The organism is Agromyces chromiiresistens, from assembly GCF_029167465.1.
GTDB classification, from domain to species: Bacteria; Actinomycetota; Actinomycetes; order Actinomycetales; family Microbacteriaceae; genus Agromyces; species Agromyces chromiiresistens.
In genome coordinates, this window is record NZ_JARFNL010000006.1 from 230,687 (window position 1) to 288,357 (window position 57,671).

Here is a 57,671-nt window from a genome sequence, read left to right on the forward strand (position 1 = left end):
CACCCAACGAGGCTCGGCCCGCGCGATGTCGCGCGGGCTCCTGCAGAGAAAGCAGAACACGTGGCTGCACCATCGAAGCGGTCATCCCGGCCGACGCCCGTCCGCAAGGCATGGCGATCCCTCATCTGGCTCGGGGTCATCATCGCCCTCCTGTTCGGCATCAACGCGGCCGGCGTGATGTGGGGCGGCGGCTCGTGGACGCCGAAGCTCGCCCTCGACCTCGAGGGCGGCACGCAGATCATCCTCGCGCCGAAGCTCGAGACGGGTGACACGGCGTCGCAGGAGCAGCTCGACCAGGCGGTGTCGATCATCCGCCAGCGCGTCGACGCGTCCGGTGTCGCCGAGGCCGAGATCAACACCGAGGGCCAGAACATCGTCGTTCGGATCCCCGGTGAGCTCGACGACCAGACCCGTGCTCGCATCGAGCAGTCCGCGAAGCTCGAACTGCGCGCGGTGCTGCTCGCCGATGCGGCGACGAACCAGACGATCGACCCGAGCGCGAGCCCGTCGCCGACCGAGGCCCCTGCGGAGGAGCTCGAATCGACGCCGACGGCCGTGCCGACCGACGGCAGCGACCCCGCGTGGATCACGCCCGCGCTGCAGGAGGAGTTCGATTCGTTCGACTGCTCGCAGATGGACGAGACCGACGCGAGCGTCGCGCCGGCCGACGAGCCGCTCGTCACGTGCGACGTGACCCGCACGGCGAAGTACCTGCTCGGCCCCGTCGAGGCGAGCGGCGAGAACATCGTCGACGCGACGAACGGCATGGTCACCACGCAGACCGGTGCCTCCACCGGCCAGTGGGCCGTGAACATCACCTTCGACGAGAAGGGCACCGACGAGTTCGCCAAGGTCAGCACGCGGCTCTTCGCCCTGTCGGGGCAGACGCCGCGCGACCAGTTCGCGTTCGTGCTCGACGGCGCCGTCCTCACGGCGCCCGCGATGAACGGCGCGATCACCGACGGTCGCCCGCAGATCACCGGCAGCTTCACGCAGGAGTCGTCGAAGGCCCTCGCCGATCAGCTGAAGTTCGGTGCCCTGCCGATCAGCTTCACGGTGCAGTCGTCCGACACGATCTCGGCGACGCTCGGTTCCTCCCAGCTCCAGTCGGGGCTCGTCGCCGGTCTCATCGGTCTCATCCTCGTCGTGATCTACACCCTGTTCCAGTACCGCGCGCTCGGCTCGGTGACGATCGCGTCGCTCATGATCGCGGCGCTCATCACCTACCTGATGATCACGATCCTGTCGTGGCGCGAGGGCTACCGACTGTCGCTCGCCGGCATCGCGGGTCTGATCGTCGCGATCGGCTTCACCGCCGACTCGTTCATCGTGTACTTCGAACGCGTGAGAGACGAGTTGCGCGACGGCCGTCCGCTCGTCGGGGCGGTCGAGGCCGGGTGGAAGCGCGCCTTCCGCACGATCCTCGCCTCGAAGGGCGTCAACCTGCTCGCCGCGATCGTGCTGTTCATCCTCGCGGTCGGCAGCGTGAAGGGCTTCGCCTACACCCTCGGCCTCACGACGATCATCGACGTCGTCATCGTCATCCTGTTCACGCACCCGATGCTGCAGCTGCTCGCGCAGACGAAGTTCTTCTCGAGCGGCAACCCGTGGTCGGGTCTCGACCCGAACGCCCTCGGCGCCGTGTACCGCGGTCGTGCCGAGTTCCGCAAGCCGACGGCCCTGCCCGCCAAGAAGGCCGCATCGAGCGCCAAGGAGGCGCAGCGCCGGCAGACGATCGCCGAGCGCAAGGCGGCCGCCGTCGGGGCCGGCAGTACCGAGAACGAGGGGAAGGACTCCTGATGGCGAACCGTCTCACGACCTTCGGTAACGACCTCTACACCGGCAAGCGTTCGTTCAACTTCGTCGGCGGCCGCAAGAAGTGGTTCACGATCGCCGGCGTGATCGTCCTGCTCTCGGTCGTCATCCCGCTCCTGACCGGCGTGAACTTCAGCATCGAGTTCCGCGGCGGGTCGCAGTTCCAGATCTCCGGCGTCGACAACGCGACGGCGCAGCCGGCGATCGATGCGGTGGAATCGGTCGTCCCCGACACGACCACCAAGGTGACCATCGTCGGCGACGTCGGCGTTCGCGTGCAGACCGACCAGCTCTCGCAGGACGACTCGCACGAGGTCGCCTCGGCGCTGGCCGAGGCGTACGACGTGCCCGAGTCCGAGGTCACGACCTCGTTCGTCGGCCCGAGCTGGGGCGCGGACGTCACGCGCCAGGCCGTCGTCGGCCTCATCGCGTTCGTGCTGCTGGCCGCGCTCGTCATGGCGTTGTACTTCCGCACGTGGAAGATGTCGCTCGCCGCGATCCTCGCGCTCATGGCCGACCTCGTGATCACGACGGGCGTGTACGCCGCGGTCGGTTTCGAGATCAGCCCGGCGGCGATGATCGGTATCCTCACGATCCTCAGCTACTCGCTGTACGACACGGTCGTCGTGTTCGACAAGATCCGCGAGAACACCGCCGAAGACGGGCAGGAGTCGCGGCGCACCTTCGCCGAGTCGGTGAACCTCGCGGTCAACCAGACCCTCGTTCGCTCGATCAACACGAGCGTCGTGGCCGCCCTCCCGGTCGCGTCGATCCTGTTCATCGGTGCGGGCGTGCTCGGTGCCGACACCCTGCGCGACATCTCGCTCGCACTGCTCATCGGCATCCTCGTCGGCACCTGGTCGACCGTCTTCCTCGCGGCGCCACTGTACTCGTTGCTCCGCGAAGGCGAGCCCGAGATCAAGCGCCACGACCAGAAGGTCCTCAAGGAGCGGGAGCGCGCGGGGTCGTCGGCGAGCACGGTCGAGGCGCTGCCCAGCGCATGACGTTCGCCCCCGGCGTGCGCCCTCGTGCACGCCGCACCCTCCGGAGCGGTGATAATTGAGTTCTGGAGGTGCGCGGGTGACGGAGACCGGGGTCAATTCGACGGCGTCGCTGCGCCGTCTCGTGCCGCGGATCTTCTCCAAGGCGCAGCCGTCGGGTGCGGTCGACACGCTCATCCGCACGGTGCGCATGCACCACCCGAAGGCCGACGTCGCGCTCATCGAACGCGCGTACACGGTCGCCGATCGGGCGCACGAGGGGCAGAAGCGCAAGAGCGGCGAGCCGTACATCACGCACCCGATCGCCGTCGCGCAGATCCTCGCCGACCTCGGCATCGGCTCCAAGACGGTGGCGGCGGCGCTGCTGCACGACACCGTCGAAGACACGGCATACACGCTCGACGAGGTGCGTGCCGACTTCGGCGATGAGATCGCGATGCTCGTCGACGGCGTGACGAAGCTCGACAAGGTCAAGTACGGCGACTCCACCCAGGCCGAGACGGTGCGCAAGATGATCGTCGCGATGTCGAAGGACATCCGCGTGCTGATCATCAAGCTCGCCGACCGACTCCACAACGCACGCACGTGGGGCTTCGTGCCGGCCGAGAAGGCGGCGCGCAAGGCGACCGAGACGCTCGAGATCTACGCCCCCCTCGCGCATCGCCTCGGCATCCAGGCGATCAAGTGGGAGCTCGAGGACCTCTCGTTCGCGGTGCTCTACCCGAAGCTCTACGCCGAGATCGAGAGCCTCGTGAAGCAGCGCACCCCGCAGCGCGAGGAGTTCGTGCAGAACGTCATCGACCTCGTCAATGACGACCTCAAGGCTGCGAAGATCCGCGGCAAGGTCGTCGGGCGTCCGAAGCAGTACTACTCGATCTACCAGAAGATGATCGTGCGGGGCCGCGACTTCGACGAGATCTACGACCTCGTCGGCATCCGCGTGCTCGTCAACTCGGTGCGCGACTGCTACGCCGTGCTCGGTGCCATCCACGCCCGCTGGACCCCGCTGCCCGGCAGGTTCAAGGACTACATCGCGACTCCGAAGTTCAACCTCTACCAGTCGCTGCACACGACGGTGATCGGGCCGAAGGGCCGCGCGGTCGAGATCCAGATCCGCACGCACGACATGCACCAGCGCGCCGAGTACGGCGTCGCCGCGCACTGGAAGTACAAGGAGCAGACGACCGGCAAGTCGGCCGGCGGTCCGGCGCTCGCGAACGAGACCGACATGGCCTGGCTCGCCCACATCTCCGACTGGCAGGCCGAGACGGCCGACCCGGGGGAGTTCCTCGATTCGCTCCGGTTCGAGATCGGTGCGAAAGAGGTGTACGTGTTCACGCCGAAGGGGCGTGTGATCGGCCTTCCCTCAGGGGCCACGCCGGTCGACTTCGCGTACGCGGTGCACACCGAGGTCGGCCACCGCACGATGGGCGCCAAGGTCAACGGGCGACTGGTCCCGCTCGAGAGCGAGCTGTCGAGCGGCGACGTCGTCGAGGTGTTCACCTCGAAGAACCCCGACTCCGGCCCGAGCAAAGACTGGCTCGGGTTCGTCAAGAGTCCGCGCGCCCGCAACAAGATCCGGCAGTGGTTCACGAAGGAGCGCCGCGACGAGGCGATCGAGCAGGGCCGCGACGCGATCGCCCGCGCGATGCGCAAGCAGAACCTGCCGCTCCAGAAGCTCATGAGCCAGGAGTCGTTCGCCGAGGTCGCCGCGCAGCTGCACTACGACGACGTCTCCTCGCTCTATGCGGCCGTCGGCGAGGGGCACGTCTCGACGCAGTCGGTGCTCGAGAAGGTCGTCTCGCTCGTGCGCGACATCGACGACGTCGACGAGCCCGACCTTCCGCTGCCGGCCCGTTCGCGGCCGCTTCCGCGACATTCCGACTCCGGGGTGCTCGTGCGCGGAGCGCCCGACATCCTCGTCAAGCTGGCTCGTTGCTGCACGCCCGTGCCGGGCGACCAGATCGTCGGCTTCATCACCCGAGGTGCCGGCGTCTCGGTGCACCAGGCGAACTGCCACAACGTGCAGTCGCTCATGCGCGAGCCGGAGCGGATGATCGACGTCGAGTGGGCGCCGAGCTCGAAGAGCGTTTTCCTCGTGCAGATCCAGATCGAGGCGCTCGATCGATCGGGCCTGCTCTCCGACGTGACGCGCGTCCTCTCGGAGCACCACGTCAACATCCTCTCGGCGAACGTCTCGACGTCGACCGACCGTCTCGCGCTCAGCCGCTTCGTCTTCGAGATGGGCGACACGACGCACCTCGACCGGGTGCTGAACGCCGTCCGCCGCATCGACGCCGTCTACGACGTCTACCGCGTCAGCGACGGCTGAAGCGTCAGCGACGGCCGAACCGTCAGCGACGGCCGAACCGCGCCGAGGACGGTTCGCGCGCGAACTCCGCACGCAGCCTCCCCTCGACGCGTACCGCCGTCTCGGCGCGGCCGAGGCGCTCGAGCGCTCGGGCGCGGTGCGGCAGCCGGTGTGCGTCGGCGAGACGATCGCGCACCCGTCCGGCGAAGCCGTCGCGAGCGGCGATCATGCGCGCCAGCACCTGCTCGACCGGCTCGTCGCCGATCGTCGGATCGCGCAGCAGGTCGAACGCCGTGCGCACGTCGTCGGTGCACGCGATGCCGTCGTGGCGCACGATCTCGTCGTCGCCGATCGACACCTCGCGGACCACCGCGGCACGGGCGGAGACGACAGCGACGCGGGCCTCGTGCGGCACGCAGAACTGCGCGACCTCCGGCGGAGCGTCGAGCGCGCCGTGCACCCAGGCCGCTGACAACCGCTCGATGATGAGTGCGCGGGGCGCGCGCCGGGCGACAACCGCCGCGCGCAGGCTCGGCAGGTCGGGTTCGTCGATCGGCGCCCAGGCGTCGTCGATATGGAAGAGTTCGCCGTCGATGCGGGCCGCGCACAGCTCGGCGAGCGGCAGGTCATCGGTGCCGAGCACTGCGGGAAGTCGCGCCATCACCCCATGCTGCGGTATCCGCGGTGCCGGAAACGGGCGATCGGCCGTCCTGTGGAGAACGGCCGATCACACGTGGATGTCGCGGAGGAGTCGAACCTCAGCCGCCGACGGCTTTCAGCCAGGCACGGCGAGCCTCGAGCGCCTCGCGTGCCTCTGCGGCGGCCTTGTCGTCGCCGGCCGCCTCTGCGGCGGAGAGCTCGGACTCGAGCTTCTCGATCGCCTCCTGGAGCTGACCGAGCATGCCCTCGGAACGCGCCTTCTTCTCGGGGTCCTCGCGCTGCCAGCGCTCGTCCTCCAGCGAGCGGACGTGGTTCTCGACCTTGCGGAGGCGATCCTCGATCGGGCGGACCTGATCGCGGGGGACGCGGCCGATCTCGTCCCACTGGCGCTGGATGCGGTTGAGCGCGGCGCGCGCGGGCTTCGGGTCCTTCTCGCCGAGCAGGACCTCGGCCTCGGTCAGGAGCACGAGCTTCTCGTCGAGGTTCGCGCGGTACGCCTCGTCCTCCTTCGCGTCGATCTCGGCCTTGGCGTCGAAGAGCACGTCGCCCGCGGCCTTGAAGCGTGCCCAGAGCTGGTCGTCGAGCTTCTTGCCGGCGCGTCCGGCCAGCTTCCACTCGTCGAGGAGACTGCGGTAATCGCCGACCGCGTCGGCACCGCGCGGTGCGAGCGCCTCGGCGCGCTCGATGAGTCGCTGCTTGCGAGCGCGCACATCGCGGTGGCTCGCGTCGAGCTCGGCGAAGAAGGCCTTGCGATGCTGCTCGATGGTCGAGCGTGCGGCGCGGAACCGCTTCCACAGGTCGTTCGCCTCGCCCTTGGGAAGCCGGGGGCCCTCCTGCTGGTGGCGCTGCCAGCTCGCGAAGAGGGCGTCGAGCTCTGCGGAGGTCTGCTTCCACTGGGTCTTCGCCGGGTCTTGAGCAGCGAGCCGCTCGGCCTGCTCGACGATGCGCGTGCGCTCGGTGATCGCCTCGCCCAGCGCCGCCTTCGCCTCGGCCTGCTGCTGTTCGGTGAGCTCCTTCGTCGTGCCCGAGAGGGCCTCGAGCCGACGGGAGAGCGCGTCGAGGTCGCCGACCGCGTGGGCATCGGCGACGGAGTCGGTGAGCGCCGCCACGGCCTTCGCCACGTCGGCCGCGGGCGCGCCGCGACGCACGCGCTGCTCGAGCAGCGTGACCTGACCGGCGAGGTCGGCGTACTTGCGCTCGAAGTACGCGAGCGCCTCCTCAGCCGTGGCATCGGGGTACTGGCCGACCTCGCGTTCGCCGTCGCTCGTGCGGACGAAGACGGTGCCCGTCTCGTCGACGCGGCCCCACGGTTGCTGATCTGATTCGGTCACGGCCTCACCCTGTCGTAGGTCGGATGCCGCCATCGGCGGCGATGCTGCGGTCAAGCCTACTGAGCGGCGGTCACGGGCTGTGCCGCCGCGTCGTAGGTCGGATGCCGCCATCGGCGGCGATGTGCTGTCAAGCCTATTGCACCGGTCGAAGACGGCGCCGCGCTCACTCGATCGTGACGGAGGTGATCGTCGTGGGGACGGTCGGGGCGCCGTCGGACGCTCCATCGGCCGGTCCGGCATCGGTGATGCCCGCCCGCAGCTCGTCGAGCCCGCTCGTCACCCGACCGATCACCGTGTATCCGCCGTCGTCGGTCGGGAGCGTCGTGTCCTCATAGACGATGAAGAACTGGCTGCCCTGGCTGTACGTGTTTCCGGGCTGGCGCGCCATCGCGATCGTGCCGGCGGGGTAGACCCCGTCGGCCGGCGCGTTCTCGATGGGGCCGTAGCTGTAGCCCGGGCCACCGCTGCCGTCGCCGTTCGGGTCGCCGCACTGCAGGACCCAGATCGAGTCCTTCGTGAGCCGGTGGCAGCTGACGCCGTCGTAGAAGCCCGACTGGATGAGGCTGATCTCGCTCGACACCGCCTGCGGTGCCGCGGCGCCGTCGAGCTCGACCCCGAGCGGGATCTCGTTGAGCGTCAGCGTCCCGGTCCAGGTCCGGTCCTCGGCCAGGTCGGCCGAGGGCACGTCGCCCTGGTTCTCGCCGGCGGCGGCCGACGGCGTCGGCGTGGCCGAGGCCTCGGGCTCCGGGCTCCCCGGGCCGCCGTTGAAGAAGAAGAGCTGCGCACCGACGGCGAGGGCCAGCACGACGACGAGCGTGATGCTCGCGATGACGTTGTCGCGCGTGCGACGCCGCTGCTTGCCGGCGTGCACCTCTTGCCTGGCCTGGTAGGTGCGGAGGCGTGCGCGTTCCTCGCGTGCCTGACGGTCGTTCGATGCCACGCCTGCTCCTTCTCGGCCGACCCCCTCGTGGGAGTGCTGCTGCGAGCCGACTCTACAAAAGCCCTCGGGCGTGCACCAATCGCCGCGCTGCACGGCGGCGCAGAAGGCGGTGTCGGATGCCGCGGCTACGCTTGATCGCATGGTGGATTCCGGCCCGGGACTGCGCTCGGGCGCGACCCCGCTCGCAGTGCGCATGCGCCCGACCAGCCTCGACGAGGTCGCCGGGCAGCGGCATCTGCTGACCCCCGGTTCGCCGCTCGTGGCGCTGGCCGGCGATCGCACCGGCGAGAGCGGGTCGGTGTCGGTCATCCTCTGGGGGCCGCCCGGTACGGGCAAGACGACGCTCGCCCAGGCGATCGCCCGATCGTCGGGGCGCAAGTTCGTCGAACTCTCCGCCGTCACTGCCGGCGTGCGCGACGTGCGCCACGTGATGGAGGAGGCCCAGGCCAGCCGCGACCTCTACGGCATCTCCACCGTCCTCTTCCTCGACGAGATCCACCGCTTCACGAAGGCGCAGCAAGACGCATTGCTGCCGGGCGTCGAGAACGGGTGGGTGATCCTCGTCGCCGCGACGACCGAGAACCCGTCGTTCTCGGTGATCTCGCCCTTGCTGTCGCGGTCTCTGCTGCTGACGCTCGAACTCCTGAGCGACGACGATCTCGGTGTGCTCGTCGACCGTGCCGTCGCCGATCCGCGAGGGCTCGCGGGCAAGGTCGTGCTCGACCCCGAGGCGCGAGCGGCGATCGTGCGGCTCGCCTCGGGTGACGCCCGTCGCGCGCTCACCGCGCTCGAGGCCTCGGCGATCTCCGCCGCGGCCGAGCCGGCCGTGGCGGCGGAGACGTCCGACGGCGACTCCGAGTCGGGGGAGCGCGAGGCCGAGGCATCCTCGCCGGTCATCACCGCCGATGTGGTGGCGCGCGCCGTCGACCGGGCGCTCCTGCGCTACGACCGAAACGGCGACGAGCACTACGACGTGATCAGCGCCTTCATCAAGTCGGTGCGCGGCAGCGACGTCGACGCTGCACTGCACTATCTCGCGCGCATGATCGAGGCGGGCGAAGACCCGCGGTTCATCGCGCGCCGCATCATCGTGCTCGCCTCGGAAGACATCGGCCTCGCCGACCCGCAGGCGCTCGGCGTCGCGGTCGCCGCCGCCGACGCGGTGCAGTACATCGGCATGCCCGAAGGGCGCATCCCGCTCGCGCAGGCCGTGGTGCACCTCGCAACGGCGCCGAAGTCGAACGCCGCGTACCTCGGCATCGACCAGGCCATCGCCGACGTGCGCGCGGGCAAGGCCGGGCGAGTGCCGAAACACCTGCGCGATGCGCACTACCCGGGGGCGAAGCGGCTCGGGCACGGCAAGGGCTACCGGTATCCGCACGACGACGCGATCGGCGTCGTCGCGCAGGAGTACCTGCCCGACACCCTGCGCGGCGCGGTCTACTACGAGCCGACCGAGCACGGCAACGAGCGCGAGGTCTCCGCACGCCTCGCGAAGATCCGGCGCATCGTGCGCGGCGAGCGCTGACTCGGGGCGCCGGCGGGCGTCGCGAGACGGCAGCGCCCTCGAGGTCGGCGCGCCCCGGCGTGATACGATGGTCGCTGGCCTGAAGCCAGATCCTCGAGCGCGGCTGCGAGAGGGTCACCGGCGAGTGGGTGCGATCTGTAGCCGATCCACCCCTGGCGAATCCCTCTGACACAGATCTGCGGCGCACGAACGCGCCGCGGGTTTCACTTGAGATTCTTCCGAAAGGACATTCGTGTCGAACCGTTCCCGCAGCAAGACCCGCCTCTCCCGTGCGCTCGGCGTGGCCCTCACCCCGAAGGCCGCCCGCTACATGGAGAAGCGCCCCTACGCTCCCGGTGAGCACGGCCGCACCAAGCGCAAGGCCGACAGCGACTTCGCGGTCCGTCTGCGCGAGAAGCAGCGCCTGCGCGCCCAGTACGGCATCCGCGAGAAGCAGCTGAAGATCGCCTACGTCGAGGCCAAGCGCACCGCCGGCCAGACGGGTGAGAACCTGGTCGAGCTGCTCGAGATGCGCCTCGACGCGCTCGTGCTGCGCGCCGGCTTCGCCCGCACCATCTCGCAGGCCCGCCAGTTCGTGGTGCACCGCCACATCCTCGTCGACGGCCAGCTCGTCGACCGCCCGTCGTTCCGCGTGAAGCCCGGCCAGCTCGTGCACGTGAAGACCCGCAGCGAGGGCACCGAGCCGTTCCAGGTCGCCGCCGCCGGCGGTCACGCCGACGTGCTCCCCAAGGTTCCGGGCTACCTCGAGGTCGAGCTCGACAAGCTCCAGGCCAAGCTCGTCCGTCGCCCGAAGCGCGCCGAGGTCCCCGTGACCTGTGACGTCCAGCTCGTCGTCGAGTACTACGCGGCTCGCTGACGCAGGCTGCACCGAACAGGGGTCGCGGGGTTTCCCGCGGCCCCTGTTCCGCATTCGGCGGGCGGCCCGGCCCGCGCCACTAGACTGATCCGAGGCGTGCCGAGCGCCATGGCGTCGGCGAGAGATCGAACAGGGAGCACCCGTGAAGAGCATTCTGTGGTTCACCGTCGGCGTCGCGGCCGGATTCGTGGTCGCGCACCAGGTCAACCAGACCAAGCAGGGCCGCGACTTCTTCGAGTCGATCGACGCGAAGGCCCGAGCGTTCGGCCACGCGATCGCCGAGGGCTACCACGCCCGCGACGCCGAGCTGCGCGCCGAGGCGGGCCCCGCCGCCGAGCGCTGAGCCACCACCCCATCTCCTTCCGGCCCGGGCGACCCCGGGCTCGACCCCAGAACGGAACCATGCAGACTGCCGACATCCGCCAGCGCTGGCTGGACTTCTTCGCCGAGCGCGGCCACACCGTCGTGCCCTCGGCCTCGCTCGTCTCCGACGACCCGACGCTGCTCTTCACGGTCGCCGGCATGGTGCCGTTCGTGCCGTACCTGACCGGGCTGGTGCCCGCTCCGTACCCGCGTGCCACGAGCGTGCAGAAGTGCATCAGGACGAACGACATCGAAGAGGTCGGCAAGACGCCGCGTCACGGCACGTTCTTCCAGATGAACGGCAACTTCTCGTTCGGCGACTACTTCAAGGAAGGCGCCATCTCGATGGCGTGGGAACTGCTCACCACGCCCGAGGACGGCGGCGGCTACGGCTTCGACCCGAACGACCTCTGGGTGACCGTCTACGAAGACGACGACGAGGCGATCGAGATCTGGAAGCGCGTCGCGGGCCTGCCCGACGAGCGCATCCAGCGCCTCGGCAAGGACACGAACTACTGGCACACCGGGCAGCCCGGCCCCGCGGGACCCTGCTCCGAGATCTTCTTCGACCGCGGCCCCGAGTACGGCATCGACGGCGGTCCCGCGACCGACGACGACCGCTACGTCGAGATCTGGAACCTCGTGTTCATGCAGTACCTCATCGACGACGTGGTGTCGAAGACCGACTTCCGCATCGTCAAGGAACTGCCGAAGAAGAACATCGACACCGGCATGGGGCTCGAGCGCGTCGCCTTCATCAAGCAGGGCGTCGACAACATGTACGAGATCGACCAGGTGCGTCCGGTGCTCGACAAGGCCGCCGAGCTCTCCGGGCGCCGGTACGGCGCCGACCACGAGGACGACGTGCGGATGCGCGTCATCGCCGATCACATCCGCTCTGCGCTGATGCTCATGAGCGACGGGGTGAGCCCGTCGAACGAGGGGCGCGGCTACATCCTGCGACGGCTCCTCCGCCGCAGCATCCGGGCCATGCGGCTGCTCGGCGTCGAGGGCCCGACGTTCCGCGAGCTGTTCGCGGCATCGCGCGACGCGATGAAGTCGGCCTACCCCGAGGTCGCGCGCGACTACGCGCACATCGAGCAGCTCGCCCTCGGCGAGGAGGAGACGTTCCTCCGCACACTGTCGGCCGGAACGTCGATCCTGGACCTCGCCGTCGAGAAGACGAAGGACGCCGGGCGCGCGCAGCTCGCCGGCGACACGGCGTTCCTCCTTCACGACACGTACGGCTTCCCGATCGAGCTCACGCTCGAGATGGCCGACGAGGCCGGCCTCGCGGTCGACCGTGCCGCGTTCGACGAACTCATGACGGCGCAGCGCACCCGTGCGAAGGCCGACGCGAAGTCGAAGAAGAAGGTGCTCGCCGATCTCTCGGTGTACGCCGACTTCCGGGCCAAGGGCGAGACGGTCTTCACGGGCTACACCGAACTGGCGACCGAGTCGAGCGTGCTCGGCCTGCTCGTCGACGGCCGGCCGGCGCAGCGCGCCGTCGCCGGACAGACGGCCGAGGTCATCCTCGCCGAGACGGCGCTCTACGCGGAGTCCGGCGGACAGGCGCCCGACCAGGGGCGCATCGTCGGCGACGGCTACGAGCTCGAGGTGCTCGACGTGCAGAAGCCCGTCAAGGGCCTCATCAGCCACACGGTCAAGGTCGTCTCGGGCGAGGTCGGCGTCGGGGAGCGGGCGACGAGCCTCGTCGATGAGGACTACCGGCGAGGGGCGACCCAGGCGCACTCGGGGACGCACATCGTGCACGCCGCGCTGCGTCAGGTGCTCGGTCCGAACGCGCACCAGTCGGGCTCGTTCAACAAGGCCGGCTACCTGCGCCTCGACTACGGCTGGAACTCGGCGCTCTCGGCTGAGACGCGCAGCGAGATCGAGGAGATCTCGAACTCGGCGATTCGCGACAACCTGCAGGTCGTCACGCGCGAGCTCCCGCTCGACGAGGCGAAGGCGCTCGGGGCGATGGCGCTCTTCGGCGAGAAGTACGGCGACGTCGTGCGCGTCGTCGACATCGGCGGTCCCTGGTCGCGCGAGCTCTGCGCGGGCACCCACGTGTCGACGAGCTCCGAGATCGGCATGATCAACATCGTCGGCGAGTCGTCGGTGGGTGCGTCGAATCGCCGTGTGGAGTCCCTCGTCGGTCTCGAGGCGTTCCGGCGATTCGCTGCCGAGCGCGCACTCGTCACGGAGCTCACCTCGACGCTGAAGACGCGACCCGAGCAGCTCGTCGACCGCGTCGGCGAACTGGTGACCAGCCTCAAGGCCGCGGAGAAGCGCATTCAGGCGTTCGAGGCGAAGGCGCTGAACGACCGCGTCCCGGCGCTGGCCGCGAAGGCCACGCGTGTCGGCGACGTGCTGCTCGTGGCCGAGCCGGCCGGAGAACTGGGCTCGGGCGACGAGCTGCGCTCGCTCGCGCTCTCGGTGCGCGCACAGCTCGGCGACGTCGACGCGGTCGTCGCCCTCGCGGGCGAGGTCGGCGGCAAGCCGCTCACGATCGTCGCGACGACGCCGGGTGCGCGCGAGCACGGTGCGAACGCGGGCGCCCTCGCGAAGGCGGCCGCGGCCGCGCTCGGCGGCGGTGGCGGCGGCAAGCCCGATCTCGCGCAGGGCGGCGGCAGCGACCTCTCGGCGATCCCCGCGGCCCTCGAGGCCGTGCGCCGCGGGCTCGGCGGGTAGACGAGCGATGCGATCCGGGGCGAGGCTCGGCATCGACGTCGGGCGCGCCCGGATCGGCGTGTCGCGATGCGACAGCGGCGGGCTGCTCGCGGTACCGGTCGAGACGGTGCCGCGCTCGGCCGAGGGCGACGCCGACGTGCGACGCATCCTCGCCATCGCCGACGAGTACGAGGCGATCGAGCTCGTCGTCGGCAACCCGCTGTCGCTCTCGGGCGCGCCGACGCCGTCGACGGACGATGCCGTCGAGTTCGCGGGCCGGCTCGCGGGCGCGAGCCCCGGACGTCAGGTGCGCCTCGTCGATGAGCGACTGTCGACCGTGAGCGCGCAGCAGGCGCTGCGCGCGACCGGGAAGAAGGCGAAGCAGCAGCGTCCCATCGTCGACCAAGTCGCAGCCGTTATCATTCTGCAACATGCGATCGACGCCGAGCGCGCCTCCGGGCACGCTCCGGGTCGAACCCTCGACACCGATGAAGGGCCCTGACCCCTGTGACCCAGCTCCCCCCAGAGCACCCAGAGGCTGACGCGCTCATGCGCGACTGGCAGGCGATGCTCGCCGGCCAGCAGCCGACGACGACGAAGCCCTCGCCGGTCATGCCGCTCCCCACGGCTCCGCCGGCGCAGTCGACCTCGCCCGGCGCGCAGGCGGCACCGCCGGCGTCTCCCCGGCAGCCCGTCCGACCCGCTGCGGACCGGCCGGTTGCACCCGTCGAGCCCGCACCGGGATCCGCGGCCCCCGACGGACCTCCCGAGGGTCGGCAGATGACCCGTCGAGAAGCCCGCGAGGCCGAACAGCGCCGGGCGGCCGTCGAAGCCGCGACATCGAACGGCGCCGCGCCGGTCGCCCCCTCGACCGGTCCCACCCCGGCGGCGCCCTGGACGGGCCCCGCCCCCGCCGCAGCACCGACCGGCGCCGGAACGGCCGCGCCGTGGGACGGGCCCACGGCGACCGGTCCCGCGCCGACCACGCCGCCGACCGGACCGGCCCCGACGAGTCAGGGCCTCTCGGCCGTGGCCGAGCAGTTCGCGGCGCCGGTCTCCGCCGCCGCAGCGGCGTCGGGCCCGGTGCCGTCGATCGCCCCGGTCTCGGCACCCGGCGCGTCGCAGACCGACGCCACCGCGCTCGCGCCCGACGCTCCGGCCGCCGCCTTCGCGGCGCTGCTCGGCGGGCCCGAGACCGGCGACGGACCCGAGCCGCCGCGGCGCAAGCCCACCCGCGCCGAACGCCGCGCCGCGGCATCCTTCGACCATCACGAACCCGATGGGCACGAGAAGCCCCGTCGCCGCGGAGGCTGGGGCTGCCTCATCGGCCTCCTCGTGGTCGCGGGTCTCGGCGTCGGCGCCTTCTTCTTCCTGCAGGGCCCGATCAACGCCGTCATCGAGCGGTTCCAGCCCGCCGCCGACTACGAAGGCCAGGGCACGGGCGAGGTCGTCTTCATGATCCACGAGGGCGACACGGGCGAGTCGATCGCCACGAACCTCGTCGCCGAGAAGGTCGTCGCGAGCGAGGACGCCTTCCTCGAGGCGGTCGCCGACGCCGACCCGTCGCCGATCTTCTACCCGGGCGCATACAAGCTCGCCGAGAAGATGAGCGCCCAGGCCGCGCTCGACGCCCTCGAAGACCCGGCGAGCAAGCTCGAGAACACCTTCGTGATCCCCGAGGGCACCGCGACCGTCGACGCCCTGCCGAGGATCGCAGAGGGCACCGGCATCCCGCTCGAGGAGCTCGAGGCCGCTGCGGCCGAGTCGCCGCAGTCGTACGGGCTGCCCGCCGAGGCGAAGAGCCTCGAAGGATTCCTCTTCCCGGCGACGTACACGCTCGACCCCGACGCCGACGCCCGTGCCGTGCTGCAGACGCTCGTCGACCGGCAGTTCCAGGCGCTCGACGAGGCGGGGGTCGCCCCCGAGGACCGCTGGAAGACGATCGTGCTCGCCGCCCTCGTGCAGCGCGAGGCGGGCCTCAAGGACGACTACTACAAGGTGTCCCGCGTCTTCCTCAACCGGCTCGACCCGGCGAAGTGGGAGAGCGGGCTGCTGCAGTCCGACGCGACCGTCGCCTACGGCACCGGCAACACGCACCTCGTCACGACGACCGACGCCGAGCGCGAGGACGCGTCGAACCCGTACAACACGTACGTGCACCCCGGCCTGCCGGTCGGCCCCATCTCGAACCCCGGCGACCTCGCCATCGATGCGGCGGTCCATCCCGCCGACGGACCGTGGCTGTTCTTCGTGACGTGGAACCTCGACACGGGGGAGACGATCTTCTCCTCGACCGTCGAGGAGCACGATGCCGCCGTCGAGAAGTGGCTCGCCTGGATGGAGGACCACCCCGAGTATGGCTGAGCCGCTGCCTTCTCGACCGGGCGCTCGCCTCGCGGTGCTCGGGTCGCCGATCGCGCACTCGAAGAGTCCGGCGCTGCATCGCGCCGCCTACTCGCGGCTCGGCCTGGACTGGGAGTACACGGCGGTCGAGATGACCGGTGAGCGACTGCCGGGCTTCATCGACGGGCTGGATGACTCGTGGCGCGGCCTGTCGCTCACGATGCCGCTCAAGCAGGACGTGCTGGCGCTCGTCGACGAGGTCGACGAGCTCGTACGGCTGACGGGGGCGGCCAACACCGTCGTCTTCGACGACGGTGTGCGGCGGGGCTTCAACACCGACGTCGGCGGGATCGTGCGTGCGCTGGGGGAGTCGGGCGTCGGCCGGGTCCGCACGGGTGCGCTCATCGGCGCGGGTGCGACGGCGGCATCGGCACTCATCGCGATGGCCGAGCTCGGCGCCCGTGAGGTGCGGGTGCTCGTGCGCCGACCGGGTTCGGCCGCGGCGCTCGGCGACCTCGGGCGGCGTGCAGGGGTCGTCGTCGACGAGCTTCCGATCGACGCGCTCGCGGAGCTCGGCGCCGGTGATGCCGAGCTCGTGATCGCGACCGTGCCGGGCGGCTCCGACCTCGGGGTCGCGCCGTCGGCGGTACTCGTCGACGGCAGCGTACTGCTCGACGTGGCCTACGACCCGTGGCCGAGCACCCTCGGCGCGGCCTGGCTCGCGCGATCGGGGCGAGTGGTGCACGGACTCGGCATGCTGCTGCACCAGGCGCTGCTGCAGGTGCGCGTGTTCGTGCACGGCGACCCGTTCACCGAGCTGCCCGACGAGGATGACGTGCTCCGCGTCATGCGCGAAGCCGTGCGCTGACGCTGTGGAAGTATAGAAGGCATGCTCCGTTGGCTCACTGCCGGAGAGTCGCACGGCCCTGAGCTCGTCGCGATCCTCGAGGGTCTTCCCGCCGGCACCCCCGTCTCACTCGATCTCATCCGCGACGATCTCGCGCGCCGCAAGCTCGGCTACGGCCGCGGCGCCCGCATGAAGTTCGAGCAGGACGAGCTGGCGATCTCGGGCGGCGTGCGTCACGGGCTCAGCCTCGGCAGCCCCATCGCGCTGCGCGTCGGCAACACGGAGTGGCCGAAGTGGCAGGAGGTCATGAGCCCCGAGCCCATCGACCCGGCGAAGCTCGGTCGTGGCCGCGGAGCACCGCTCACCCGCCCGCGCCCCGGACACGCCGATCTCGTCGGCATGCAGAAGTACGGCTTCGACGAGGCGCGCCCCGTGCTCGAGCGGGCGAGCGCGCGTGAGACCGCCGCCCGGGTCGCCCTCGGCGCGGTGGCGAAGTCGTTCCTCGCCGAGCTCGGCATCACGACCATCGCCCACACGCTCTCGATCGGCCCGGTGCGCGTGCCCGACGACGCGGCGCTGCCCCTGCCGGCCGACCTCGCGGCGGTCGATGCCGACCCGCTGCGCTGCTTCGACGCCGACACGAGCGCCCGCATGGTCGCCGAGGTCGACGACGCGCACAAGTCGGGTGACACGCTCGGCGGCGTCGTCGAGGTGCTGGCCTACGGTGTGCCGCCCGGACTCGGGTCGCACGTGCACTGGGACCGTCGGCTCGACGCCCAGCTCGCGGCCGCACTCATGGGCATCCAGGCGATCAAGGGCGTCGAGGTCGGCGACGGATTCGAGACCACGCGTCGTCGCGGGTCGGCCGCGCACGACGAACTGCACCTCGCCGACGGGCGGATCGAACGTGCCAGCGATCGGGCCGGCGGCACCGAGGGCGGCATGTCGACCGGCACCGTCCTGCGTGTACGTGCCGGTATGAAGCCCATCGCGACCGTGCCCCACGCCCTGCCCACGATCGACGTCGCGACGGGGGAGCCCGCTCCTGCGCACCACCAGCGCTCCGACGTCTGCGCGGTTCCGGCGGCCGGCGTCGTCGCCGAGGCGATGGTCGCGCTCGTCCTCGCGAACGCCGTCCTCGAGAAGTTCGGCGGTGACTCCGTCGTCGAGACGCGCCGCAACCTCGAGTCGTACCTCGCCGCCATCCCCGAAGCACTCCGCACCCAGGGCGCGACCGGTGCGACGGTCGCCGGTGTCTGAGCGCGCACGCCTCGCGCTGCCGATCGTGCTCGTCGGGCCGATGGGCGCCGGCAAGTCGCGCGTCGGACAGCGGCTCGCGAACGACGCCGGGGCGCCGTTCGTCGACACCGACGTGCGCATCGCCGAGCGCTACGGCCCGATCGACGAGATCTTCGACCGCGAGGGCGAGGAGTACTTCCGCATCGTCGAGCGCGAGGTCGTCGCCGAGGCGCTCCGCGAGGAGGCGGTCGTGTCGCTCGGAGGCGGCGCCGTGCTGCACGCCGACACCCGCGACGATCTCGCGTCGCTGCCGGTCGTGTGGCTGCAGGTCTCGCGCGAGGCGGTGACGCCGCGGCTCACCGGGGGCAACCGGCCGCTGATCGCGGCCGGCGGCATCGACGCCTGGGCGGCGATCCTCGAGGCGCGCCGACCGCTCTACGAGGCGGTCGCCGACCTCGCCATCGACACCTCGCGCCGCTCGGTCGCGCGGATCGTCGACGACATCACCGAGCGTTTCGGAGGAGCACGATGACCGCAGGCGACGAGCGCACGAGCATCCGGGTCGGCGGCGAGTCCGGTTACGACGTGATCGTCGGACGGGGCGTCACCGCCGGCATCGGCGACGCACTCGGATCGGCGGTCAAGAAGGTGCTCGTCGTGCACCCGGCGACGCTCGGCGCGCGCGCCGCCGAACTGCGTGAATCGCTCTCCGACCGGTTCGAGGTGCTGCTCGCCGAGGTGCCCGACGCCGAGGCCGGAAAGCGCATCGAGGTCGCGGCCTTCTGCTGGCAGGTGCTCGGCCAGGCCGACTTCACGCGCAGCGATGCCATCGTCGGCTTCGGGGGTGGAGCGATCACCGACCTCGCGGGCTTCGTCGCCGGCACGTGGCTGCGCGGCGTGCGCGTCGTGCAGGTGCCGACCACCGTCCTCGGCATGGTCGACGCCGCCGTCGGCGGCAAGACGGGCATCAACACGAACGAGGGCAAGAACCTCGTCGGCGTCTTCCACGCCCCCGCCGAGGTGATCTGCGACCTCGACCTGCTCGACACCCTGCCGAAGAACGAGATCCTCGCCGGGTTCGCCGAGATCGTGAAGGCCGGCTTCATCCGCTACCCCGAGATCCTCGACACGATCGAGGCCGACCCCGAGCGGGCCACCGACCCGTCGACGCCCGAGTTCCGTCGCGTGATCGAGTTGTCGATCCGCATGAAGGCCGACGTGGTCTCCGAGGACTTCACCGAGCAGGGCCTGCGCGAGATCCTGAACTACGGGCACACGCTCGGCCACGCGGTCGAACATGCCGAGCGCTACCAGTGGCGGCACGGCGCGGCGGTGTCGGTCGGACTCGCGTTCGCCGCGGAGCTCGGACGGCTCTCGGGCCGCCTCTCCGACGAGGTCGCCGACCGCCACAAGCGAGTGCTCGACCTGCTCAGCCTGCCGACGAGCTACCCGGCCGGGCGATGGAACACGCTGCTCGCGACCATGCAGCGCGACAAGAAGGCACGAGCCGGCCAGCTTCGGTTCATCGTGCTCGACGACCTCGCGAAGCCCACCGTCATGCTGGCGCCCGACCAGTCGCTGCTCTTCGCCGCCTATCAGGAGATCGCGAGCTGAACGCCCCGCCGCGATTCACAGAGATCGCGTGATGCCGGCCCCGTGACGTCGGTGCCAGACTGGCGCCCGCGCAGGGGCGCCCGAGGGGGAACGGCATGAGCAGCACGATGAAGAAGACGGCCACGGGCGCGACACTCGTCACGCTCATCCTCGTGGCGGCGGTCGCGAACCTGCCGCTCGCCGTGGCGAACGTGGCGCTGCCCGACATCGGCAAGGCGTTCGACGCATCCCAGACGGAGCTCAACCTCGTCGCGGTGGGCTACTCGCTCGGCCTCGCCGCGTCGGTGCTGTGGCTCGGCGCGGTCGGCGACCGCTACGGCCGGAAGTCGATGCTGCTCATCGGCGTGCTGCTCTCGCTGCCGGCCTGCCTCGTCGCGGCGTTCGCGCCGACGATCGAGGTGCTCATCATCGCCCGCATCGTCGGCGGCCTCGCCGCGGGCATGGCGTACCCGACGACCCTCGCGCTCATCACGGCCCTGTGGTCGGGTGCCGAACGCACCAGGTCGATCGCGCTGTGGTCGGCGATCGGCGGCGCCATCTCCGCGCTCGGGCCGCTCATCTCCGGGTTCCTGCTGGAGATCTTCTCCTGGGGGTCGGTCTTCCTCGTGACGCTGCCCCTGATCGTCGTCGCGGTGCCGATGGTGCTGAAGTTCGTGCCCGCGCACGTGAACGAGTCGACCGAGCGGGTCGACAACCTCGGCGGCCTGCTCTCGGCCCTCATGGTCGGCGGCCTCATCCTGGCGATCAACTTCGCGGCAGTACCGAACTCGGGCACCCTCGTGCTCGGCCTGTCGATCATCGGCGCGGCGGCGCTCATCGGCTTCGTCATCCGCCAGCGCCTCGCCAAGAACCCGCTGTACGATCTGGCGATCGCGGCTCGCCCGATCTTCTGGGTTGCGGCCTGTGCGGGGATCATCGTGTTCGGTTCGCTCATGGGCGCCATGTTCATCGGCCAGCAGTACCTGCAGAACGTGCTCGGGTACACGACCGTCGAATCGGGCTTCGCGATCCTGCCGGCCGCGATCTTCATGGTCCTGCTCGCACCCCGGTCGGCGAAGCTCGTCGAGACGCGGGGCGCCCGCTTCACGCTGCTGCTCGGCTACACGGGCGTGCTCCTCGGATTCCTGACGATGCTGCTGCTCTGGCGCGAGGGCGCGCAGTACTGGGTGGTCGGCCTCGGTTACGCGTTCGTCGGCGCCGGCGTCGGGCTCGCCGGCACGCCGGCGTCGCGGTCGCTCACCGGTGCCGTGCCGGTGCGACGTGCGGGCATGGCCTCGGGCACCGCCGACCTGCAGCGCGACCTCGGCGGCGCGATCATGCAGTCGATCCTCGGTGCGCTGCTCACCGCGGGCTACGCCGCGTCGGCGACCGCGCTCATGAAGGGCTCGCCCGACGCCGACCAGATCACGAGCTCGGTGCAGAGCCAGCTGACGAAGTCGTTCGCGAGCGCGACCGACATCGCCGAGCAGTACCCGAAGTACTCCGATGCCATCATCCAGGGGGCGAAGCAGTCGTTCGAGCAGGGGCAGGACTGGGCGTACCTCGCGGGCATCATCGCGGTGCTGATCGGCGCGGTGCTCGTCATCTGGAAGTTCCCGAACGCCCAGCGGGAGCGCGAACTGCTCGCGCAGTACCACGCTGAGGATCAGGGGGAGCCGCAGCCCGCGGAGTGAGGTGGTGCGCGAGTCGGTGAGCATCGGCGGGCCGCGGGGCAGAACGGGCCGACGCGCGCGGCAGCGGTAGGCTGCCCGGATGACGAACACCACTGCCCCGAAGGGACCCGCGGCATGACCGGGCGTCGGCTCCTGCTCGTCAACGGACCCAACCTGAACCTGCTCGGCACCCGCGAGCCCGAGGTCTACGGCACCGAGACGCTCGCCGATGTCGAGCGGCTGGTCGAGGATTCGGCGGCAGTGCTCGGCTTCGACGTCCGGGCCGTGCAGAGCAACCACGAGGGCGTGCTCATCGACGCCATCCACGATGCGCGCGCCGACTGCGCCGGCATCGTGATCAACCCGGGCGGGTTGACGCACACGTCGGTCGTGCTCCGCGACGCACTCGCGGGCGTCGCACTGCCCGTCGCCGAGGTGCACATCTCCGATGTCATGCAGCGCGAGCCGTTCCGCCACCACTCGTACGTCGCCGACGTGGCCGTGGTGCACGTCGTCGGCGAGGGGGTCGCCGGCTACGCGACCGCGGTGCGCCGGCTCATCGCTGCGATCGAGGGCCAGGCCGACGGCTGACCCGATGCCGGCCGGCCGGCCGTCGCTCAGCCGCCCCGAGCGAAGTCGAGGCTCTCGACGACGATCGCCACGACGACCGCGAGTTCGGCCTCGTCGCGCGGACCGTAGACCATGAACTCCGTCCCGTGGTCCTCGTACTGGTGGGGTTCGGCCCACCCCAGCTCGGTCAACCGAGCCCCGCGCCAGGCGGGCAGCACCAGGTGCATCGAGGTGTCGGAGACTCCGTGCAGGTGCACGGGCTCGAGCCGGCCGTCGGGGAACAGCGAGGTCTCGGGGGAGCCTGCGGTCTCGACCTCGGTGAGGAACACCGCGCGCGACGACATCGGCGACACCTGGCTGTGGCCCTCGACGACGCCGTCGAGGGCGAACACGGCCGCGACGAGCCGCCCCCACATCTCGGGCGGAGCCTGCTGGGTGAGCTGGCGCTGCGGGCCCTCGGTGGAGACCTGCGGCCGGGGGCCGCGTCGGGGAGGTGCGATCATCCCGTCAGCGTAGGTCATCGGCGCAGGCCCCGGCACGAGGCATCCGCCTGCGGCCCGCGCGCGTTGGCGCTGCCGGAGCCGAGCGACTAAACTCGACCGACTGAACTCTCTCGGGCCGATCTCCGGCCGAGCCTCTTCGCAACCGAACGGATCGTATACGCATGGCAAGCACCGCTGACATCAAGAACGGCGTCGTCCTCTCGATCGACGGCCAGCTCTGGAGCGTCATCGAGTTCCAGCACGTCAAGCCCGGCAAGGGCGGTGCCTTCGTGCGCACCAAGCTGAAGAACGTCGTCAGCGGCAAGACCGTCGACCGCACCTACAACGCCGGCGCGAAGGTCGACATCGAGAACGTCGACCGCCGCGACTTCACCTACCTCTACAACGACGGCGACGGCTTCGTGTTCATGGACGCGACCGACTACGACCAGATCACCGTGCCCGCGACGGTCGTCGGCGACGCCGCGAACTTCATGCTCGAGAACCAGGCCGTCACCATCGCCCTGAACAACGGCAACCCGCTCTACGTCGACCTTCCCGCGTCGGTCGTGCTCGAGATCACCTACACCGAGCCCGGCCTGCAGGGCGACCGCTCGACGGGTGGCACGAAGCCCGCGACCGTCGAGACCGGCTACGAGATCCAGGTGCCGCTCTTCCTGGAGACGGGCACCAAGGTCAAGGTCGACACCCGCACGGGTGACTACCTCGGCCGCGTGAACGACTAGTGAGCGCACGCACGAAGGCGCGCAAGCGCGCGCTCGACATGCTGTACTCGGCCGACATGCGCCAGGTGCCGGTCGAGCAGATGCTCGTCGTCGAGGCGGAGAAGGCCGCGAACGAGCCCGAGCGGGCCGCCTCGTGGCTCTACGCGCGCGAGATCGTCGACGGCATCGTCGACCATCGCACCGAGATCGACGAGCTCATCGAGACCCACTCGCGCGGGTGGACGCTCGAGCGCATGCCGGCGGTCGACCGCGCCCTGCTGCGCATCGGCGTCTGGGAGATCGTCTACAACGACGAGGTGCCCGACCCGGTCGCGATCGCCGAGGCGGTCGAGGCCGCAACGGTGCTGTCGACCGACGACTCCGCCGGCTTCGTCAACGGGCTGCTCGCCGCGGTCTCGCACGCCAAGGCCTGATCTCCACCGCCGCCATACCGCACTCGGCGGCTCGATCGCCGCTCACGCCCGCGGGTCGCTGACGCCCCGAGGCATCCGCATCGTGTGCTCGACGACCTCGCGAGGGGCGTCGTGCGTCCTGAGCGACCGACCGATCGCACGCGCGTTCACCCGGTACGCGGGGTCCCGTGCGAGCCGGCGAACCGCGCGGGCGACCGCTCGCGCCGTCGGCCGCCTCGTGTGCAGGTCGACGCCGGCGCCCGCCCATGCGACGCGGGCGGCACCTCGTGCCACCAATCCGGCCGCTCGAGGTCGTCGTCGCCCGGTCGGGCCAGCCGGCCGACGAAACGAAGGCGACCGGATGCCTCGGGGCGGGGGTTCTCGAGCTCGGCGACGCCGTTCGCGCAGACGAGCTGCGGTGAGTAGCACGCCTCGTCGAACGTCGTCGCGGTCGGCGGGAGTCCCGCCGCGAGCCGCTGCTCGGCGTACGCCCGCTGGATGGGCCTCGTCACGAGCCGGGCGACCCGGTGCAGCAGGCGGTCGCGCGCGCGGCCCGGGCCACCGCGAGCGGGCCGAAGGGCGAGCCCCGGAGGCGGCAGCGCGATGCTCGGCGACGTGAGCGGCGTGAGTGCGACCGTCGCCCACGGGGTGCCCGTCGACTCGGCCACGAGTGCCGCCCCGAGGCTCGTGGACTCCGCGACGATGACGTCCCATGGGCGCACGGCGAAGGCCGCGCGCAGGTCGTCGAACTGCCCCGAACCGGTGCGCACGAAGAGGTGCTCGACGTTGAGGAGCAGTTGCCGGGGACCCTTCCGGCCGGCGAGCGCGGGGAACGTCGCCGCGAGGTCGTGCTCGTCGAAGTCCGGCGCCGTCCGCCACCGCAGCACCTCCGCGCCGACCGCCTCGAATCGGGCCGCATACGCCTCGCCGGTGTCGACGCGAACCGAGTGGCCGGCCTCGACGAACGCCGCGGCGACCGCGGCCATCGGAGCGGCGTGACCGTGGAACGGCGTCACGGCGATCATCACGTCGGCCATGCACGATTCCACCACCGACGGTGCCACGGCCGCGGCCCGTGAACGGGGGGAGTGCGAGGCCGACCCCGAGCGCGGGCTCGGTGTCCGCCCCGAGCGGGATTCAGCGGTACTCCGGGCGACGGCGACCCGAGCCCGCGATGGGATGGGGAACCGTCGCCCCCTCGGCGTGCATCCCATCACCCAGAACCGAAAGGCTCCGTCATGTCCTCCACCACTCTCGGCACCGGTCGCACCGCACCGACCGCCGGCCTCGACCACGTCCTCGAGCGCGCCGACGCGGCCCAGGCCGTGCTGCAGCGCTTCTTCGCCCGCACCGGAGCGCCGGCCCTGCGGATCGCGCTCGGACTCGTGTTCGCCGTCTTCGGCGCACTCAAGTTCATCCCCGGCGCGAGCCCCGTCGACGAACTCGTGACGCGCACGTGGAACGCGCTCTCGTTCGGCATCGTCGACGGCTACGCGGCGATGGCCCTCACGGCCGCGCTCGAGGTGTTCGTCGGCCTCACCTTCATCACCGGCTGGTTCCTGCGCATCGGCCTGCTGGCCCTCGCGGCGACGTTCGTCGGCATCTTCTCGCCGCTCGTCTTCTTCACCGGCGAGCTCTTCAGCACCGCCGGGCCGACGCTCACGGCCCAGTACATCCTCAAGGACGTCGTGCTCGTGGCCGCGGCGATGGTCGTGGCCGCTGGTGCGCTCACGCGCCCGATCCGCCGCCGTTGAGCGTACGGGCCGTACCGCCCCGGCCGACATCGCCCGAGCCCGAACGGCTCCCGCCCCGTGCGGGAGCCGTTCCGGCGTCGGCATCGTCGGCACGCTCGCCCCAGGCCGCGAGGGCGGCGGCGACGAGGCCGAGGCCGACCAGGCTGCCGTGCGGCCAGTACGTGAGCAGCACCGTCGAGCCGACGATGATCGGCAGCGTCGCGGCGAGCAGCAGCCGCTCCCAGAGCGGTGCACCGCGGCCGTTCGCCAGGGCGACGACGATCGCCCAGACGCCGATCGCGAGGAGGGCGAACAGCTCCGCGCCCCAGATCGCGTGCCACGGGGCGTCCAGCGGATGGTTCGCGTACGAGAGCGCGGTGATCGGAGCAGTGGCCAGTACGAGCCAGCCGAGCACCCGTCCGGTCCAGCCGAGCGCCGCGAAGGCCGGGCCCGTGGCGAGCCACACGAGCACGAACGACAGGGCCGAGGCGGCGCCGAACACGAGGTAGAAGTCGCCCCATCCCATCGAGGCGAGCGCCGACCGCAGCGCGTCGTAGACGGCGGAGTCGTCGAGTGCCGCGAGCCAGTCGGGCGAATCCGCGCCCGACCACACCGCCTGCTGCGGTGGAAGCAGGAAGAAGGCCCATGCCGCCGCCGCGAGGGCGGCGACCACGCACCAGGGTCTCGAAGGGTGCCGTCGCATGCCCGAACCCTAGCGCCGACCGTCGCACCGCGACAGTCCGGCGCACCGCGGTGCGGCCGCGCCGCGACATGCTGCGTGCGGCCGACCCGGTAGACTGGCTGGACTTGGCAACCTTTAAGGCCGTCCTGAGAGGCGGAGAAGGGAGTCGGTTGATGGCACGTGCTGTGCTCAGTCAGGCTGACATCCAGCGGGCGTTGACCCGCATCTCGCACGAGATCCTCGAATCGAATCGCGGGAGCCGCGATCTCGTCCTCCTCGGCATTCCGACGCGCGGCGTGTTCCTCGCCCGCCGCATCGCCGAGACCATCGCGCGCATCGAACCCGATGCGCCGGAGCCCGCGGTGCTCGCCGGCGCCGTCGACGTCACGATGTACCGTGACGATCTCGGCCGCACCCGCACCCGCACGCCCTCGCCGACGCAGCTGCCCCCGGGCGGCATCGACGGCAAGACGGTCGTGCTCGTCGACGACGTGCTCTACTCGGGTCGCACCATCCGCGCCGCCTTCGACGCGCTCGCCGACCTCGGCCGGGCGCGCGCGGTGCGCCTCGCCGTGCTCGTCGACCGTGGGCACCGCGAGTTCCCGATCCGCGCCGACTTCGTCGGCAAGAACCTCCCGAGCTCGACGCGCGAGCGCATCAACGTGCGCCTCGTCGAGACCGACGGCGACGACGCCGTCACGATCGAGGGGGGCGACGAATGAAGCACCTGCTCGGCACGCGCGACCTCGCACGCGACGAGGCGATCGCCCTGCTCGACATCGCGGAGGACATGGCCGCCGTGCAGGAGCGCGAGGTCAAGAAGCTCCCGACGCTGCGCGGCAAGACCGTCGTGAACCTCTTCTTCGAGGACTCGACCCGCACCCGCATCTCGTTCGAGGCCGCCGCGAAGCGGCTCTCGGCCGACGTGATCAACTTCAGCGCGAAGGGCTCGAGCGTCTCGAAGGGCGAGAGCCTCAAGGACACCGCCCAGACCCTCCAGGCGATGGGCGCCGACGGCGTCGTCATCCGGCACCACGCGTCGGGCGCCCCGCACACGCTCGCGACGAGCGGCTGGATCGACGCGGGCGTCGTCAACGCCGGCGACGGCACGCACGAGCATCCGACTCAGGCCCTGCTCGACGCCTTCACCATGCGCCGGCGCCTGCACGGCATCGCGTCGCGCGGGAAGGGGCTCGACGGCGTGCACGTCGTCATCGTCGGCGACATCCTGCACTCGCGGGTCGCCCGCTCGAACGTGTGGCTGCTCGACACCCTCGGTGCAGAGGTCCAACTCGTCGCGCCGCCGACGCTCGTTCCCGTCGCGACGGGCTCCTGGCCCGCCGTGGTCGGCTACGACCTCGACGCCGCCCTCGCGAGCTCGCCCGACGTCGTCATGATGCTGCGCATCCAGGCCGAGCGCATGCACGCCGCGTTCTTCCCGAACAGCCGCGAGTACACCCGCACGTGGGGGCTCGACGACGCCCGGTTCGACGCGCTGCCGCCGACTACGATGGTCATGCACCCCGGCCCCATGAACCGCGGGCTCGAGATCTCGGCCCGTGCGGCGGATTCGCCGCGGTCGACGGTGCGAGAACAGGTCGCGAACGGAGTATCAGTGAGAATGGCCGCGCTCTATCTGCTGCTGTCGGGCGAACGGGGTGAGGTCTGATGGGCGAGCGCCACCTCATCACCGGCGCCACGCTGCCGAGCGGCGAACGCGCCGACATCCTGCTGTCGGACGGCGTCATCGCCGAGGTCGGCACCATCACGGATGCCTCGGGCGCGACGGTCCACGACGCCGACGGCCTCGTGGCACTGCCCGGACTCGTCGACCTGCACACGCACCTCCGTGAGCCCGGCTACGAGCAGAGCGAGACCGTGCTGACCGGCACCCAGGCCGCCGCCGTCGGCGGGTTCACCGCCGTGTTCGCGATGGCGAACACCTTCCCCGTCGCCGACACCGCCGGTGTCGTCGAGCAGGAGGCGAGCCTCGGTCGTGCCGCCGGCTTCGCGACGGTGCAGCCGATCGGCGCGGTGACCGTCGGGCTCAAGGGCGCGGAACTCGCCGAGCTCGGGGCGATGGCGCGGTCGCGTGCGAACGTGCGGGTGTTCAGCGACGACGGCTTCTGCGTCTTCGACCCGCTGCTCATGCGCCGCGCGCTCGAGTATGTGAAGGCGTTCGACGGCGTCATCGCCCAGCACGCCCAGGAGCCGAGGCTCACCGAGGGCGCGCAGATGAACGAGGGTCCGCTCTCGGCGGAGCTCGGGCTCACCGGCTGGCCGGCCGTCGCCGAGGAGTCGATCATCGCGCGCGACGTGCTGCTCGCCGAACACGTCGGCAGCCGCCTGCACGTCTGCCATGTCTCGACCGCCGGCTCGGTCGAGGTGATCCGCTGGGCGAAGGCCCGCGGCATCGACGTCACCGCCGAGGTCACGCCGCACCACCTGCTCCTCACCGACGACCTCGTCGCCGGGTACGACCCGCGCTTCAAGGTGAACCCCCCGCTGCGCCGCACCGAGGACACGCTGGCGCTGCGCGAGGCCCTGGCCGACGGCACGATCGACATCGTGGCCACCGACCACGCCCCGCATCCGGTGGAGGCGAAGGAGAGCGAGTGGGACGCCGCGGCCAACGGCATGGTCGGGCTCGAGTCGGCGCTGCCGGTCGTGCACGCGGCGATGGTCGAGACCGGCCTCATCGGCTGGGCCGACGTCGCCCGGGTGCTGTCGCAGGCGCCCGCCCGCATCGGCCGGCTTCGCGGGCACGGCGAGGCGATCGCCGCCGGCGCCGCGGCCGAGCTCACGCTCTACGACCCGCAGTCGAGCGGCGTGTTCGACCTCGACCGGCTCGCCGGCCGCAGCGTGAACTCGCCCTACCTCGGCCGCACCCTGCCCGGTCGCGTGGTCGCGACCTTCCATGCGGGCTACGCGACCTGCCTCGATGGACGTGCGCGTCCGGCCGACGAGGTCGCGCGACTCGCGGCCGAGGCCGCAGGAGGCGCGCATGGATAAGGTGATCGGCGCGATCGTCGCCGTCGCGGTCATCGCGCTCGTCGCCTGGCTCGTGCTCCGATCGTGGCGCCGACGAACGCGACGCGACGCGACGCTGTCGGCGCACCCGGTGCCCGCCGACCTCGGCGTCGCGACCCTCGAGTCCGAGGTGCTCTACGTCGCCACGACTCCGGCGGGCGAGCCGCTCGAGCGGCTCGCGATCCCCGGCCTCGCGTTCCGCGGGTCGGGACGTGTCGAGATCGTGCCGGAGGGGCTGGTCCTCCGCATCGCGGGGGAGCCGGTCACCTTCATCCCGGCCGACAAGCTGATCGGAGCGTCCACGGCGACGTACGCGATCGACCGTGCGGTCGAACCCGAGGGCCTCATCGCCGTCGGCTGGATCGCCGCCCTCGACGACGCGGAGGCCGAACCTCCCCGCGTCGACAGCTACCTCCGCGCCCGGTACCCGGGCGACCAGGCCCGGATCATCCGGGCCATCGACGACATCGCCGCCGCGCCCGACGCGCCGCGGCCGGAACACGAGAGCGAGGCCTCGGATGACTGAGACCGCCACCCCAATGTCAGAGCCGGCCGTGCTCGTCCTCGAGGACGGCACCCGCTACGAGGGCCGTGCCTACGGCGCCCGCGGGCGCACCGTCGGCGAGGCCGTCTTCGCCACCGGCATGACCGGCTACCAGGAGACGCTGACCGACCCGTCGTACGCCGGGCAGATCGTCATGATGACGGCGCCGCACATCGGCAACACGGGCATGAACGACGACGACGAGGAATCGAACCGCATCTGGGTGGCCGGCTTCATCGTCCGCGATCCCTCCCGGGTCGTGTCGAACTTCCGCTCGCAGCGGAGCCTCGACGACGACCTCGTTCGCTCCGGCGTGGTGGGCATCTCGGGCATCGACACCCGCGCGCTCACCCGGCACCTTCGTTCGGCCGGCGCCATGCGGGCGGGCATCTTCTCCGGTGACGATGCGCGCCTGAGCGCCGGCGAGCAGCTCGCCGTCGTGCAGTCGGGTGCCGAGATGGCGGGGCAGAACCTGTCGGCCGCCGTCTCGACCGCGGAGCCCTACACCCTGCCGGCGGAGGGCGAGCGCGTCGGCTCGGTCGCCGTGCTCGACCTGGGCGTGAAGACGTCGACCCTGCACTACCTCGCCGAGCGCGGGTTCGACGTGCACGTGCTCCCGCAGACGGCGACCGCCGACGAGATCCTCGCGATGCAGCCCGACGCGCTCTTCTACTCGAACGGCCCCGGCGACCCCGCGGCGTCCGACCAGCACGTCGAGATCCTGCGCACCGCGCTGCGCGCCGGCGTGCCGTACTTCGGCATCTGCTTCGGCAACCAGCTGCTCGGCCGGGCGCTCGGCTTCGGCACCTACAAGCTGACCTTCGGGCATCGCGGCATCAACCAGCCGGTCCTCGACCGCGCGACGGGTCGCGTCGAGATCACCGCCCACAACCACGGCTTCGCCGTGGATGCGCCGATCGACGCGGTGAGCGAGTCGAGCGAGGGCTTCGGGCGCGTCGAGGTCAGCCACATCGGCCTCAACGACAACGTCGTCGAGGGACTCAACTGCCTCGACATCCCCGCATTCAGCGTGCAGTACCACCCCGAGTCGGCGGCCGGCCCGCACGACGCGAACTACCTCTTCGACCGGTTCCGCGACATGGTCGTCCTTCGACAGGCCCAGGGCGAGTCGCCAACCACCGAGACCAGCCAGGAGGCAGGCAACTAATGCCCAAGCGCGACGACATCAACTCCGTCCTCGTCATCGGCTCCGGACCGATCGTCATCGGCCAGGCGGCCGAGTTCGACTACTCCGGCACCCAGGCGTGCCGGGTGCTCCGTGCCGAGGGCGTCCGCGTCATCCTCGTGAACCCGAACCCGGCCACGATCATGACCGACCCCGACTTCGCCGACGCGACCTACATCGAGCCGATCACGCCCGAGATCATCGAGCAGATCATCATCAAGGAGCGCCCCGACGCGGTGCTCCCGACGCTCGGCGGGCAGACCGCGCTCAATGCCGCGATCGCGCTGCACGACGCCGGCATCCTCGAGAAGCACGGCGTCGAGCTCATCGGCGCGAAGGTCGAGGCCATCCGCAAGGGCGAGGACCGCCAGCTCTTCAAGGACCTCGTGATCGAGGCGGGCGCCGACGTCGCCCGCTCGCACGTCGCCAAGACGCTCGACGAGGCGAAGGCGTTCGCCGAAGACCTGGGGTACCCGCTGGTCGTGCGCCCGTCGTTCACGATGGGCGGCCTCGGCTCGGGCTTCGCCTACACCGAGGACGACCTCGTCCGCATCGTCACGCAGGGCCTGCACGACTCGCCCACGACCGAGGTGCTCCTCGAGGAGTCGATCCTCGGCTGGAAGGAGTACGAGCTCGAGCTCATGCGCGACACCCACGACAACACCGTCGTGGTCTGCTCGATCGAGAACGTCGACCCCGTCGGCGTGCACACGGGCGACTCGATCACCGTCGCCCCGGCGCTCACGCTCACCGACCGCGAGTACCAGAAGCTCCGCGACATCGGCATCGACATCATCCGCGCCGTCGGCGTCGACACCGGCGGCTGCAACATCCAGTTCGCGGTCGACCCGGCCGACGGCCGCATCATCGTCATCGAGATGAACCCGCGAGTGTCGCGTTCGAGCGCGCTCGCGTCGAAGGCGACCGGCTTCCCGATCGCGAAGATCGCCGCGAAGCTCGCGATCGGCTACCGGCTCGACGAGATCCCCAACGACATCACCCGCGTGACGCCCGCGAGCTTCGAGCCGACGCTGGACTACGTCGTCGTCAAGGTGCCGCGGTTCGCGTTCGAGAAGTTCCCGGCCGCCGACCCGACCCTCACGACGACCATGAAGTCGGTCGGCGAGGCGATGGCGATCGGCCGCAACTTCTCGACGGCGCTGCAGAAGGCCCTGCGTTCCCTCGAGAAGCGCGGCTCGTCCTTCCACTGGGGTGAGGAGGAGCGCTCGGCCGACGAGCTGCTCGAGCTCGCGTCGGTCCCCACCGACGGGCGCATCGTCCTCGTGCAGCAGGCGCTCCGCAAGGGCGCCACGATCGAGCAGGCCTTCGAGTCGACGAAGATCGACCCCTGGTTCCTCGACCAGATCGTGCTCATCAACGAGGTCGCGGCGCACGTGGCGGCCGCCGAGGCGCTCGATCACGACACGCTGCTGCTCGCGAAGGACCACGGGTTCTCCGACGCGCAGATCGCCGAGCTCCGCGGCTTCGGCAGCGAGGCGGACGCACGAGAGGTGCGCCACATCCTCGGCATCCGACCGGTGTACAAGACGGTCGACACCTGCGCGGGCGAGTTCCCGGCGCTCACCCCGTACCACTACTCGAGCTACGACGTCGAGACCGAGGTCGAGCCGAGCGAGCGTCGCAAGGTCGTCATCCTGGGCTCCGGTCCGAACCGCATCGGCCAGGGCGTCGAGTTCGACTACTCGTGCGTGCACGCGTCCTTCGCGCTCTCGGCCGCGGGCTTCGAGACGATCATGATCAACTGCAACCCCGAGACGGTCTCGACGGACTACGACACGAGCGACCGCCTCTACTTCGAGCCGCTCACGCTCGAGGACGTGCTCGAGGTCATCCACGCCGAGTCGCAGACGGGCGAGCTCGTCGGCGTGGTCGTGCAGCTCGGCGGCCAGACGGCGCTCGGCCTCGCCAAGGGCCTCGAGGCGGCCGGCGTGCCGATCCTCGGCACGACTCCCGACGCGATCGACCTCGCCGAGGAGCGCGGGCTGTTCTCCGGCATCCTCGAGAGCGCCGGGCTGCTCGCGCCGCGCAACGGCACCGCGATCGATCTCGCCGGTGCCCAGCAGGTCGCCGAGGGCATCGGCTACCCGGTGCTCGTGCGTCCGAGCTACGTGCTCGGCGGACGCGGCATGGAGATCGTCTACGACACGGCCTCGCTCGCCGACTACTTCGTTCGCATCGAGGGTCAGGGCATCGTCGGGCCGAGCCATCCGCTCCTCGTCGACCGCTTCCTCGACGACGCGATCGAGATCGACGTCGACGCGCTCTACGACGGCACCGATCTCTACATCGGCGGGGTCATGGAGCACATCGAGGAGGCCGGGATCCACTCCGGCGACTCGAGCTGCACCCTGCCGCCCGTGACCCTCGGCCGCGCCGAGGTCGACCGCGTGCGCGAGGCGACGCGCGCGATCGCCGAGGGCGTCGGCGTGAAGGGCCTGCTCAACGTGCAGTTCGCGATCGGCGCGGGCGTGCTCTACGTGCTCGAGGCGAACCCGCGCGCGAGTCGCACGGTGCCGTTCGTGTCGAAGGCGCTCGGCATTCCGCTCGCGAAGGCCGCGAGCCGCATCATGGTCGGCGCGACCGTCGCCGAGCTCATCGCAGAGGGCATGCTGCCCGCGTCCGACGGGTCGCGCGTCCCGCTCGACGCACCGGTCGCCGTGAAGGAGGCCGTGCTGCCCTTCCACCGGTTCCGCACCCGCGAGGGCATCATGGTCGACTCGGTCCTCGGCCCCGAGATGCGCTCGACCGGCGAGGTCATGGGCATCGATCGCGACTTCCCGCGTGCCTTCGCGAAGAGCCAGCTCGCGGCCTACGGCGGCATGCCAGACTCGGGCACGGTCTTCGTCTCGGTCTCCGATCGCGACAAGCGCGCGATCATCCTGCCGGTGCTCCGCCTGCAGCAGCTCGGCTACGAGATCACCGCGACCGAGGGCACCGCCGAGGTGCTGCGTCGCAACGGCATCCGGGCGAGCGAAGTGCTGAAGTTCCACGACAAGCCCACCGCGGACGCGACGAGCGTGGTCGAGCTCATCCACCTCGGAGAGGTCGACGTCGTCGTGAACACGCCGAGCGGTCGCAGCTCGCGCGCCGACGGCTACGAGATCCGTGCCGCGGCCGTGGCCGCCGACATCCCCCTCTTCACGACCATCGCCGAACTGTCGGCCGCCGTGGCGTCGCTCGACGCGAAGGACGGCGGCTTCGAGGTGACGAGCCTGCAAGACTACGCCCGCAAGCGGGAGGAGACGGCGTGACCGACGAGCTCATCCCGTTCGGCGAGCGGCTCGGCGCCGTCTTCGCGGCCTACGGTCGGCTCTGCGTCGGCATCGACCCGCACGCCTCGCTCCTGTCGGCGTGGGGCTACGACGACTCGGCAGCAGGCGTCCGCGAATTCGGGCTGCGCGCCGTGGATGCCGCGGCCGGACGCGCCGGCATCGTCAAGCCGCAGGTCGCCTTCTTCGAACGGCACGGCGCCGCCGGCTACGCGGCCCTCGAGCGCGTGCTCGCCGAGGCGCGCGACGCCGGGCTCCTCGTGATCGCCGACGCGAAGCGCGGCGACATCGGGACGAGCGTCGACGCCTACGGCGAGGCGTGGCTGCGGCCCGGCTCGTCGCTCGAGGCCGATGCCATGACGATCAGCGCCTTCCAGGGCCTCGGGTCGATCGAATCGGTCATGGGCGCGGCCGAGCGATGGGGCAAGGGGCTCTTCGTCCTCGCGGCGACCTCCAACCCCGAGGCGGCCGCCATCCAGCGCGCCGTGCTCACCCAGTCGAGCCGCGAGGGGTCGACGGTCGCCGGCGCGATCGCCTCGGGCGTGACGAGCTGGAACCAGGGTCGTCCCGACGCGGCGGAGCGCGAGTTCGCCTCGATCGGCCTCGTGCTCGGCGCGACCGTCGACCTCTCGGCAGCGGGGATCGACGTGCACGGCGACGTGCCCCGGCCGGGTCTCCCGGTCCTCGCTCCCGGGTTCGGCCACCAGGGCGGCGAAGTCCGCGACCTGCGCGCGATCTTCGGCGCCCTCTCGGCAGGCGTCATCGTGAGCGAGTCGCGGTCGCTGCTCTCGGCCGGTCCCGACGGCCTCGCCGACGCCGTCGCGCGCCGCATCGACGAGATCGGCGCCATCGATGTCTGATCGTCCCGTCACCGCCGCCAACCCGCCCGAGGTCGACCGCGTCGCCGCCTCGCGCGCCGCCGTCGCCGCGCGACGGGCGCGCGCGGGCGTCAAGGCCGAGGTCGCCGCCTCGCGAAGGAGCCCGCTCGATGTCCTCCGCGTCGCCTACGAAGAGCCGGAGGGCGTCGAGGGGCGACTCCGGGTCACCGAGTTCCTGACGTCGATCCCCGCGATCGGCGCGACGAAGTCGGCCCGCATCATGCAGGACCTCGAGATCTCGACGTCGAAGCGTCTCGGCGGCCTCGGCCGCCTGCAGCGACGTCGGTTGCGCGAGTTCATCGCCGAGTGGGTCGCCGCCCACGGCGGCACCGGCGATCGTCTCGTGGTGCTCGCGGGGCCGACCGCGGTCGGCAAGGGCACCGTCGCCGGGTACATCCGCCAGCACCACCCCGAGGTCCGGCTCTCGGTCTCGGCGACCACGCGCGCGCCGCGGCCGGGCGAGGTCGAGGGCGAGAGCTACTACTTCGTCGACGACGCCGAGTTCGACCGCATGGTCGAGGCGGGCGAACTGCTCGAGTGGGCGACCGTGCACAACGCGTACCGCTACGGCACCCCTCGCAAGCCGGTGGAGCAGGCGATCGCCGCCGGCCAGAGCGTACTGCTCGAGATCGACATCCAGGGCGCACGCTCGGTACGACGTGCGATGCCCGACGCGACCCTCGTGTTCCTGCTGCCCCCGAGCTGGGACGAGCTGGTGCGCCGGCTCGTCGGCCGGGGCACCGAGACGGCCGCCGAGCAGCAGCGTCGACTCGAGACGGCGAAGGTCGAACTGGCCGCCGTCGACGAGTTCGACCACCAGGTCGTCAACCACGACGTCGGCGAGGCCGCCCAGAAGGTCGTAGACTTGATGCGACCTCGCAAGGGCCGACGCTGAGCCGTTCCCGGTTCGGCCTCCCTCGCCACGAGCTTTCGAGCGCCACGAGCGCATCCCACGATCAAGGAGTCATTCCATGGCTGAGAAGCAGTCCGGCATCATCGACCCGCCCATCGACGACCTGCTCTCGAAGGTCGACTCGAAGTACCAGCTGGTCATCTTCGCGTCGAAGCGCGCGCGCCAGATCAACGACTACTACGCCGACCTGCACGAGGGCAGCCTGTTCGACAACGTCGGCCCGCTCGTCGACTCGTCGATCGACGACAAGCCGCTCTCGGTCGCCATGCACGAGATCAACGAAGACAAGCTGCGGCTCCGCCCCCTCGGCGAGTGACGCCGAGGGCCGCATGACCCTCAACATCGTCGTCGGCATCACCGGCGGCATCGCGGCGTACAAGGCCGTCGGCGTCGTGCGGGCCCTCGTGCTCGCCGGGCACGACGTCCACGTCGTGCCGACCGAGGGAGCCCTGCGCTTCGTCGGCCGCCCGACGCTCGAGGCGATCTCGCGCAACCCGGTGCACACCGATCTCTACGAGGGTGTCGCCGAAGTGCGCCATGTCGCGATCGGCCAGGCGGCCGACCTCATCGTGATCGCGCCGGCGACGGCGAACACGATCGCGAAGCTCGCCGCCGGCCTCGCCGACGACCTGCTCGGCAACACGGTCCTCGCGAGCGAGGCGCCGGTCGTGATCGCGCCGGCGATGCACACCGAGATGTGGCGGAACCCGGCGACCCGGGCGAACATCGCGACCCTCGAGGCGCGCGGCGTCACCGTCGTCGGCCCGGCGGTCGGCCAGCTCACGGGCGCCGACAGCGGACCGGGCCGGATGGAGGAGCCCGAGGTCATCGTCGCGGCGGCGCTCGAGCGCGCGGCATCCCCGTCAGAGGGCGACCTCGCCGGACGCCGCATCGTCGTGACGGCCGGCGGTACGCGCGAACCGCTCGACCCCGTGCGCTTCCTCGGCAACCGATCGAGCGGCAAGCAGGGCGTCGCGATCGCCGAGGCGGCACGGGCCCGCGGGGCCCGCGTCACGCTCGTCGCCGCGAACCTCGAGATCGCCGAACCCGACGGCTGCGACGTACGCCGCGTGTCGAGCGCCCTCGAACTGCAGGCGGCGGTGACCGAGGCGGCGCAGGGCGCCGACGCGGTCGTCATGGCCGCGGCGGTCGCCGACTACCGGCCCGCGAGCGTCAGCGAGTCGAAGATCAAGAAGGATGCCTCGAACGACGGCCTCACTCTCGAGCTCGTCCGCAATCCCGACATCCTGGCCGGCCTCGGCGCGGCACCGCACGACGGCACGCTGCTCGTCGGCTTCGCCGCAGAGACCGAGCCCGACGACGACCGGCTGCTCGAACTCGGCCGGGCCAAGCGCCGGGCCAAGGGCGCCGACCTGCTCGTCGTGAACCGGGTCGGCTGGAGCGAGGGCTTCGCGACCGACGAGAACGCGGTCGTCGTCATCGACGGCGACGACTCGATCGTCACACGGCTTCACGGAACGAAGGCGTCGGTGGCCGGTGGCATCCTCGACGTGGTTGTCTCGAAGCTGACGAGCACTGCCGAACGCACGAAAGAAGCCGACCCCGCATGAGCGCCCTCCGACTGTTCACCTCCGAGTCCGTGACCGAGGGGCATCCCGACAAGATCTGCGACCAGATCTCCGACTCGATCCTCGACGCACTGCTGGCGGTCGACCCGCACAGCCGCGTCGCGGTCGAGACGCTCGTGACGACCGGCCTCGTGCACGTCGCGGGCGAGGTCACGACCTCGGGCTACGTCGAGATCCCCGCGATCGTCCGCGAGCGGGTCACGTCGATCGGGTACGACTCCTCGGACGTGTGGTTCGACGGTCGCTCCTGCGGCGTCTCGGTGTCGATCGGCGGCCAGTCGCCCGACATCGCGCAGGGGGTCGACCACGCCTTCGAGGCGCGCGAGCGTTCGAGCGAAGACGCGCTCGACCGGCAGGGCGCCGGCGACCAGGGCATCATGTTCGGCTACGCGACCCGCGAGACGCCCGAGCTCATGCCGGTGCCCATCTGGCTCGCGCACCGCCTCGCCGAGCGGCTCGCGCAGGTGCGCAAGGCCGGCGAGCTCGACTACCTGCGCCCCGACGGCAAGACCCAGGTCACCGTCGGCTACGACGGCCAGGTGCCGAAGACGATCGAGACCGTCGTGCTCTCGACGCAGCACTCGCCGGCGGTCTCCAACGAGCAGTTGCGCGCAGAGGTCGAAGAGCTCGTCATCCGCCCGGTGCTCGACACCGTCGAACTGGCCCGCCCCGAGCTCGCGGTGCTCATCAACCCGACCGGCCGCTTCGAGATCGGCGGGCCGCAGGGCGACGCGGGTCTCACCGGCCGCAAGATCATCATCGACACCTACGGCGGCGCGAGCCGGCACGGCGGCGGCGCCTTCAGCGGCAAGGACCCGTCGAAGGTCGACCGATCGGCGGCGTACGCGATGCGCTGGGTCGCGAAGAACGCCGTCGCGGCGGGGCTCGCGGACCGACTCGAGCTGCAGGTCGCCTACGCGATCGGCAAGGCCTCGCCGGTCGGTCTCTACGTCGAGACGTTCGGCACCGGTGCGCTGCCCGACGAGCAGATCATCGCGGCGATCCGCGAGGTGTTCGACCTGCGCCCGGCCGCGATCATCCGCGACCTCGACCTGCTCCGCCCGATCTACGCGCAGACCGCCGCCTACGGCCACTTCGGCCGTGAGCTGCCCGACTTCACGTGGGAGCGGCTCGACCGCGTCGCCGATCTCCGCACGGCCGCCGGGCTCTGAGGTGACGGGCGGCCCGGTCGCCAGGGTGCTCGTCGACTCGCCGCTGCCGCAGCTCGACCAGCTCTTCGACTACCGCGTGCCCGATCGCCTCGCCGAGGCCGCCCGGCCCGGCGTCCGGGTCCGGGTTCCGCTGCGTTCCGGGGGGCGGATCGCCGACGGCTGGCTCGTCGAGCTCGCCGCGTCGAGCGAGTACGAGGGCCGTCTCTCCGACGTCGACGACGTCGTGTCCGAGGTGCCGCTGCTGACGCCCGACGTCTGGAGGCTCGCCCGCGCGGCAGCCGACCGTGCCGCGGGCAATGCGAGCGACATCCTGCGCCTCGCGATCCCGAGCCGGTATGTGCGGGTCGAGCGCGCGTGGCGTGCCGCCGAACCCGATGCCGGCCCGTTGCCTTCCGAGGCCGTCGCCGTCGGCGGCTTCGAACCCGGTGCCGTCGAGGCGGGCATCGCTGCCGGGGAGCGCTTGTCACTCGCCGCCGACCCGCGACCGGTGCGACTGCCGAACGGCGAGTGGGTCGGGGCATGGGCGGTCACGCTCGCGCAGGCTGCCGCGCGCACGCTCGCGGGCGACCGGTCGAGCCTCGTCATCGTGCCCGACTACCGCGACCAGGAGCAGCTCGAGGCGGCGCTGGCCGCCGTCGTCGACCCGAGACGGGTGCTGCGCACCGACGCCAGGCAATCGGGCGGCGCGCGCTTCCGGGCCTTCCTCGACGCGACCGGCGACGCGGCTCGCATCATCATCGGCAACCGGTCGACGGTGTACGCACCTGCCGCGCGCCTCGGGCTCATCGCGATGTGGGACGACGGCGACGCGCTCCAGCACGAGCCGCTGTCACCGGGGGTCCACCCGCGCGACGCGGCGCTCATCCGCCAGGAGCAGTCGGGTGCCGCGCTGATCTTCCTCGGCCACACGCGAAGCGTCGAAGTCGAACGGCTCGTCGAGATCGGCTGGGTGCGCCACGTCGCGTCGCACCGGCACACCCGGCCCCGAGTCATCCTGACCGAGCAGCAGTCGAGCCCCGAGCCGGGGTCGGCGCGCATCCCGTCGACCGCGTGGCGTCAGGCGCAGGAGGCCGTGCGGGAGGGCCCCGTCCTCGTGCAGGTCGCCCGTCCCGGGCACACGCCGATGCTCGTGTGCGACCGCTGCCGCGAACCCGCCCGGTGCGCCGCCTGCGGCGGCGGCCTCGCCGTGCCGCGGTCGGGCGGTGTCCCGCGCTGCACGCTCTGCGGCGCGAGCGCCGCCTCCTGGACGTGTCCCGTCTGCGAGTCGACGAAGCTCCGCGCCGCGACCGTCGGAGCCACCCGCACCGCCGACGAGCTCGGGCGAGCCTTCCCTCGGGCGAAGGTCGTGCTCTCCGACGGCGAGCGCCCCGTGCTGCGGGTCGGTCCAGAACCGGCACTCGTCGTCGCGACCCGCGGGGCCGAACCCATCGCCGACGGTGGATATCGTGCGGTGCTGCTCCTCGACGGCGAGCGGATGCTGCTGCGCGAATCGCTCCGCGTCGCGGAGGACTGCCTGCGCTGGTGGTCGAACGCCGCGGCCCTCGCCGCGCCGGGCGCACCAGTCTTCCTCGTCGGCGTCGCGGGCGCGCTCGCGCAGACGCTCGCCGGCTGGCGCCAGCTGGAGTGGGCCGGCACCGAGCTCGCCGCCCGCCGGGCGCTGCGATTCCCGCCCGCGGTGCGGGTGGCGAGCGTCACCGCCCCGCACGCGGGCGTCGAGCGGGCGATCACCGCGTCGAAGGCGGCCGCCCCCGGCGTCGACGTGCTCGGTCCGACCCCCGCCGAAGAAGACCTCGAGCGGGCGATCGTCCGCTTCGACTACGGTGCGGGCAACGCCGTCGCGAAGGCGCTGCGGGCCGAGATGATCACGGTCGCGACCGAACGGCGCCGACCGGTGGGTGGTCGCCCGCCCCGCCGGCCCCGGGTGCTGCGCGTCCGCTTCGACGATCCCGACGTGCCGTAGCCGCACGTCGCCGAGCGAGCCCGTCGTCGGGATCCGGAAGAATGGCCGGGTGAACACCCTGCGCCTCGTCTTCGCCGGAACGCCCGCCCCGGCCGTGCCCAGCCTCGAACGCCTCGCCGCGGGCCCCCACGAGATCGTCGGCGTCGTCACGCGGCCCGACGCCCCGCTCGGCCGCAAGCGAGTGCTCACGCCGTCGCCGGTGGCGGCCGCGGCCGAGCGGCTGGGGCTTCCCGTCGTGAAGGCCGCCCGGCTCGACGACGCGGCGACGGCCGGCATCGAGGCGCTCCGTCCCGATCTGGGCGTCATCGTCGCGTACGGCGGTCTCGTGCGCGAGCCGCTGCTCTCGCTGCCGCGACACGGGTGGATCAACCTGCATTTCTCGGCGCTTCCCGCCTGGCGCGGGGCCGCTCCCGTGCAGCACTCGATCATCGCCCGCGACGCCGAGCTCGCGGCATCCGTCTTCCAGCTGGTGCCCGAGCTCGACGCGGGCGACGTCTTCGCGGTGCACCGGCGTCCGGCCGCCGACGGGCTGACCGCCGGCGGCGCCCTCGAGCTGCTCGCCGACGAGGGGGCCGAGGTGCTCGCCGCGGTGGTCGACGGCATCGCCGGCGGCACGGCGGTCGCGGTGCCGCAGGCGGGCGAGCCGAGCTTCGCGCCGAAGCTCACGATCGACGACGGCCGCCTCGACTGGACGGGTGACGCACGCGCGGTGCTCGCGAGGTACCGCGGGGTGACCCCCGAACCGGGTGCGTGGACGACGATCGGCGGCGAACGGCTCAAGGTGCTCGAGGCGCGGCCGGTCGATTTCGGTCAGGCGGGGGAGCAGGGCGTGCTCGCCCCCGGCGAGCTGCGCCCCGAGCGCCGGCGCGTGCTCGTCGGCACCGCGACCGAGCCCGTCGAGCTCGTGCGCGTGCAGCCCGCCGGCAAGGGCGCGATGGCCGGGGCCGATTGGGCACGCGGACTCGCGCCGGAGACGCGCAAGCTCGAGTAGCGGCGCATCGCCGGGCCGCGCGGCGCCGCGTACAGTTGACGGGTGAACGACGAACGCCGCTCCCGCAGGCCCGACCGCAGACGAGCACCCGCGCAGGTCAGGGTGTCGCCGCCGCGCATCGTCGCATTCGAGGTGCTCGAGGCCGTCCGCGACGACGAGGCGTACGCCAACCTGCTGCTGCCGAATCGCATCGAGCGCTCCCGTCTGACCGAGGCCGACGCCGCGCTCGCGACCGAGCTCACGTACGGGACCCTCCGGATGCTGGGCTTCTACGACGCGGTCATCGCGATCGCCGCGGGCCGTCCCGTCGACCGCATCGACCCGCCCGTGCTCGACGTGCTCCGCCTCGGCGTGCACCAGCTGCTCTCGACTCGGGTGCCCACGCACGCGGCCGTCAACGAGCAGGTCGTCATCGCGAAGCGCGTCGCGCCGACGGCGAGCGGGTTCGTGAACGGCGTGCTCCGCACGATCTCGCGCACGAGCGCCGAGGAGTGGCGCGAGGCGGTCGCCGCCGAGTACGACGGCGACGCCCGCACGGCCGTGCTCGCCTCCCACCCCGAGTGGGTCGTGCGCGCCCTGCGCGCCGCGCTCGACGGCGAAGGTCGCGCCGACGAACTCGATGACCTGCTCGAGGCCGACAACGCCGCTCCGCGGGTGAACCTCGTCGCCCTGCCGGGTCTCGGCGACGAGGATGCCGCGGCGCTCGGCACCCCGAACCGTTTCTCGCCGATCGGCTTCACGGCCGACCGGCCGCTCGCCCTCGTCGCCGCGCACGAGGGCCGCGTCCGCGTGCAGGACGAAGGGTCGCAGCTCGCAGCACTCGCCCTCACGAGGGCGGCGCCGGTCCGTCCGGGGGAGCGTTGGCTCGATCTCTGCGCCGGCCCCGGGGGCAAGACCGCGATCCTCGCGGCGGAGGCGCTCGCCGCCGATGCGACGCTCGTCGCCAACGAACTCGTGCCCGCCCGGGCAGAACTCGTGCGCCGCGCGATCGCCGGCGTCCCGCTCGAGGTCCACGTCGCCGTCGGCGACGGACGCGAGACCGCAGCCGTCGCACTCGGTGCGGAGGGCGGCTTCGATCGCATCCTGCTCGATGCGCCGTGCACCGGACTCGGCGCGCTCCGGCGCCGGCCGGAAGCACGCTGGCGCAAGCAGCCCGCCGACGTGCCCGAGCTCACGAGGCTCCAGGGCGAGCTGTTCGACCATGCCGTGCGCCTGCTCGCACCCGGCGGCGTCCTCGCCTACGTCACCTGCTCGCCGCACACCGCCGAGACGCGCGGCACCCTCCGCGCGGGGCTGCAGCGCCACCCCGAGCTCGAGCAGCTCGACACGCGCGCGGTGCTGCAGTCGGTCGCGCGCGAGCAGCTCGATCTCGCCGGCGACGCCGAGACCGTGCAGCTGTGGCCGCACCGGCACGGCACCGACGCCATGTTCATCGCGCTCGTCCGCCGCAGCGCCTGAGGGCGGCACCACGCGGCCGAGGTCGGCGCCGGCACGAGGCATCCCGCCGCTGGCTAGGCTGCTGCCCATGACGACGCGCATCAACCCGAGCATCCTGGCCGCCGACTTCGCGAACATCGAGCACGAGCTCACCCGCATCGCGACCGCCGACCTGGTGCACGTCGACGTCATGGACAACCACTTCGTGCCGAACCTCACGTTCGGTCCGCAGATGGTCGAGCGCATCCAGGCGACGAGCCCGATCCCGCTCGACGTGCACCTCATGATCGACGATCCCGACCGCTGGGCGCCCGGCTACGCGGAGCTGGGCGCTGCGAGTGTGACGTTCCATGTCGAGGCCGCAAGCGATCCCGTCGCCGTCGCTCGCCGCCTGCGCGAGATCGGGGCCCGAGCCGGCATCGCACTGAAGCCCGGGACCGAGGCCGAGCCTCTCCTCGAGGTCCTGCACGAGTTCGACCAGGTGCTCGTGATGACGGTCGAGCCGGGGTTCGGCGGGCAGTCGTTCATGCCCGAGACCATGCCGAAGCTGCGGCGCGTGGCCGACGCCGTTCGCGCTCGCGGCCTCGACGTGTGGCTGCAGGTCGACGGCGGCGTCACGGTCGACACGATCGGCATCGCGGCCGAGGCGGGGGCCGACACGTTCGTCGCCGGCTCGGCGGTGTTCCGCGGCATCCCCGAGGACCAGATCGCCGCCCTGCGGGCCGCCGCAGCGACCCACGCGCACTGACCCCTCGCCGCCACCGGTAGTCTGTGAGCGTGAAGACCTTCGACGAACTCTTCGTCGAGCTGAGCGACAAGGCCCGCACCCGCCCAGAGGGTTCCGGCACCGTGCGCGAGCTCGACGCCGGCGTGCACGCCATCGGCAAGAAGATCGTCGAAGAGGCCGCCGAGGTGTGGATGGCCGCCGAGTACCAGAGCGACGCCGAGACGGCCGAAGAGATCTCGCAGCTGCTCTACCACCTGCAGGTGCTCATGCTCGCGAAGGGGCTCTCGCCGGCCGACGTGTACCGACATCTCTGATCGCGCCATGCCCGATCAGTTCCGTCGACACGAAAGCTCAGACATGCTCAGAATCGCCGTGCCCAACAAGGGTTCGCTCGCCGAGACCGCCGCGCAGATGCTGTGGGAGGCCGGGTACACCGGTCGCCGGGACCAGCGCGACCTGCACACCGCCGACCCGCGGAACGGGGTGGAGTTCTTCTACCTGCGGCCGCGCGACATCGCGACCTACGTCGGGTCGGGCGCGCTCGACGTCGGCATCACCGGTCGCGACCTCCTGCTCGACTCCGGGTCGGATGCCTCGGAGATCGCCCCGCTCGGTTTCGGCGACTCGACCTTCCGGTTCGCAGGCCCGGCCGGCCGGTTCGCCGAGCTCGGCGACCTCGAGGGCGTCCGCGTCGCGACGAGCTATCCCGGCCTCGTCGGCGCCTTCCTCACGGGCCGGGGCGTCACCCCGTCGAAGCTCGTGAAGCTCGACGGCGCGGTCGAGTCGGCCGTGCGGCTCGGCGTGGCCGACGCGGTCGCCGACGTCGTGTCGACGGGTGCGACCCTGCGTCAGGCCGGGCTCGAGATCTTCGGGCCCGTCATCCTCGAGTCCGAGGCGGTGCTCATCGGCTCGGGCGTCGACAAGCCCGGCGCGGCGACGCTGCTGCGGCGCCTCCAGGGCGTCCTCGTCGCCCGGCAGTACGTGCTCCTCGACTACGACGTGCCGGTCGAGCACCTCGAGCAGGCGACCGCTGCGGCGCCCGGCTTCGAGTCGCCGACGGTGTCGCCCCTGCACGACCCCGAGTGGGTCGCCGTGCGCGTCATGATCCCGCGCGTCGACATGAACCACGTGATGGACGAGCTCTACGCCCTCGGCGCTCGTGCGATCCTCGTGAGCGCCATCCACGCGGCACGGTTGTGAGGTGAGCGCATGAGCCTCGCCGTCCGCGTGATCCCGTGCCTCGACGTCGCCGCCGGCCGCGTCGTGAAGGGCGTCAACTTCCAGAACCTGCGCGATGCCGGAGACCCCGTCGAGCTCGCCGCCCGCTATGCCGAACAGGGCGCCGACGAGCTGACGTTCCTCGACGTGACCGCGACGGTCGACGACCGGTCGACGACCTACGACATGGTGCAACGCGTCGCCGAGCAGGTGTTCATCCCGCTCACCGTCGGCGGCGGCGTGCGCTCGACCGACGACGTCGCGAGGCTGCTCGGCCACGGCGCCGACAAGATCGGCGTGAACAGCGCGGCGATCGCCCGGCCCGCGCTCGTGGCCGAGATCGCCGACCGCTTCGGCGCGCAGGTCTGCGTGCTGTCGCTCGACGTCAAGCGATCCGACCGCACCGAGTCGGGCTTCGTCGTGACGACCCACGGCGGCCGCACCGAGACCGACCTCGACGCGCTCGAGTGGGCCCGGCGTGCGATCGGGCTCGGCGCCGGCGAGCTGCTCGTGAACTCGATCGACGCCGACGGCACGAAGCAGGGCTTCGACCTCGAGCTCACCGCCCTCATGCACGAGCTGTCGACGGTGCCCGTCATCGCCTCCGGCGGCGCGGGTCGCGTCGCCGACTTCCCGCCCGCGATCGCAGCGGGCGCCGACGCGGTGCTCGCGGCCTCGGTCTTCCACAACGGCGAGCTGACGATCGGCGAGGTCAAGCAGGCGCTCGCGGCCGACGGAAGGATCGTGCGATGAACGAGAACCCGTCGACCGCGGAGCAGGCGCTCGAACGTGCCGTCTTCAATGATCAGGGGCTCCTGCCCGCCGTGATCCAGCAGTGGGACAGCGGCGAGATGCTCATGCTCGGCTGGATGGACCGCGAGGCGCTGCGCCGCACGCTCACGGAGGGCCGGGTCACGTTCTGGTCGCGCTCGCGCCAGGAGTACTGGCGCAAGGGCGATACGTCGGGCCACGCCCAGTACGTGCGCTCGGCCGCGCTCGACTGCGACGCAGACACCCTGCTCGTGAAGGTCGAGCAGATCGGTGCGGCCTGCCACACGGGCACCCGCACCTGCTTCGACGGCGACCCGATCGACGTCGTGCAGGGGCGGCTTCCCGATGATCCGGCGCCTGTCGGCTGACGGACCGGCCACCCCGACCGACACACGCGACGAGGAGACACGATGACCGCCACGACGACCTTCGACGAGTTCTCGGGCCTGCTCGCCGGCCGTCGGGTGGTGCCCGTCGTGCGCGAGCTCTTCGCCGACGGCGAGACCCCGGTCGGCATCTACCGCAAGCTCGCCGAGGGGCGCCCGGGCACCTTCCTGCTCGAGTCCGCGGAGCAGGGCGGCATCTGGTCGCGCTACTCGTTCGTCGGCGTCTCGTCGTACGGCGTCATCACCGAGCACGACGACCGCGTCGAATGGCACGACCACGGGCTGTCGGCGGAGCGGGCGCTCGGCGAGGCATCCCGGCTGCCGCCGCTCGCGGCGCTCGAGGCGCTGTTCGAGCGCTGGCGCACGGAGGACGTGCCGGGCGCGCCGCCGCTGACCGGCGGCCTCGTCGGCTTCATCGGCTGGGAGGCGGTGCGCCAGATCGAGCACCTGCCCGACCGGCCGCCGGCCGAGTCCTCGATCCCTGGGCAGGCGTTCGCGTTCGTCGCCGAGCTCGTGGTCATCGACCACCGCACGGGCACCGTGCAGCTCATCGCCTCGGTGCTGAACGACACCGGCGCCGACGCCCGCGAGCTGTGGGACGACGCGCAGGAGCGCCTCGACCGCATGCAGCGGGGCCTCGCCACCCCGGCGGAGGCGTGGCTGGCCGAGATCGACCTCGCCCGGGCCGCGACGCCGACGCATCGCACCGCAGAGGCCGACTTCCTGGCGGCGGTGGACCGGTCGAAGGACTTCATCCGCGACGGCGACGTCTTCCAGGTCGTCATCTCCCAGCGATTCGAGCACGAGGCGACCGCGCCGGCGCTCGACGTCTACCGGGTGCTGCGCAGCCTCAACCCGAGCCCCTACATGTACTACCTCCACCTCGAGGATGCAGCGGGCGAGCCCTACTGGATCGTCGGGTCGTCGCCCGAGGCCCTCGTCAAGGTGCAGCACGGACGCGTCTTCACGCACCCGATCGCGGGATCCAAGCCCCGCGGTGCGACCCCCGAGGAGGACGCCGACCTCGAGGCGGCGCTCGTCGCCGACCCGAAGGAGCAGGCCGAGCACCTCATGCTCGTCGACCTCGCGCGCAACGACCTCGCGAAGGTCTGCGCAGCCGGCTCGGTCGAGGTGACCGAGTTCATGCGGGTCGAGCGGTTCAGCCACATCATGCACCTCGTGTCCTCGGTGGAGGGCGACCTCGAGCCCGGTGTGAACGCGATCGAGGTGTTCCGGGCGACGTTCCCCGCCGGCACCCTCTCCGGCGCGCCGAAGCCGCGGGCGCTCGAGATCATCGACGAGCTCGAACCCGCCCAGCGCGGACTGTACGGGGGAGTGGTCGGGTACTTCGGATTCGGCGGCGACGCCGACCTCGCGATCGCGATCCGCACGGCGGCGATCTCGGGGGGTGTCGCCCGCGTGCAGGCGGGTGCGGGCCTCGTCGCGGACTCCGACCCCGCGAGCGAGTTCGAGGAGTCGCGCAACAAGGCGGCCGCGCCGCTTCGGGCCGTCGCCGTCGCCAACGCGATGCGGAGGGTGGAGTCGTGAGCCGCGCCCGCATGAAGCTCCCCGCGATCATCGCCTCCGTGGTCGGATCGGGCCTCGCCCTGCTGGCGTGGAGCCAGACCTGGTTCGGCCTCGTCCTCGCGAGCGGCACCGGCGCGCACGTGAACGCCGAGGTCATCGCGGTACCCGGCAGCGTCGCCTCCCCGGCGCTGGCCGCGCTCGGCCTCGCCGGCCTCGCCCTCGCCGCGGCGCTCGCCCTCGCCGGTCCCGCGATCAGGGTCGTGCTCGGCGTGCTCGAGATCGTGCTGGGCGGATGCCTCGTGCTCGCCGCCTGGCTCGCACTCGCCGACCCCGTGGCCGCCGTCTCGGCGTCGGTCACCGAGGCGACGGGCGTCGCCGGCGACGGACCGACGGCCGAGCTCGTGGGCGCCGCCGTGGCGACCGCCTGGCCCGCCGTCGCCCTCGTCGGCGGCGTGCTCGTCGCCGCCGCCGGAGGACTCGTGCTCGCCACAGGGACCCGCTGGCCCGGATCCTCCCGCCGCTACCGCAGCGGCCTCGAACCCGCCGACGGCGCACCCGCCGTCGAGCGCGGCGCGGCCGAGCGCGCCGTCGACGACTGGGACGAGCTCAGCCGGGGCGACGACCCGACCGATGACACGACCGGCCCCGAACCGACCCGCTAGACTTGCGGGCGAAAACCCCCGCACGAAGGAGCATCATGAGCATTGAGACCGCAGATCCCGGCCACGGACACTCGCCCGCGGCGTGGACCTCCGTCACCATCATGCTCATCGCGTTCGTGATCGGCACGGTCGCGTTCTTCCTCGACGTGCAGTGGCTCGTCTGGGCGTCGGCAGGACTCCTCGTCGTCGGCCTCATCGTCGGCTGGGTGCTTGCCCGTGCCGGCTACGGTGTCGGCGGCGCGAAGGTCGCTGAGAAGGCGCACTAGGTGCTGGCCGAGCTGACGGCGAACGCGGTCGCCGACGCGCTCGCGCGCCGTGAGACGCGTCCGCTCGACGAGGTCGAGGCCGCCGCCATGGCTCGCCCGGCCGCACTCGACGCCCTGGCCGCCCTCCGGCCGGCGTCGCACGTCAAGGTCATCGCCGAGATCAAGCGCTCGAGCCCCTCGCGCGGCTCGCTCGCCGCGATCGCCGACCCTGCTGCGCTCGCGCGCAGCTACGAGCTCGGTGGCGCGAGCGCGATCAGCGTGCTCACGGAGCAGCGCAAGTTCGGCGGATCGCTCGCCGACCTCGAGGCCGTGCGCGCCGCGGTCGCGCTCCCGGTGCTGCGGAAGGACTTCATCGCGACGCCGTATCAGGTGTTCGAGGCTCGCGCCGCCGGTGCGGACCTCGTGCTGCTGATCGTGGCCGCGCTCGACGACCGGGTGCTGCGCGAGCTCTTCGACCTCATCGTCGAGCTCGGCATGACGCCGCTCGTCGAGACGCACTCGGCCGACGAGCTCGATCGGGCCGCCGCGCTCGGCGCACGCCTGATCGGCGTGAACGCCCGCGACCTCTCGACCTTCGAACTCGATCGCGACCTGTTCGGCCGACTGGCCGACCGATTCCCGGCCGACGCGATCCGTGTCGCAGAGTCGGCGGTGCTCTCACCGGCCGACGTCGCGCACTACCGCTCTTCGGGCGCCGACGTCGTGCTCGTGGGTGAGGCGCTCGTCACGGGCGACCCGATTGCCAATCTCTCAGCATTCCTGGCGGTGTGACATGGCGCTCAGAGCGCAGACCGGTCCGTACTTCGGCGACTTCGGCGGGCGCTTCGTGCCCGAGTCCCTCGTGGCCGCCCTCGACGAACTGGGTGAGGCGTACGACCTCGCGAAGCTCGATCCGGCGTTCGGCGCCGAACTCGCGGAGCTCGGCCGGAGCTACACGGGCCGGCCGTCGATCATCACCGAGGTGCCGCGGTTCGCGAAGCACGCCGGTGGTGCGCGCATCATCCTGAAGCGCGAAGACCTGAACCACACGGGCTCGCACAAGATCAACAACGTGCTCGGGCAGGCGCTGCTCACGAAGCGCATCGGCAAGCAGCGCGTGATCGCCGAGACCGGTGCCGGCCAGCACGGCGTCGCGACGGCGACGGCGGCGGCCCTCTTCGGGCTCGACTGCACCATCTACATGGGCGAGGTCGACACCGAGCGGCAGGCCCTCAACGTGGCCCGCATGCGCCTGCTCGGCGCCGAGGTCGTCGCGGTCACGGCGGGCTCGCGCACGCTGAAGGACGCGATCAACGAGGCGATGCGAGACTGGGTCACGAACGTCGAGACGACGAACTACATCTTCGGCACGGTCGCTGGCCCCCACCCGTTCCCCGAGATGGTGCGCGACTTCCAGAAGATCATCGGCGAGGAGGCCCGCCAGCAGGTGCTCGACCTCACGGGTTCGCTGCCGACGGCGGTGGCGGCGTGCGTCGGCGGCGGCTCGAACGCGATCGGGATCTTCCACGCCTTCCTCGACGACGAGGGCGTCGGCCTCTACGGCTTCGAGGCCGGCGGCGAGGGCGTCGACACCGAGCGGCACGCGGCCACCATCACGATGGGCCGGCCCGGTGTGCTGCACGGCGCCCGCAGCTACCTCCTGCAGGACGAAGACGGCCAGACGATCGAATCGCACTCGATCTCGGCAGGACTCGACTACCCCGGCGTCGGACCCGAGCACTCCTGGCTCGCCGCCATCGGGCGGGCCGAGTACCGCCCGGTCACCGACGACGCCGCGATGCAGGCGCTGCGCCTGCTCACCCGCACCGAGGGCATCATCCCGGCCATCGAGTCGTCGCACGCGCTCGCGGGCGCACTCGAGCTCGGTCGCGAGCTCGGCGACGGCGCGACGATCCTCGTGAACCTCTCCGGCCGCGGCGACAAGGACATGGACACCGCGGCGCGGTACTTCGAGCTCTACGACGAGGAGGCCGGCGAATGAGCGCCCGCAGCACGGTCGGCCCGGTCATCGCTCGGCGCAACGTCGAGGCATCCGGAGCCCTCATCGGGTACCTCCCGGTCGGATTCCCGACACTCGACGAGAGCGTCGAGGCCGCCGTCGCCCTCGTCGAGAACGGCGTCGACGCGCTCGAACTGGGCCTGCCGTACTCCGATCCCGTGATGGACGGCCCGGTGATCCAGGCGGCGACCCAGCAGGCGCTCGCGAACGGCTTCCGCCTCGCCGACGGCTTCGAGGCCGTCCGGCGCATCACCGAGCGGGTCGACGCTCCGGTGCTCGTCATGACGTACTGGAATCCCGTCGTGCAGTACGGCGTCGAGCGGTTCGCCGACGACCTCGCCGCCGCCGGGGGAGCAGGCCTCATCACGCCCGACCTGATCCCCGACGAAGGCGCCGACTGGATCGCCGCATCCGAGCGAACCGGGCTCGACCGGGTCTTCCTCGCGGCACCGACGTCGACCGATGCGCGCATCGCGCGCGTGGTGGAGGCGAGCCGGGGCTTCGTGTACGCCGTGTCGACCATGGGCATCACCGGTGCGCGCGCCGATGTCGACCGTGCGGCGCGTGGCGTCGTCGAGCGCCTGCAGGCCGCCGGTGCGCCCGCCAGCTGCGTGGGCGTCGGCATCTCGACGGCCGCGCAGGTCGCCGAGGTGCTCGAGTACGCCGAGGGCGCGATCGTGGGCTCGGCGCTCGTGAAGGCCCTCGCCGACGGCGGGGTCCGCGGGGCGGGCGACCTCGCCGCGGAGCTCGCACGCGGCACGGTCGCGAGTTGAAGTACGCTGACTGAGGCCCACGCGGCCGACGTCGCTTCCGAGGAAAGGCAAGATCCCGAGTGATCGCCCCGATCAGCATCCCGAGCCCCGATTACGACTGGCGCACGATCGAGATCCCCGTGCCGTGGGGCATCATCCCGATCCAGACGTACGCGCTGTGCATCCTCGCCGGCATCATCCTGGCCGTGATCATCACCTCGCGGCGTCTCACGAAGCGCGGGGCCGAGCCCGGCGTCGTGCTCGACATCGCACTGTGGGCGGTGCCGCTCGGCATCATCGGCGCCCGTGCGTATCACGTGTTCACGCACCCGGCCGACTACTTCGCCGGGCAGGAGCCGTGGAAGGTCCTCGCGATCTGGGAGGGCGGCAACGCCATCTACGGTGCGCTCATCGGTGGCGCGATCGGTGTGATCATCGGCTGCCGGTTCACCGGACTCCGATTCTGGTCGTTCGCCGACGCGCTCGCGCCGGGCCTGTTGGTCGCCCAGGCCGTGGGCCGGCTCGGCAACTGGTTCAACCACGAGCTGTACGGCGCCCCCACCGACCTGCCGTGGGGTCTCGAGATCGAGTTCGGCAACCCGGCCTGGCCGCAGGGACTCGTCGAGGGGACGCTCTTCCACCCAACGTTCCTCTACGAGCTCATCTGGAACCTCCTCGGCGCTGCCGTGATCGTGATGCTCGAGCGCCGCATCAACCTGCGCTGGGGCAAGGCGTTCGCGATCTACCTCATCTGGTACGGGCTCGGTCGTTCGTTCTTCGAGTCGATCCGCGTCGACCCGAGCGAGATGTTCCTCGGCATCCGCGTGAACGTCTGGACCTCGTTCGCCGCGATCGTGCTCGGCATCGTGCTGTACCTCGTGCAGCGCCGTCGCCACACGGGTGACGAGCCCAGCCCGTACGTTCCCGGACGTGAATGGAAGGGCCCCGACGCTGAGGTAGACTCAGACGAAATCGAGTCCGACTCAGACTCTCTCGACGACGGCGTCGAGGGCGAGAACGACCCCCAGGGCGAGACGGCGGCCACAAGCCCGAGCCGTACCACCTCGTAGGCAGGCCGCCCCACCCGTTCTCCGAAGCGACGCCGCACCATGCGTCGTGCATCCCCGTGTAGGGCCGATGGCGTCCCCGCTTCCCCTTAGTTGATGAGGACGGTTCCCTGTGTCGCTCACTCCTCCCTTCTCGCGGTTCGGAACCGTTCCGCCTGCCCAGGGCATGTACGACCCCGCCGCGGAGAAAGACGCGTGCGGCCTCGCGATGGTCGCCACGCTCCGCGGCACCGCGGGGCATGACATCATCACCGCGGCGCTCGACGCGCTGCGGCATCTCGAACACCGCGGTGCGGTCGGCTCCGACGCCGGCACCGGCGACGGAGCGGGCATCATCACCCAGATCCCCGACGAATTCCTGCGCGCGGTGAGCTCGTTCCCGCTGCCCGAGGCGGGGGCCTACGCCGTCGGCAACGCGTTCCTGCCGGTCGACCCGACGACGCGCAGCCGCGTGAAGCAGCAGCTCGCCGAGCTCGCGGCCTCCGAGGGCCTCGAGGTGCTCGGCTGGCGCGAGGTCCCGGTGCGCCCCGACGAGCTCGGCACGCTCGCTCGCGCCGCCATGCCGGCGGTGCAGCAGCTCTTCGTGCGATCGTCCGCGACGACGTCGACGGGCGCGCGGCTCTCCGGCATCGCGCTCGACCGGCTGACCTTCCGGTTCCGCAAGCGGGCCGAGCGCGAGCTCGAGCTCTACTTCGCGTCCCTCTCGTGCCGAACCATGGTCTACAAGGGCATGGTGACGACGCTCCAGCTCGAGCCGTTCTACCCCGACCTGTCCGACGAGCGGTTCGCCTCGAAGCTGGCGCTCGTGCACTCGCGGTACTCCACGAACACGTTCCCGTCGTGGCCGCTCGCTCAGCCGTTCCGCATGATCGCGCACAACGGCGAGATCAACACCATCCAGGGCAACCGCAACTGGATGCGCGCCCGCCAGTCGCAGCTCGAGTCCGAGGTGCTCGGCGACCTCGACCCGATCCTGCCGATCGTCACGCCCGGCGCCAGCGACTCGGCCTCGTTCGACGAGGTCGTCGAACTGCTCACGCTCGCCGGCCGCAGCCTGCCGCACGCCATCATGATGATGGTCCCCGAGGCGTGGGAGAACCAGGCCGAGCTGAGCCCCGAGCGCCGCGCGTTCTACGAGTACCACTCGATGCTCATGGAACCGTGGGACGGCCCGGCCGCGATCGTCTTCACCGACGGCACGCTCGTCGGTGCGACGCTCGACCGCAACGGCCTCCGCCCCGGTCGCTACATCGTCACCGACGACGGCCTCGTCGTTCTCGCGAGCGAGATCGGCGTGCTCGACCTCGAGCAGTCGCGCATCGTCCGCAAGGGCCGGCTGCAGCCGGGGCGCATGTTCCTCGTCGACACCGAGCACGGCCGCCTGATCGAGGACGACGAGGTCAAGTCCGAGCTCGAGCAGGCATCGCCCTGGGGCGAGTGGCTCGAAGAGGGGCGCATCCGCCTCGCCGACCTGCCCGAGCGCGAGCACATCGTGCATCCGCCCGCCTCGGTCAACCGCCGCCAGCGCACCTTCGGCTACACCGAAGAAGAGGTGAAGATCCTGCTCACGCCGATGGCGAAGACGGGGCAGGAGCCGCTCGGCGCCATGGGGTCGGACACGCCCATCGCGGTCCTCTCCAAGCGCCCGCGCCTGCTCTTCGACTACTTCACGCAGCAGTTCGCGCAGGTGACGAACCCGCCGCTCGACTCGATCCGCGAAGCGGTCGTGACCTCGCTCGGCACCTCGCTCGGGCCCGAGCGCAACCTGTTGAGCGCCGGCCCCGAGCACGCACGGCAGGTCTCGTTGACCTTCCCGGTCATCGACAACGACGAGCTCGCGAAGATCGTGCACATCGACCCGATGCCCGGTCGTCGCACGACGGTCACGATCCGTGGCCTCTACCGGTTCGACGAGGGCCCCGACGCGATGCGCGACCGGCTCGCGGCGATGTGCGCCGAGGTCGACGAGGCGATCGAGGAGGGCGCGAAGTTCGTCGTGCTCTCCGACCGTGACTCGAACAAGGACCTCGCGCCGATCCCGTCGCTGCTCATGCTGTCGGCCGTGCACCACCACCTGATCCGGTCGGAGAACCGCATGAAGGTGGGGCTCGTGGTCGAGGCCGGTGACGTGCGCGAGGTGCACCACGTGGCACTCCTCGTCGGCTACGGCGCTTCTGCCGTCAACCCGTACCTCGCGATGGAGACCTGCGAGGACCTCGTTCGAGCCGGCATCATCAGCGGGGTCTCGCCGGAGCAGGCCGTGCACAACGTGATCAAGGCGCTCGGCAAGGGCGTGCTCAAGATCATGTCGAAGATGGGCGTGTCGACGATCTCGTCCTACGCCGGAGCCCAGGCGTTCGAGGCTGTCGGCCTGTCGCAGGCGCTCATCGACGAGTACTTCACCGGCACGACGTCGAAGCTCGGCGGAGTCGGCATCGACGTCATCGCAGCCGAGAACCTCGACCGCCACACCCGGGCCTATCCGCAGGACCAAGCGGTCCGTGCCCACGAGCGGCTCGCCACCGGCGGCGAGTATCAGTGGCGTCGCGACGGTTCGCCGCACCTGTTCAACCCCGAGACCGTGTTCCGGCTCCAGCACTCGACGCGCAACCGCCGATACGACGTGTTCCGCGAGTACACCTCGCTCGTCGACTCGCAGGCCGAGGAGCTGCTCACGCTGCGCGGCATGTTCGCGCTGCGCACCGGCACCCGGCCCGCGGTGCCCATCGACGAGGTCGAGCCGGTCTCGTCGATCGTCAAGCGGTTCTCCACCGGCGCGATGAGCTACGGCTCGATCTCGAAGGAGGCGCACGAGACCCTCGCGATCGCGATGAACCGCCTCGGCGCCAAGTCGAACACCGGTGAGGGCGGCGAGGACCTGGACCGCCTGCTCGACCCCGAGCGCCGCAGCGCGATCAAGCAGGTCGCGTCCGGTCGATTCGGCGTCACGAGCATGTACCTCACGCACGCCGACGACATCCAGATCAAGCTCGCGCAGGGCGCGAAGCCCGGCGAGGGCGGCCAGCTGCCACCGACGAAGGTGTACCCGTGGGTCGCCCGCACGCGGCACGCGACCGCGGGCGTCGGGCTCATCTCGCCCCCGCCGCACCACGACATCTACTCGATCGAAGACCTCAAGCAGCTCATCTTCGACCTCAAGCGCGCGAACCCGAAGGCTCGCATCCACGTGAAGCTCGTCAGCCAGTCGGGCATCGGCGCGGTCGCGGCGGGCACCGCCAAGGCCCTCGCCGACGTCATCCTCGTCTCGGGGCACGACGGCGGCACGGGAGCGAGCCCGCTCAACTCGCTCAAGCACGCGGGCACCCCGTGGGAGCTCGGCCTCGCCGAGACGCAGCAGACGCTCATGCTCAACGGCATGCGCGACCGCGTCGTCGTGCAGGTCGACGGCCAGCTGAAGACGGGTCGCGACGTCGTGATCGGCGCGCTGCTCGGCGCCGAGGAGTTCGGCTTCGCGACGGCGCCGCTCGTCGTCGAGGGCTGCGTCATGATGCGGGTCTGCCACCTCGACACCTGCCCGGTCGGCGTCGCCACGCAGAACCCCGAGCTCCGCAAGCGATTCAGCGGCAAGCCCGAGTTCGTCGTCAACTTCTTCGAGTTCATCGCCCAGGAGGTGCGCGAGTACCTCGCCGAGCTCGGCTACCGCTCGATCGACGAGATCATCGGCCGCCGCGAGCTGCTCGACGTCGACCGCGCGGTCGACCACTGGAAGGCGTCGGGGCTCGACCTCACGCCCGTGCTCGTCGGTCCCGACTTCTCCGAGGCCGACGCCCGCCGAAACGCCCGCGCTCAGGACCACGAGCTCGACGAGCACTTCGACAACGAGCTCATCCGCCGGGCCGGCATCGTCCTGGAGGAGGGCGGGTCGGTCTCGATCGAGCTGCCGATCAAGAACACCGAGCGCGCGGTCGGCACGATGCTCGGCCACGAGGTCACCTCGCGGCACGGCGAGCAGGGGCTGCCGACGGGCTCGATCGAGGTCACGCTCAGCGGATCGGCCGGCCAGTCGCTCGGCGCCTTCCTGCCCGGCGGCATCACGATCCGGCTCGAGGGCGACTCGAACGACTACGTCGGCAAGGGCCTCTCGGGCGGGCGGATCGTGGTGCGACCCGCCCGCGACAGCGGGTTCGTCGCCGAGCGCAACGTCATCGCAGGCAACGTCATCGGGTACGGCGCGACGAGCGGCAGCATGTTCATCCGCGGCATCGTGGGCGAGCGGTTCCTCGTCCGCAACTCCGGCGCGACTGCGGTCGTCGAGGGCGTGGGCGACCACGCGCTCGAGTACATGACCGGCGGGCTGGCGCTCATCCTCGGCGAGACCGGGCGCAATCTCGGGGCCGGCATGTCGGGCGGCACCGCCTACGTGCTCGACCTGCGCGAGGGACGGGTCAACCGCGAGTCGCTCGCGGCCGGCGAGCTCGAACTCCTCCCGCTCGGCAGCGCCGACGGCGAGATCGTGCGCGACCTGCTCGAGCAGCACGTCGCCGAGACCGACTCCGCGGTGGCCGCGGCGCTCCTCGCCGAGGGCGACGCCGCGTTCGACCGCTTCACCAAGGTGCTGCCGCGCGACTACGCGGCAGTGCTCCGTACCCGCCAGAGCGCGGTCGACGAGGGGCTCGACCCCGACGGCGACGTCGTCTGGGGCCGAATTCTGGAGGTGACCAATGGCTGAGATCCTTCAGACGCTGGGAACGGCTGCGCACATGAACTGCCTGGAGGTGACCAATGGCTGACCCCAAGGGCTTCCTGAAGGTCACCGAGCGGGAGCTGCCGAAGCGGCGGCCCGTACCGGTGCGCATCATGGACTGGAAAGAGGTCTACGAGCAGGGCGACCCGGCCCAGCTCCGTCGGCAGGCGGGACGCTGCATGGACTGCGGCATCCCGTTCTGCCACCAGGGCTGCCCGCTCGGCAACCTCATCCCCGAGTGGAACGACCTCATGTACCGCGGCGAGGGCCGCGCGGCGATCGAGCGGCTGCACGCGACGAACAACTTCCCCGAGTTCACGGGCCGGCTCTGCCCGGCACCCTGCGAGTCGGCGTGCGTGCTCGGCATCAACCAGCCCGCCGTCACGATCAAGCAGGTCGAGGTGTCGATCATCGACCAGGCGTTCGGCAACGGCTGGGTGCAGCCGCAGCCGCCAGGGCGTCTCACCGGCAAGACGGTCGCCGTGGTCGGCTCAGGGCCCGCCGGGCTCGCCGCGGCGCAGCAGCTCACCCGCGCCGGTCACACCGTCGCGGTCTTCGAGCGCGACGACCGCATCGGGGGCCTGCTCCGCTACGGCATCCCCGACTTCAAGATGGAGAAGAAGCACCTCGAGGCCCGTCTCGCCCAGATGACCGCCGAGGGCACCCGCTTCCGGGCGGGCATGAACATCGGCGTCGACATCACGTGGGACCAGCTCCGCGAGCGCTACGACGCCGTCGTGATCGCGACCGGCGCCATGGTCCCGCGCGACCTGCCCGTTCCCGGCCGCGACCTGCCGGGCGTGCACTTCGCGATGGAGTA

At 71.4% G+C, this 57,671-nt stretch carries 52 protein-coding genes (1 of these 52 cut by a window edge); 46 read left to right on the forward strand and 6 right to left on the reverse strand.

What is annotated here, in order from left to right; genetic code table 11:
* Positions 1-177: 177 nt before the first annotated feature.
* From secD to PX701_RS16360, 3 genes are all read left to right on the forward strand, one after another.
* Complete coding sequence (gene secD / locus PX701_RS16350; RefSeq protein WP_231432322.1) at positions 178-1,800, forward strand: protein translocase subunit SecD; 1,623 nt, start codon at positions 178-180, stop codon at positions 1,798-1,800.
* On the forward strand, positions 1,800-2,819 hold the full coding sequence (gene secF, locus PX701_RS16355) for a protein translocase subunit SecF (RefSeq protein WP_231430875.1): 1,020 nt from the start codon (positions 1,800-1,802) through the stop codon (positions 2,817-2,819). The genes secD and secF overlap by 1 nt, the downstream gene beginning before the upstream one ends.
* Positions 2,820-2,895: 76 nt before the next feature.
* On the forward strand, positions 2,896-5,148 hold the full coding sequence (locus tag PX701_RS16360; protein WP_275506907.1) for a RelA/SpoT family protein: 2,253 nt from the start codon (positions 2,896-2,898) through the stop codon (positions 5,146-5,148).
* A gap of 22 nt (positions 5,149-5,170) precedes the next feature.
* Here PX701_RS16360 and PX701_RS16365 read toward each other — a convergent pair whose 3' ends face one another.
* The 3 genes from PX701_RS16365 to PX701_RS16375 all read right to left on the reverse strand — a co-directional run bounded on the left by PX701_RS16365 (position 5,171) and on the right by PX701_RS16375 (position 8,199).
* Positions 5,171-5,788: a hypothetical protein gene (locus tag PX701_RS16365; protein ID WP_275506908.1), complete on the reverse strand. Its 618-nt coding sequence runs from the start codon at positions 5,786-5,788 to the stop codon at positions 5,171-5,173.
* Between the two features lie 97 nt (positions 5,789-5,885).
* Positions 5,886-7,118, reverse strand: a complete 1,233-nt coding sequence (locus PX701_RS16370; RefSeq protein WP_231430877.1) for a DUF349 domain-containing protein — start codon at positions 7,116-7,118, stop codon at positions 5,886-5,888.
* 163 nt (positions 7,119-7,281) lie between these two features.
* Positions 7,282-8,199 (reverse strand): peptidylprolyl isomerase, encoded by a 918-nt coding sequence (locus PX701_RS16375; RefSeq protein ID WP_308191644.1) that lies wholly within the window; start codon positions 8,197-8,199, stop codon positions 7,282-7,284.
* On the opposite strand from PX701_RS16375, the gene PX701_RS16380 reads away from it, so the two are divergent.
* The 12 genes from PX701_RS16380 (at position 8,198) to aroQ (ending at position 21,767) form a co-directional block, all read left to right on the forward strand.
* Entirely contained in the window at positions 8,198-9,586 is a 1,389-nt protein-coding gene (locus PX701_RS16380; protein ID WP_231430878.1) for a replication-associated recombination protein A, read from the forward strand. The two genes, PX701_RS16375 and PX701_RS16380, sit on opposite strands and share 2 nt — an antisense overlap.
* A 232-nt stretch (positions 9,587-9,818) precedes the next feature.
* Positions 9,819-10,442 carry a 30S ribosomal protein S4 gene (gene rpsD / locus PX701_RS16385; protein WP_231430879.1) on the forward strand — a complete coding sequence of 208 codons (624 nt, stop codon included), beginning with the start codon at positions 9,819-9,821 and terminating at the stop codon, positions 10,440-10,442.
* 142 nt (positions 10,443-10,584) lie between these two features.
* The gene (locus PX701_RS16390; protein WP_231430880.1) at positions 10,585-10,785 is read left to right on the forward strand and encodes a hypothetical protein; all 201 of its coding nucleotides are present in this window, start codon (positions 10,585-10,587) and stop codon (positions 10,783-10,785) included.
* Between the two features lie 59 nt (positions 10,786-10,844).
* Positions 10,845-13,502, forward strand: coding sequence for an alanine--tRNA ligase (gene alaS / locus PX701_RS16395; RefSeq protein WP_275506909.1), 2,658 nt, complete (start codon positions 10,845-10,847; stop codon positions 13,500-13,502).
* A 7-nt stretch (positions 13,503-13,509) separates the two neighbouring features.
* A complete protein-coding gene (ruvX, locus tag PX701_RS16400) occupies positions 13,510-13,983 on the forward strand; it encodes a Holliday junction resolvase RuvX (RefSeq protein WP_275506910.1) in 474 nt (157 codons plus the stop codon).
* A 278-nt stretch (positions 13,984-14,261) separates the two neighbouring features.
* Complete coding sequence (gene mltG / locus PX701_RS16405) at positions 14,262-15,845, forward strand: endolytic transglycosylase MltG (RefSeq protein ID WP_231430883.1); 1,584 nt, start codon at positions 14,262-14,264, stop codon at positions 15,843-15,845.
* Positions 15,838-16,692 (forward strand): shikimate dehydrogenase, encoded by an 855-nt coding sequence (locus tag PX701_RS16410; RefSeq protein WP_275506911.1) that lies wholly within the window; start codon positions 15,838-15,840, stop codon positions 16,690-16,692. The genes mltG and PX701_RS16410 overlap by 8 nt, the downstream gene beginning before the upstream one ends.
* A 21-nt stretch (positions 16,693-16,713) precedes the next feature.
* Entirely contained in the window at positions 16,714-17,931 is a 1,218-nt protein-coding gene (gene aroC / locus PX701_RS16415; RefSeq protein WP_275506912.1) for a chorismate synthase, read from the forward strand.
* A complete protein-coding gene (locus PX701_RS16420) occupies positions 17,924-18,442 on the forward strand; it encodes a shikimate kinase (protein WP_275506913.1) in 519 nt (172 codons plus the stop codon). The genes aroC and PX701_RS16420 overlap by 8 nt, the downstream gene beginning before the upstream one ends.
* Positions 18,439-19,524, forward strand: a complete 1,086-nt coding sequence (gene aroB, locus PX701_RS16425) for a 3-dehydroquinate synthase (RefSeq protein ID WP_275506914.1) — start codon at positions 18,439-18,441, stop codon at positions 19,522-19,524. The genes PX701_RS16420 and aroB overlap by 4 nt, the downstream gene beginning before the upstream one ends.
* 95 nt (positions 19,525-19,619) lie before the next feature.
* On the forward strand, positions 19,620-21,197 hold the full coding sequence (locus PX701_RS16430) for an MFS transporter (RefSeq protein WP_231430888.1): 1,578 nt from the start codon (positions 19,620-19,622) through the stop codon (positions 21,195-21,197).
* Positions 21,198-21,311: 114 nt separating this feature from the next.
* Positions 21,312-21,767: a type II 3-dehydroquinate dehydratase gene (gene aroQ, locus PX701_RS16435; protein ID WP_231430889.1), complete on the forward strand. Its 456-nt coding sequence runs from the start codon at positions 21,312-21,314 to the stop codon at positions 21,765-21,767.
* 26 nt (positions 21,768-21,793) lie between these two features.
* On the opposite strand, the gene PX701_RS16440 is transcribed toward aroQ, so the two are convergent.
* On the reverse strand, positions 21,794-22,249 hold the full coding sequence (locus PX701_RS16440) for a luciferase domain-containing protein (RefSeq protein WP_275506915.1): 456 nt from the start codon (positions 22,247-22,249) through the stop codon (positions 21,794-21,796).
* A 161-nt stretch (positions 22,250-22,410) separates the two neighbouring features.
* On the opposite strand from PX701_RS16440, the gene efp reads away from it, so the two are divergent.
* Complete coding sequence (efp, locus tag PX701_RS16445; RefSeq protein ID WP_231430891.1) at positions 22,411-22,974, forward strand: elongation factor P; 564 nt, start codon at positions 22,411-22,413, stop codon at positions 22,972-22,974.
* Positions 22,974-23,387, forward strand: coding sequence for a transcription antitermination factor NusB (gene nusB / locus PX701_RS16450; RefSeq protein WP_231430892.1), 414 nt, complete (start codon positions 22,974-22,976; stop codon positions 23,385-23,387). Before efp ends, nusB begins: the two co-directional genes overlap by 1 nt.
* Before the next feature lie 146 nt (positions 23,388-23,533).
* Here nusB and PX701_RS16455 read toward each other — a convergent pair whose 3' ends face one another.
* Positions 23,534-24,403: a glycosyltransferase family protein gene (locus PX701_RS16455; RefSeq protein ID WP_275506916.1), complete on the reverse strand. Its 870-nt coding sequence runs from the start codon at positions 24,401-24,403 to the stop codon at positions 23,534-23,536.
* Between the two features lie 201 nt (positions 24,404-24,604).
* On the opposite strand from PX701_RS16455, the gene PX701_RS16460 reads away from it, so the two are divergent.
* On the forward strand, positions 24,605-25,120 hold the full coding sequence (locus PX701_RS16460) for a DoxX family membrane protein (protein ID WP_231430894.1): 516 nt from the start codon (positions 24,605-24,607) through the stop codon (positions 25,118-25,120).
* On the opposite strand, the gene PX701_RS16465 is transcribed toward PX701_RS16460, so the two are convergent.
* Entirely contained in the window at positions 25,095-25,802 is a 708-nt protein-coding gene (locus PX701_RS16465) for a hypothetical protein (protein WP_275506917.1), read from the reverse strand. The genes PX701_RS16460 and PX701_RS16465 overlap by 26 nt on opposite strands.
* A 149-nt stretch (positions 25,803-25,951) precedes the next feature.
* On the opposite strand from PX701_RS16465, the gene pyrR reads away from it, so the two are divergent.
* The 28 genes from pyrR to PX701_RS16605 all read left to right on the forward strand — a co-directional run.
* The gene (pyrR, locus tag PX701_RS16470) at positions 25,952-26,503 is read left to right on the forward strand and encodes a bifunctional pyr operon transcriptional regulator/uracil phosphoribosyltransferase PyrR (RefSeq protein ID WP_231430896.1); all 552 of its coding nucleotides are present in this window, start codon (positions 25,952-25,954) and stop codon (positions 26,501-26,503) included.
* Positions 26,500-27,450: an aspartate carbamoyltransferase catalytic subunit gene (locus PX701_RS16475; RefSeq protein WP_275506918.1), complete on the forward strand. Its 951-nt coding sequence runs from the start codon at positions 26,500-26,502 to the stop codon at positions 27,448-27,450. The genes pyrR and PX701_RS16475 overlap by 4 nt, the downstream gene beginning before the upstream one ends.
* Entirely contained in the window at positions 27,450-28,793 is a 1,344-nt protein-coding gene (locus tag PX701_RS16480; protein ID WP_231430898.1) for a dihydroorotase, read from the forward strand. The genes PX701_RS16475 and PX701_RS16480 overlap by 1 nt, the downstream gene beginning before the upstream one ends.
* Positions 28,786-29,337, forward strand: coding sequence for a PH-like domain-containing protein (locus PX701_RS16485; protein WP_231430899.1), 552 nt, complete (start codon positions 28,786-28,788; stop codon positions 29,335-29,337). The genes PX701_RS16480 and PX701_RS16485 overlap by 8 nt, the downstream gene beginning before the upstream one ends.
* Positions 29,338-29,350: 13 nt before the next feature.
* Entirely contained in the window at positions 29,351-30,523 is a 1,173-nt protein-coding gene (gene carA / locus PX701_RS16490) for a glutamine-hydrolyzing carbamoyl-phosphate synthase small subunit (protein WP_275506919.1), read from the forward strand.
* Positions 30,523-33,813, forward strand: coding sequence for a carbamoyl-phosphate synthase large subunit (carB, locus tag PX701_RS16495; RefSeq protein ID WP_275506920.1), 3,291 nt, complete (start codon positions 30,523-30,525; stop codon positions 33,811-33,813). Before carA ends, carB begins: the two co-directional genes overlap by 1 nt.
* Positions 33,810-34,691 carry an orotidine-5'-phosphate decarboxylase gene (gene pyrF / locus PX701_RS16500; RefSeq protein ID WP_231430902.1) on the forward strand — a complete coding sequence of 294 codons (882 nt, stop codon included), beginning with the start codon at positions 33,810-33,812 and terminating at the stop codon, positions 34,689-34,691. The genes carB and pyrF overlap by 4 nt, the downstream gene beginning before the upstream one ends.
* Entirely contained in the window at positions 34,684-35,604 is a 921-nt protein-coding gene (gmk, locus tag PX701_RS16505; protein WP_231430903.1) for a guanylate kinase, read from the forward strand. Before pyrF ends, gmk begins: the two co-directional genes overlap by 8 nt.
* Positions 35,605-35,680: 76 nt before the next feature.
* A complete protein-coding gene (gene rpoZ, locus PX701_RS16510; protein WP_231430904.1) occupies positions 35,681-35,938 on the forward strand; it encodes a DNA-directed RNA polymerase subunit omega in 258 nt (85 codons plus the stop codon).
* A gap of 13 nt (positions 35,939-35,951) precedes the next feature.
* Positions 35,952-37,193, forward strand: coding sequence for a bifunctional phosphopantothenoylcysteine decarboxylase/phosphopantothenate--cysteine ligase CoaBC (gene coaBC, locus PX701_RS16515; protein WP_275506921.1), 1,242 nt, complete (start codon positions 35,952-35,954; stop codon positions 37,191-37,193).
* Positions 37,190-38,383: a methionine adenosyltransferase gene (metK, locus tag PX701_RS16520; RefSeq protein WP_231430906.1), complete on the forward strand. Its 1,194-nt coding sequence runs from the start codon at positions 37,190-37,192 to the stop codon at positions 38,381-38,383. The genes coaBC and metK overlap by 4 nt, the downstream gene beginning before the upstream one ends.
* Position 38,384: 1 nt before the next feature.
* Positions 38,385-40,343: a primosomal protein N' family DNA-binding protein gene (locus PX701_RS16525; protein ID WP_231430907.1), complete on the forward strand. Its 1,959-nt coding sequence runs from the start codon at positions 38,385-38,387 to the stop codon at positions 40,341-40,343.
* A gap of 58 nt (positions 40,344-40,401) precedes the next feature.
* The gene (gene fmt / locus PX701_RS16530; RefSeq protein ID WP_275506967.1) at positions 40,402-41,334 is read left to right on the forward strand and encodes a methionyl-tRNA formyltransferase; all 933 of its coding nucleotides are present in this window, start codon (positions 40,402-40,404) and stop codon (positions 41,332-41,334) included.
* 42 nt (positions 41,335-41,376) lie between these two features.
* A complete protein-coding gene (locus tag PX701_RS16535; protein ID WP_420831086.1) occupies positions 41,377-42,792 on the forward strand; it encodes an RsmB/NOP family class I SAM-dependent RNA methyltransferase in 1,416 nt (471 codons plus the stop codon).
* A 67-nt stretch (positions 42,793-42,859) separates the two neighbouring features.
* Complete coding sequence (rpe, locus tag PX701_RS16540) at positions 42,860-43,519, forward strand: ribulose-phosphate 3-epimerase (protein WP_275506922.1); 660 nt, start codon at positions 42,860-42,862, stop codon at positions 43,517-43,519.
* Between the two features lie 29 nt (positions 43,520-43,548).
* Positions 43,549-43,812 (forward strand): phosphoribosyl-ATP diphosphatase, encoded by a 264-nt coding sequence (locus PX701_RS16545; RefSeq protein WP_157424159.1) that lies wholly within the window; start codon positions 43,549-43,551, stop codon positions 43,810-43,812.
* A gap of 43 nt (positions 43,813-43,855) precedes the next feature.
* Positions 43,856-44,698 (forward strand): ATP phosphoribosyltransferase, encoded by an 843-nt coding sequence (gene hisG / locus PX701_RS16550; RefSeq protein ID WP_231430909.1) that lies wholly within the window; start codon positions 43,856-43,858, stop codon positions 44,696-44,698.
* A gap of 9 nt (positions 44,699-44,707) precedes the next feature.
* The gene (hisF, locus tag PX701_RS16555) at positions 44,708-45,469 is read left to right on the forward strand and encodes an imidazole glycerol phosphate synthase subunit HisF (RefSeq protein WP_275506923.1); all 762 of its coding nucleotides are present in this window, start codon (positions 44,708-44,710) and stop codon (positions 45,467-45,469) included.
* Entirely contained in the window at positions 45,466-45,855 is a 390-nt protein-coding gene (hisI, locus tag PX701_RS16560; RefSeq protein WP_275506924.1) for a phosphoribosyl-AMP cyclohydrolase, read from the forward strand. Before hisF ends, hisI begins: the two co-directional genes overlap by 4 nt.
* Positions 45,856-45,897: 42 nt before the next feature.
* Positions 45,898-47,421, forward strand: coding sequence for an anthranilate synthase component I (locus PX701_RS16565; RefSeq protein ID WP_231430912.1), 1,524 nt, complete (start codon positions 45,898-45,900; stop codon positions 47,419-47,421).
* Positions 47,418-48,062 (forward strand): Trp biosynthesis-associated membrane protein, encoded by a 645-nt coding sequence (locus PX701_RS16570; protein WP_275506925.1) that lies wholly within the window; start codon positions 47,418-47,420, stop codon positions 48,060-48,062. Before PX701_RS16565 ends, PX701_RS16570 begins: the two co-directional genes overlap by 4 nt.
* A gap of 35 nt (positions 48,063-48,097) precedes the next feature.
* Positions 48,098-48,328 (forward strand): DUF6704 family protein, encoded by a 231-nt coding sequence (locus PX701_RS16575; protein WP_231430914.1) that lies wholly within the window; start codon positions 48,098-48,100, stop codon positions 48,326-48,328.
* The gene (gene trpC / locus PX701_RS16580) at positions 48,329-49,099 is read left to right on the forward strand and encodes an indole-3-glycerol phosphate synthase TrpC (RefSeq protein ID WP_231430915.1); all 771 of its coding nucleotides are present in this window, start codon (positions 48,329-48,331) and stop codon (positions 49,097-49,099) included.
* Between the two features lies 1 nt (position 49,100).
* On the forward strand, positions 49,101-50,309 hold the full coding sequence (trpB, locus tag PX701_RS16585; protein WP_275506926.1) for a tryptophan synthase subunit beta: 1,209 nt from the start codon (positions 49,101-49,103) through the stop codon (positions 50,307-50,309).
* Positions 50,306-51,100, forward strand: coding sequence for a tryptophan synthase subunit alpha (gene trpA, locus PX701_RS16590; protein WP_231430917.1), 795 nt, complete (start codon positions 50,306-50,308; stop codon positions 51,098-51,100). Before trpB ends, trpA begins: the two co-directional genes overlap by 4 nt.
* A 59-nt stretch (positions 51,101-51,159) precedes the next feature.
* The gene (lgt, locus tag PX701_RS16595; protein WP_374201116.1) at positions 51,160-52,149 is read left to right on the forward strand and encodes a prolipoprotein diacylglyceryl transferase; all 990 of its coding nucleotides are present in this window, start codon (positions 51,160-51,162) and stop codon (positions 52,147-52,149) included.
* A gap of 163 nt (positions 52,150-52,312) precedes the next feature.
* Positions 52,313-56,836 carry a glutamate synthase large subunit gene (gene gltB / locus PX701_RS16600; RefSeq protein WP_231432328.1) on the forward strand — a complete coding sequence of 1,508 codons (4,524 nt, stop codon included), beginning with the start codon at positions 52,313-52,315 and terminating at the stop codon, positions 56,834-56,836.
* Positions 56,837-56,889: 53 nt separating this feature from the next.
* On the forward strand, positions 56,890-57,671 hold the 5' portion of the coding sequence (locus PX701_RS16605) for a glutamate synthase subunit beta (protein ID WP_231430918.1). Its footprint extends 676 nt past the window's final position; only the first 782 of its 1,458 coding nucleotides appear in the window; the start codon lies at positions 56,890-56,892; its stop codon lies beyond the right edge, outside the window.

Bases quoted from the DNA above. Each gene is read 5' to 3' on its own strand.
- secD (WP_231432322.1), top strand. From the start codon at position 178: ATGTGGGGCGGCGGCTCGTGGACGCCGAAGCTCGCCCTCGACCTCGAG.
- secF (WP_231430875.1), top strand. From the start codon at position 1,800: ATGGCGAACCGTCTCACGACCTTCGGTAACGACCTCTACACCGGCAAG.
- PX701_RS16365 (WP_275506908.1), bottom strand. From the start codon at position 5,788: ATGGCGCGACTTCCCGCAGTGCTCGGCACCGATGACCTGCCGCTCGCC.
- PX701_RS16380 (WP_231430878.1), top strand. From the start codon at position 8,198: ATGGTGGATTCCGGCCCGGGACTGCGCTCGGGCGCGACCCCGCTCGCA.
- PX701_RS16375 (WP_308191644.1), bottom strand. From the start codon at position 8,199: ATGCGATCAAGCGTAGCCGCGGCATCCGACACCGCCTTCTGCGCCGCC.
- alaS (WP_275506909.1), top strand. From the start codon at position 10,845: ATGCAGACTGCCGACATCCGCCAGCGCTGGCTGGACTTCTTCGCCGAG.
- ruvX (WP_275506910.1), top strand. From the start codon at position 13,510: ATGCGATCCGGGGCGAGGCTCGGCATCGACGTCGGGCGCGCCCGGATC.
- mltG (WP_231430883.1), top strand. From the start codon at position 14,262: ATGACCCGTCGAGAAGCCCGCGAGGCCGAACAGCGCCGGGCGGCCGTC.
- PX701_RS16410 (WP_275506911.1), top strand. From the start codon at position 15,838: ATGGCTGAGCCGCTGCCTTCTCGACCGGGCGCTCGCCTCGCGGTGCTC.
- aroC (WP_275506912.1), top strand. From the start codon at position 16,714: ATGCTCCGTTGGCTCACTGCCGGAGAGTCGCACGGCCCTGAGCTCGTC.
- aroB (WP_275506914.1), top strand. From the start codon at position 18,439: ATGACCGCAGGCGACGAGCGCACGAGCATCCGGGTCGGCGGCGAGTCC.
- PX701_RS16430 (WP_231430888.1), top strand. From the start codon at position 19,620: ATGAGCAGCACGATGAAGAAGACGGCCACGGGCGCGACACTCGTCACG.
- aroQ (WP_231430889.1), top strand. From the start codon at position 21,312: ATGACCGGGCGTCGGCTCCTGCTCGTCAACGGACCCAACCTGAACCTG.
- PX701_RS16440 (WP_275506915.1), bottom strand. From the start codon at position 22,249: ATGATCGCACCTCCCCGACGCGGCCCCCGGCCGCAGGTCTCCACCGAG.
- efp (WP_231430891.1), top strand. From the start codon at position 22,411: ATGGCAAGCACCGCTGACATCAAGAACGGCGTCGTCCTCTCGATCGAC.
- PX701_RS16455 (WP_275506916.1), bottom strand. From the start codon at position 24,403: ATGGCCGACGTGATGATCGCCGTGACGCCGTTCCACGGTCACGCCGCT.
- PX701_RS16460 (WP_231430894.1), top strand. From the start codon at position 24,605: ATGTCCTCCACCACTCTCGGCACCGGTCGCACCGCACCGACCGCCGGC.
- PX701_RS16465 (WP_275506917.1), bottom strand. From the start codon at position 25,802: ATGCGACGGCACCCTTCGAGACCCTGGTGCGTGGTCGCCGCCCTCGCG.
- PX701_RS16475 (WP_275506918.1), top strand. From the start codon at position 26,500: ATGAAGCACCTGCTCGGCACGCGCGACCTCGCACGCGACGAGGCGATC.
- PX701_RS16480 (WP_231430898.1), top strand. From the start codon at position 27,450: ATGGGCGAGCGCCACCTCATCACCGGCGCCACGCTGCCGAGCGGCGAA.
- PX701_RS16485 (WP_231430899.1), top strand. From the start codon at position 28,786: ATGGATAAGGTGATCGGCGCGATCGTCGCCGTCGCGGTCATCGCGCTC.
- carA (WP_275506919.1), top strand. From the start codon at position 29,351: ATGTCAGAGCCGGCCGTGCTCGTCCTCGAGGACGGCACCCGCTACGAG.
- carB (WP_275506920.1), top strand. From the start codon at position 30,523: ATGCCCAAGCGCGACGACATCAACTCCGTCCTCGTCATCGGCTCCGGA.
- gmk (WP_231430903.1), top strand. From the start codon at position 34,684: ATGTCTGATCGTCCCGTCACCGCCGCCAACCCGCCCGAGGTCGACCGC.
- rpoZ (WP_231430904.1), top strand. From the start codon at position 35,681: ATGGCTGAGAAGCAGTCCGGCATCATCGACCCGCCCATCGACGACCTG.
- coaBC (WP_275506921.1), top strand. From the start codon at position 35,952: ATGACCCTCAACATCGTCGTCGGCATCACCGGCGGCATCGCGGCGTAC.
- metK (WP_231430906.1), top strand. From the start codon at position 37,190: ATGAGCGCCCTCCGACTGTTCACCTCCGAGTCCGTGACCGAGGGGCAT.
- rpe (WP_275506922.1), top strand. From the start codon at position 42,860: ATGACGACGCGCATCAACCCGAGCATCCTGGCCGCCGACTTCGCGAAC.
- hisG (WP_231430909.1), top strand. From the start codon at position 43,856: ATGCTCAGAATCGCCGTGCCCAACAAGGGTTCGCTCGCCGAGACCGCC.
- hisF (WP_275506923.1), top strand. From the start codon at position 44,708: ATGAGCCTCGCCGTCCGCGTGATCCCGTGCCTCGACGTCGCCGCCGGC.
- hisI (WP_275506924.1), top strand. From the start codon at position 45,466: ATGAACGAGAACCCGTCGACCGCGGAGCAGGCGCTCGAACGTGCCGTC.
- PX701_RS16565 (WP_231430912.1), top strand. From the start codon at position 45,898: ATGACCGCCACGACGACCTTCGACGAGTTCTCGGGCCTGCTCGCCGGC.
- PX701_RS16575 (WP_231430914.1), top strand. From the start codon at position 48,098: ATGAGCATTGAGACCGCAGATCCCGGCCACGGACACTCGCCCGCGGCG.
- trpB (WP_275506926.1), top strand. From the start codon at position 49,101: ATGGCGCTCAGAGCGCAGACCGGTCCGTACTTCGGCGACTTCGGCGGG.
- trpA (WP_231430917.1), top strand. From the start codon at position 50,306: ATGAGCGCCCGCAGCACGGTCGGCCCGGTCATCGCTCGGCGCAACGTC.
- gltB (WP_231432328.1), top strand. From the start codon at position 52,313: ATGTACGACCCCGCCGCGGAGAAAGACGCGTGCGGCCTCGCGATGGTC.